Annotated in this window: 69 protein-coding genes and 1 pseudogene (1 of these 70 cut by a window edge); 3 read left to right on the forward strand and 67 right to left on the reverse strand. The window is 41.7% G+C overall.

Translation table 11 applies throughout. The features are described from left to right. The 66 genes and pseudogenes from ACIQCO_RS18900 to ACIQCO_RS19225 all read right to left on the reverse strand — a co-directional run. Positions 1–363 carry the 5' portion of a hypothetical protein gene (locus ACIQCO_RS18900; RefSeq protein ID WP_400430989.1) on the reverse strand. 105 nt of this gene lie to the left of the window's left edge, so the window shows 363 of its 468 coding nt (coding positions 1–363); its start codon is at positions 361–363; the stop codon falls past the left edge of the window. Positions 364–377: 14 nt separating this feature from the next. Then, entirely contained in the window at positions 378–791 is a 414-nt protein-coding gene (locus ACIQCO_RS18905; protein WP_400430992.1) for a hypothetical protein, read from the reverse strand. Beyond that, a complete protein-coding gene (locus ACIQCO_RS18910; protein WP_400430995.1) occupies positions 782–2,239 on the reverse strand; it encodes a distal tail protein Dit in 1,458 nt (485 codons plus the stop codon). Before ACIQCO_RS18910 ends, ACIQCO_RS18905 begins: the two co-directional genes overlap by 10 nt. A gap of 11 nt (positions 2,240–2,250) precedes the next feature. Beyond that, positions 2,251–5,670: a phage tail tape measure protein gene (locus ACIQCO_RS18915; protein WP_400430998.1), complete on the reverse strand. Its 3,420-nt coding sequence runs from the start codon at positions 5,668–5,670 to the stop codon at positions 2,251–2,253. Between the two features lie 20 nt (positions 5,671–5,690). Beyond that, on the reverse strand, positions 5,691–5,903 hold the full coding sequence (locus tag ACIQCO_RS18920; RefSeq protein ID WP_400431001.1) for a hypothetical protein: 213 nt from the start codon (positions 5,901–5,903) through the stop codon (positions 5,691–5,693). Between the two features lie 104 nt (positions 5,904–6,007). Further along, positions 6,008–6,373, reverse strand: coding sequence for a tail assembly chaperone (locus ACIQCO_RS18925; RefSeq protein ID WP_400431004.1), 366 nt, complete (start codon positions 6,371–6,373; stop codon positions 6,008–6,010). A gap of 68 nt (positions 6,374–6,441) precedes the next feature. After that, a complete protein-coding gene (locus ACIQCO_RS18930; RefSeq protein WP_400431007.1) occupies positions 6,442–6,885 on the reverse strand; it encodes a phage major tail protein, TP901-1 family in 444 nt (147 codons plus the stop codon). Next, the gene (locus tag ACIQCO_RS18935) at positions 6,886–7,320 is read right to left on the reverse strand and encodes a hypothetical protein (protein WP_400431010.1); all 435 of its coding nucleotides are present in this window, start codon (positions 7,318–7,320) and stop codon (positions 6,886–6,888) included. It lies immediately after the preceding gene. 2 nt (positions 7,321–7,322) lie between these two features. After that, positions 7,323–7,730 (reverse strand): hypothetical protein, encoded by a 408-nt coding sequence (locus ACIQCO_RS18940; protein WP_400431013.1) that lies wholly within the window; start codon positions 7,728–7,730, stop codon positions 7,323–7,325. Beyond that, positions 7,727–8,092 carry a hypothetical protein gene (locus tag ACIQCO_RS18945; protein ID WP_400431016.1) on the reverse strand — a complete coding sequence of 122 codons (366 nt, stop codon included), beginning with the start codon at positions 8,090–8,092 and terminating at the stop codon, positions 7,727–7,729. The genes ACIQCO_RS18940 and ACIQCO_RS18945 overlap by 4 nt, the downstream gene beginning before the upstream one ends. Positions 8,093–8,131: 39 nt before the next feature. After that, positions 8,132–8,941: a hypothetical protein gene (locus ACIQCO_RS18950; RefSeq protein ID WP_400431019.1), complete on the reverse strand. Its 810-nt coding sequence runs from the start codon at positions 8,939–8,941 to the stop codon at positions 8,132–8,134. Further along, a complete protein-coding gene (locus ACIQCO_RS18955) occupies positions 8,925–9,275 on the reverse strand; it encodes a hypothetical protein (RefSeq protein WP_400431022.1) in 351 nt (116 codons plus the stop codon). The genes ACIQCO_RS18950 and ACIQCO_RS18955 overlap by 17 nt, the downstream gene beginning before the upstream one ends. A 15-nt stretch (positions 9,276–9,290) precedes the next feature. Further along, the gene (locus tag ACIQCO_RS18960; protein WP_400431025.1) at positions 9,291–9,545 is read right to left on the reverse strand and encodes a hypothetical protein; all 255 of its coding nucleotides are present in this window, start codon (positions 9,543–9,545) and stop codon (positions 9,291–9,293) included. Between the two features lie 55 nt (positions 9,546–9,600). Then, entirely contained in the window at positions 9,601–10,728 is a 1,128-nt protein-coding gene (locus ACIQCO_RS18965; protein ID WP_400431028.1) for an SU10 major capsid protein, read from the reverse strand. Positions 10,729–10,749: 21 nt separating this feature from the next. Next, positions 10,750–11,517 (reverse strand): phage scaffolding protein, encoded by a 768-nt coding sequence (locus ACIQCO_RS18970; protein ID WP_400431030.1) that lies wholly within the window; start codon positions 11,515–11,517, stop codon positions 10,750–10,752. 127 nt (positions 11,518–11,644) lie between these two features. After that, positions 11,645–12,001, reverse strand: coding sequence for an Acb2/Tad1 domain-containing protein (locus tag ACIQCO_RS18975; protein WP_400431033.1), 357 nt, complete (start codon positions 11,999–12,001; stop codon positions 11,645–11,647). A 3-nt stretch (positions 12,002–12,004) separates the two neighbouring features. After that, a complete protein-coding gene (locus ACIQCO_RS18980) occupies positions 12,005–13,507 on the reverse strand; it encodes a phage portal protein (protein WP_400431036.1) in 1,503 nt (500 codons plus the stop codon). Between the two features lie 42 nt (positions 13,508–13,549). Continuing rightward, positions 13,550–15,256, reverse strand: a complete 1,707-nt coding sequence (gene terL / locus ACIQCO_RS18985; RefSeq protein WP_400431193.1) for a phage terminase large subunit — start codon at positions 15,254–15,256, stop codon at positions 13,550–13,552. 27 nt (positions 15,257–15,283) lie between these two features. Further along, a complete protein-coding gene (locus tag ACIQCO_RS18990; protein ID WP_400431038.1) occupies positions 15,284–15,721 on the reverse strand; it encodes a phBC6A51 family helix-turn-helix protein in 438 nt (145 codons plus the stop codon). Between the two features lie 17 nt (positions 15,722–15,738). Further along, positions 15,739–16,068, reverse strand: a complete 330-nt coding sequence (locus ACIQCO_RS18995) for a BC1881 family protein (RefSeq protein ID WP_400431041.1) — start codon at positions 16,066–16,068, stop codon at positions 15,739–15,741. A gap of 37 nt (positions 16,069–16,105) precedes the next feature. Further along, the gene (locus ACIQCO_RS19000; RefSeq protein ID WP_400431044.1) at positions 16,106–16,447 is read right to left on the reverse strand and encodes a hypothetical protein; all 342 of its coding nucleotides are present in this window, start codon (positions 16,445–16,447) and stop codon (positions 16,106–16,108) included. 674 nt (positions 16,448–17,121) lie between these two features. Next, positions 17,122–17,640 (reverse strand): hypothetical protein, encoded by a 519-nt coding sequence (locus tag ACIQCO_RS19005; protein WP_400431047.1) that lies wholly within the window; start codon positions 17,638–17,640, stop codon positions 17,122–17,124. Between the two features lie 430 nt (positions 17,641–18,070). After that, positions 18,071–18,496 (reverse strand): hypothetical protein, encoded by a 426-nt coding sequence (locus ACIQCO_RS19010; RefSeq protein WP_400431050.1) that lies wholly within the window; start codon positions 18,494–18,496, stop codon positions 18,071–18,073. Beyond that, entirely contained in the window at positions 18,493–18,681 is a 189-nt protein-coding gene (locus ACIQCO_RS19015) for a hypothetical protein (RefSeq protein WP_400431052.1), read from the reverse strand. The genes ACIQCO_RS19010 and ACIQCO_RS19015 overlap by 4 nt, the downstream gene beginning before the upstream one ends. Continuing rightward, entirely contained in the window at positions 18,678–18,887 is a 210-nt protein-coding gene (locus ACIQCO_RS19020; protein WP_400431055.1) for a hypothetical protein, read from the reverse strand. The genes ACIQCO_RS19015 and ACIQCO_RS19020 overlap by 4 nt, the downstream gene beginning before the upstream one ends. Then, complete coding sequence (locus ACIQCO_RS19025; RefSeq protein ID WP_400431058.1) at positions 18,887–19,066, reverse strand: hypothetical protein; 180 nt, start codon at positions 19,064–19,066, stop codon at positions 18,887–18,889. Before ACIQCO_RS19025 ends, ACIQCO_RS19020 begins: the two co-directional genes overlap by 1 nt. A 169-nt stretch (positions 19,067–19,235) precedes the next feature. Next, the gene (locus ACIQCO_RS19030) at positions 19,236–19,595 is read right to left on the reverse strand and encodes an NrdR family transcriptional regulator (protein WP_400431061.1); all 360 of its coding nucleotides are present in this window, start codon (positions 19,593–19,595) and stop codon (positions 19,236–19,238) included. 2 nt (positions 19,596–19,597) lie between these two features. Next, on the reverse strand, positions 19,598–20,326 hold the full coding sequence (locus ACIQCO_RS19035) for a hypothetical protein (protein WP_400431064.1): 729 nt from the start codon (positions 20,324–20,326) through the stop codon (positions 19,598–19,600). Between the two features lie 255 nt (positions 20,327–20,581). Then, positions 20,582–21,136 (reverse strand): hypothetical protein, encoded by a 555-nt coding sequence (locus tag ACIQCO_RS19040; RefSeq protein ID WP_400431067.1) that lies wholly within the window; start codon positions 21,134–21,136, stop codon positions 20,582–20,584. 140 nt (positions 21,137–21,276) lie between these two features. Next, positions 21,277–21,480 (reverse strand): hypothetical protein, encoded by a 204-nt coding sequence (locus ACIQCO_RS19045; protein WP_400431070.1) that lies wholly within the window; start codon positions 21,478–21,480, stop codon positions 21,277–21,279. A 24-nt stretch (positions 21,481–21,504) separates the two neighbouring features. Next, positions 21,505–21,633, reverse strand: coding sequence for a hypothetical protein (locus ACIQCO_RS19050; protein WP_400431073.1), 129 nt, complete (start codon positions 21,631–21,633; stop codon positions 21,505–21,507). A 60-nt stretch (positions 21,634–21,693) separates the two neighbouring features. Continuing rightward, on the reverse strand, positions 21,694–21,879 hold the full coding sequence (locus ACIQCO_RS19055; protein WP_400431075.1) for a hypothetical protein: 186 nt from the start codon (positions 21,877–21,879) through the stop codon (positions 21,694–21,696). A 16-nt stretch (positions 21,880–21,895) separates the two neighbouring features. Then, positions 21,896–22,273 carry a hypothetical protein gene (locus ACIQCO_RS19060; protein ID WP_400431078.1) on the reverse strand — a complete coding sequence of 126 codons (378 nt, stop codon included), beginning with the start codon at positions 22,271–22,273 and terminating at the stop codon, positions 21,896–21,898. A 29-nt stretch (positions 22,274–22,302) separates the two neighbouring features. After that, positions 22,303–22,842, reverse strand: a complete 540-nt coding sequence (locus ACIQCO_RS19065; protein WP_400431081.1) for a hypothetical protein — start codon at positions 22,840–22,842, stop codon at positions 22,303–22,305. A 10-nt stretch (positions 22,843–22,852) separates the two neighbouring features. Further along, positions 22,853–23,125 (reverse strand): hypothetical protein, encoded by a 273-nt coding sequence (locus tag ACIQCO_RS19070; RefSeq protein ID WP_400431084.1) that lies wholly within the window; start codon positions 23,123–23,125, stop codon positions 22,853–22,855. 12 nt (positions 23,126–23,137) lie between these two features. Continuing rightward, positions 23,138–23,425: a nucleoside triphosphate pyrophosphohydrolase family protein gene (locus ACIQCO_RS19075; RefSeq protein ID WP_400431087.1), complete on the reverse strand. Its 288-nt coding sequence runs from the start codon at positions 23,423–23,425 to the stop codon at positions 23,138–23,140. After that, a pseudogene (locus ACIQCO_RS19080) lies at positions 23,425–24,342 on the reverse strand (DNA polymerase); the annotation flags it as partial. The gene ACIQCO_RS19075 and the pseudogene ACIQCO_RS19080, both read right to left, overlap by 1 nt. A 69-nt stretch (positions 24,343–24,411) precedes the next feature. After that, positions 24,412–24,813 (reverse strand): HNH endonuclease signature motif containing protein, encoded by a 402-nt coding sequence (locus tag ACIQCO_RS19085; protein WP_400431093.1) that lies wholly within the window; start codon positions 24,811–24,813, stop codon positions 24,412–24,414. A gap of 175 nt (positions 24,814–24,988) precedes the next feature. Then, complete coding sequence (locus tag ACIQCO_RS19090; RefSeq protein WP_400431096.1) at positions 24,989–26,683, reverse strand: hypothetical protein; 1,695 nt, start codon at positions 26,681–26,683, stop codon at positions 24,989–24,991. 97 nt (positions 26,684–26,780) lie between these two features. After that, positions 26,781–27,563, reverse strand: a complete 783-nt coding sequence (locus ACIQCO_RS19095; RefSeq protein WP_400431099.1) for an HNH endonuclease signature motif containing protein — start codon at positions 27,561–27,563, stop codon at positions 26,781–26,783. Positions 27,564–27,565: 2 nt separating this feature from the next. Then, positions 27,566–27,802, reverse strand: a complete 237-nt coding sequence (locus tag ACIQCO_RS19100; protein ID WP_400431102.1) for a hypothetical protein — start codon at positions 27,800–27,802, stop codon at positions 27,566–27,568. Positions 27,803–27,991: 189 nt separating this feature from the next. Continuing rightward, complete coding sequence (locus ACIQCO_RS19105; protein ID WP_400431105.1) at positions 27,992–28,252, reverse strand: DNA-entry nuclease; 261 nt, start codon at positions 28,250–28,252, stop codon at positions 27,992–27,994. 208 nt (positions 28,253–28,460) lie between these two features. Then, a complete protein-coding gene (locus tag ACIQCO_RS19110) occupies positions 28,461–28,853 on the reverse strand; it encodes a beta-sandwich lipoprotein (protein WP_483874171.1) in 393 nt (130 codons plus the stop codon). A gap of 40 nt (positions 28,854–28,893) precedes the next feature. After that, complete coding sequence (locus tag ACIQCO_RS19115) at positions 28,894–31,983, reverse strand: DNA primase small subunit domain-containing protein (RefSeq protein ID WP_400431111.1); 3,090 nt, start codon at positions 31,981–31,983, stop codon at positions 28,894–28,896. A gap of 25 nt (positions 31,984–32,008) precedes the next feature. Continuing rightward, complete coding sequence (locus ACIQCO_RS19120) at positions 32,009–32,731, reverse strand: hypothetical protein (RefSeq protein ID WP_400431114.1); 723 nt, start codon at positions 32,729–32,731, stop codon at positions 32,009–32,011. A 128-nt stretch (positions 32,732–32,859) separates the two neighbouring features. Further along, positions 32,860–33,069: a DUF1653 domain-containing protein gene (locus ACIQCO_RS19125; protein WP_400431117.1), complete on the reverse strand. Its 210-nt coding sequence runs from the start codon at positions 33,067–33,069 to the stop codon at positions 32,860–32,862. 25 nt (positions 33,070–33,094) lie between these two features. Further along, the gene (locus tag ACIQCO_RS19130) at positions 33,095–34,006 is read right to left on the reverse strand and encodes an FAD-dependent thymidylate synthase (protein ID WP_400431120.1); all 912 of its coding nucleotides are present in this window, start codon (positions 34,004–34,006) and stop codon (positions 33,095–33,097) included. Between the two features lie 2 nt (positions 34,007–34,008). Continuing rightward, positions 34,009–34,209 (reverse strand): sporulation protein Cse60, encoded by a 201-nt coding sequence (locus tag ACIQCO_RS19135; protein ID WP_400431123.1) that lies wholly within the window; start codon positions 34,207–34,209, stop codon positions 34,009–34,011. A gap of 14 nt (positions 34,210–34,223) precedes the next feature. Then, complete coding sequence (locus ACIQCO_RS19140; protein WP_400431126.1) at positions 34,224–35,915, reverse strand: DEAD/DEAH box helicase; 1,692 nt, start codon at positions 35,913–35,915, stop codon at positions 34,224–34,226. Continuing rightward, positions 35,897–36,415: a hypothetical protein gene (locus ACIQCO_RS19145; protein ID WP_400431129.1), complete on the reverse strand. Its 519-nt coding sequence runs from the start codon at positions 36,413–36,415 to the stop codon at positions 35,897–35,899. The genes ACIQCO_RS19140 and ACIQCO_RS19145 overlap by 19 nt, the downstream gene beginning before the upstream one ends. Continuing rightward, positions 36,354–36,530 carry a hypothetical protein gene (locus tag ACIQCO_RS19150; RefSeq protein ID WP_400431132.1) on the reverse strand — a complete coding sequence of 59 codons (177 nt, stop codon included), beginning with the start codon at positions 36,528–36,530 and terminating at the stop codon, positions 36,354–36,356. Before ACIQCO_RS19150 ends, ACIQCO_RS19145 begins: the two co-directional genes overlap by 62 nt. A gap of 10 nt (positions 36,531–36,540) precedes the next feature. After that, complete coding sequence (locus ACIQCO_RS19155; RefSeq protein WP_400431135.1) at positions 36,541–37,101, reverse strand: hypothetical protein; 561 nt, start codon at positions 37,099–37,101, stop codon at positions 36,541–36,543. Then, positions 37,085–37,372 (reverse strand): hypothetical protein, encoded by a 288-nt coding sequence (locus ACIQCO_RS19160; protein WP_400431138.1) that lies wholly within the window; start codon positions 37,370–37,372, stop codon positions 37,085–37,087. Before ACIQCO_RS19160 ends, ACIQCO_RS19155 begins: the two co-directional genes overlap by 17 nt. A gap of 24 nt (positions 37,373–37,396) precedes the next feature. Further along, positions 37,397–37,852, reverse strand: a complete 456-nt coding sequence (locus ACIQCO_RS19165; protein WP_400431141.1) for a hypothetical protein — start codon at positions 37,850–37,852, stop codon at positions 37,397–37,399. Positions 37,853–37,863: 11 nt separating this feature from the next. Next, positions 37,864–38,490 carry a hypothetical protein gene (locus ACIQCO_RS19170; RefSeq protein ID WP_400431144.1) on the reverse strand — a complete coding sequence of 209 codons (627 nt, stop codon included), beginning with the start codon at positions 38,488–38,490 and terminating at the stop codon, positions 37,864–37,866. Continuing rightward, on the reverse strand, positions 38,491–38,685 hold the full coding sequence (locus tag ACIQCO_RS19175) for a hypothetical protein (RefSeq protein WP_400431147.1): 195 nt from the start codon (positions 38,683–38,685) through the stop codon (positions 38,491–38,493). A gap of 13 nt (positions 38,686–38,698) precedes the next feature. Beyond that, positions 38,699–39,679: a metallophosphoesterase family protein gene (locus tag ACIQCO_RS19180; RefSeq protein WP_400431150.1), complete on the reverse strand. Its 981-nt coding sequence runs from the start codon at positions 39,677–39,679 to the stop codon at positions 38,699–38,701. Between the two features lies 1 nt (position 39,680). After that, positions 39,681–40,073 (reverse strand): hypothetical protein, encoded by a 393-nt coding sequence (locus ACIQCO_RS19185; RefSeq protein WP_400431153.1) that lies wholly within the window; start codon positions 40,071–40,073, stop codon positions 39,681–39,683. A gap of 21 nt (positions 40,074–40,094) precedes the next feature. Then, positions 40,095–40,730, reverse strand: a complete 636-nt coding sequence (locus ACIQCO_RS19190; protein WP_400431156.1) for a chromosome partitioning protein ParA — start codon at positions 40,728–40,730, stop codon at positions 40,095–40,097. Then, positions 40,684–40,929, reverse strand: coding sequence for a hypothetical protein (locus ACIQCO_RS19195; RefSeq protein WP_400431159.1), 246 nt, complete (start codon positions 40,927–40,929; stop codon positions 40,684–40,686). Before ACIQCO_RS19195 ends, ACIQCO_RS19190 begins: the two co-directional genes overlap by 47 nt. A 4-nt stretch (positions 40,930–40,933) precedes the next feature. After that, positions 40,934–41,167: a hypothetical protein gene (locus ACIQCO_RS19200; RefSeq protein WP_400431162.1), complete on the reverse strand. Its 234-nt coding sequence runs from the start codon at positions 41,165–41,167 to the stop codon at positions 40,934–40,936. Further along, positions 41,167–41,706 (reverse strand): hypothetical protein, encoded by a 540-nt coding sequence (locus tag ACIQCO_RS19205; RefSeq protein WP_400431165.1) that lies wholly within the window; start codon positions 41,704–41,706, stop codon positions 41,167–41,169. The genes ACIQCO_RS19200 and ACIQCO_RS19205 overlap by 1 nt, the downstream gene beginning before the upstream one ends. Beyond that, positions 41,706–43,265 carry an AAA family ATPase gene (locus ACIQCO_RS19210; RefSeq protein ID WP_400431168.1) on the reverse strand — a complete coding sequence of 520 codons (1,560 nt, stop codon included), beginning with the start codon at positions 43,263–43,265 and terminating at the stop codon, positions 41,706–41,708. Before ACIQCO_RS19210 ends, ACIQCO_RS19205 begins: the two co-directional genes overlap by 1 nt. A gap of 187 nt (positions 43,266–43,452) precedes the next feature. Beyond that, complete coding sequence (locus tag ACIQCO_RS19215; protein WP_400431170.1) at positions 43,453–43,632, reverse strand: hypothetical protein; 180 nt, start codon at positions 43,630–43,632, stop codon at positions 43,453–43,455. A gap of 22 nt (positions 43,633–43,654) precedes the next feature. After that, a complete protein-coding gene (locus ACIQCO_RS19220; RefSeq protein ID WP_400431173.1) occupies positions 43,655–43,801 on the reverse strand; it encodes a hypothetical protein in 147 nt (48 codons plus the stop codon). 23 nt (positions 43,802–43,824) lie between these two features. Next, positions 43,825–44,061 carry a helix-turn-helix domain-containing protein gene (locus ACIQCO_RS19225; protein ID WP_400431176.1) on the reverse strand — a complete coding sequence of 79 codons (237 nt, stop codon included), beginning with the start codon at positions 44,059–44,061 and terminating at the stop codon, positions 43,825–43,827. A gap of 154 nt (positions 44,062–44,215) precedes the next feature. Here ACIQCO_RS19225 and lexA point away from each other — a divergent pair, with 154 nt between their 5' ends. Next, positions 44,216–45,181, forward strand: coding sequence for a transcriptional repressor LexA (gene lexA, locus ACIQCO_RS19230; protein ID WP_400431179.1), 966 nt, complete (start codon positions 44,216–44,218; stop codon positions 45,179–45,181). A gap of 6 nt (positions 45,182–45,187) precedes the next feature. Here lexA and ACIQCO_RS19235 read toward each other — a convergent pair whose 3' ends face one another. After that, positions 45,188–45,340, reverse strand: a complete 153-nt coding sequence (locus ACIQCO_RS19235) for a hypothetical protein (protein ID WP_400431182.1) — start codon at positions 45,338–45,340, stop codon at positions 45,188–45,190. Positions 45,341–45,389: 49 nt separating this feature from the next. Between ACIQCO_RS19235 and ACIQCO_RS19240 the strand changes: the two genes are divergently transcribed. Both ACIQCO_RS19240 and ACIQCO_RS19245 read left to right on the forward strand, forming a co-directional pair. Continuing rightward, entirely contained in the window at positions 45,390–45,623 is a 234-nt protein-coding gene (locus ACIQCO_RS19240) for a helix-turn-helix transcriptional regulator (protein WP_400431185.1), read from the forward strand. Between the two features lie 141 nt (positions 45,624–45,764). Continuing rightward, the gene (locus tag ACIQCO_RS19245; protein WP_400431188.1) at positions 45,765–47,210 is read left to right on the forward strand and encodes a recombinase family protein; all 1,446 of its coding nucleotides are present in this window, start codon (positions 45,765–45,767) and stop codon (positions 47,208–47,210) included. Positions 47,211–47,231 lie beyond the last annotated feature (21 nt).

Consider the following 47,231-nt stretch of genomic DNA (forward strand, 5'->3'; position numbering starts at 1 on the left):
CACAAGCCCACCGTTTATATAGCCAGTCGCACCAGTTCCTAAAATACTAGGCCCGTTTAAAAGGGCACTTCCATTTGCATCACAAGCCACTAATGTTACTGCAATTGTTGCATTAGCTTTCCACGCTAAGTGTATTGCTTTTGTTCCTAATCCTAGATTTACTACTATTGATGAAAATCCATTGGCAGCAATGGCTTGGTTTACGGCTACTCTCTGATATGCCGTTTTTCTCCCAATAAGCTGCACATTCATAGCCCCGCCTGAACCTTGTACCGCCTCATGATCATCTATTGTTGGGTTAAAATATTGATTAATTGGCTGGTAATTAACATCTGTCTTTTTAGGTTTTGTATTATAAGGCATGTCATCAACCCCCTTTAATTTGTTTCAATAATCCGCAATGTCTGTGATGACTTTGCAATGGCATAAAGCTTTTGAGTCGATTTAGAAGAAAAGAAAAATTCATCAGCTTGACCTGGAGCATATGGAAATCCAGTTAGAACGGTAACATCAGCAGCAAAACCAATATACACAGCATCAGATCCCGCAACTCGAAACTTTAACCTCCGGCGGCCAGTCAATCCAGCTGTGATTTCTACAACCGTCGTAGCCACCGTCAATGCCGCATGTTTACCGGTCTTCAAGCCTTCAATTTTCGTATGCAATGCACCGTCGGTACCTTCTGTTTCTTCATATTGCAGGGTTCCTTGTTTTTTGTGCTGCGGCAAGAAACCAGGGCTTTCTCCGATAGGTGGGTTTACTTCTCTTTCAAGCCGAAAATCTACAGCCATTTTTCTCTCCACCTCACTCCCGTTTTTTCGATAGCGTCTGCCGGTTCAACAGCTAAGACATTTCCGCCTGGCTGCAATGCGAAATAATCGCCAATAAAGACTTTTTCTTTATTAATAACTTCACCGTTTCTTAAAATTTTAGCTTTTACATGATCAAATTCTATTAGATCACCAGCCCGGGCTACATAAGGGATTTGATTATCTGCAGCGTTATTAATCTTGTAGACTTTAATATCATCGATGTTTTGATTTGTGGCAGGAGTGGTCCCGTATTGCCACAATTGGACCTGCACCTGAGCAATTGGTGCAGTAGCGATTCCTACGCTGTCTCTCCAAGTCGCACCTGCTCGCGTATGCTGTACCCCTTTGCTGTCGATTAGACATACATAGGCAGTCCATACATTGCCGATACGGCTTAGTCGCACCATGCCGTTAAAATTAGCCCACGTACTATCATAAGACCCACGGGTATTGATGATGTCATAGCCGCTTAATACAGTCCCTGCCCGTAACCTAGCCCAGTTTGCTACAGACCCAGCCGAGCGCTTTGTCATTAACATTTTACAGACGAATTTATTACTAGCATCCAGTAAAGCAATCTCTATACTGCCAACTTGACCCGTACTTCCTTGTTGGCGAATAAGTGCGTCCACCTGAAAGTCTTGGATAGTAGAGCCAATTGATGTTTTTTTAGCTGGACCATGCCAGCCAGGGTCAGAACCATAAGCGTCCGTGAAAAAGGAGCGGCCGCTTGTTTTCATTGTTCCGAGATTTTTCCCCTCTTCAACCGATGTGGTATCCGCCCATCCAACAAGCGTGCCCATCTCGTGCCAAAATTTCCGCTCTTCGCGTATAAAAGGCTGCTGGGTGACTTGGGCAGGATTCCCAATCATATTTATACTTTCACCATCACTGACTGCCAAAAATGTCGTATCTTTTGCGACTTCTACTTTTATATTCGGATATGTTTCTTCCGATCCTTCCACATCTAAGTTTGTGATGTCAGTAAACTCAATATATTTTTCAGCCCCGTATTTACAGGGATCAGGACAAACAAAAAATAACGTAGTTTGATAGATACAAGATTTCTCCAATCTATCTGACACGTTACCAAGTTTTCCGTAATAAGTTTTGTCTGTTTCATCAGCAAATACAATAGGGGCTACGTCTTTCTTTTTTAAAATAGCACTTAGCGCATCTACTTTTTTCCGTAAATCAGGGTATGAGTTCCCTTTTAAAGAGATATCTACTTCCAAAATCCGTTCTGGTATTGTTTCATCAGATAAATGACCACCAGGCATTCCTGGTGTTTTAATTAAATCGAGTTCTGAGGACATGATTCCACGCCCTCGAACGTCGTTGACAACAAAATAACTCTTACCATTTTCGTTAAAATATTCTGCCAAATCTACGCCGTTAAATATCATGTTTTCCACGCTAACAAACAACTAATCACCCCCTAACTATCGAAATACTGTGTTCTTTTAGTTTTAAAATCCTGCTGTCTTGTCACCGTTTTTTCTACCATTTTTCCAACGATGCGCGAATCCATTTCAACAATCATGTTTTTCTGTCTGCGAAGTTCCGCAACCACTTCTTTTAAAAGTTGGTTATTTTCACTTGAACTAATATCGACTGATCCATTAATTGCCGAATCAAGAGTGGCGTATGAACCACTTGGAGTTGAGTAAGCCATGGAAACGTTCGGGATATCAGGTGTCATCCATCCAGACATGCGATTCGCTGCAGCTACTACTTTATTCTGCATACCGTCGATGCCTTTAATAATTCCTCCTGGGATGTGCTTAGCAAGAGATATCATTAATCGAGACGGGGACTTAATACTAAAGAAATCAGTAAATCCATTTTTGATTTTCTTGCCAATACCAGTTACAGCATCTTTAACTGCTCCTACCATTGAGCTGATACCTTTGATTAAACCTTGGATGATGTTTTTACCAATTTCCATCAGGTCGATACTTTTCAGGAAATTAACAGCCGAATTCCATCCAGTTTCTATTACACCTTTAATAGAGTCTGTAACCGACTTGACGATAGATTTCATCGCATTAAATTGAGAAGTTATGATATTGACGATTCCAGAAAGCACGGATGAAAATAACGACTTGACAGCGTTCCACGCTGTTTGCGTAGAGCTTTTAATAAATGTCCAGGCTCCGCTAATAATCGTTTTTACGATATTAATAGCACCGACTACGATTGCTTTAATCGCATCCCATACACCGGATAAGATGCTCTTAATACCATTCCACACTGTGCTCCAGTCGCCTTTTATGATGCCTGTTACTACCTGGATGATCCCCATGACAATTTTCATCGCCGCATCGATAATTTGCACGATGACGGGGAAAACAGCCTGGACGATCGTCAAAATAAAACCAATGGCCGGCACCAATACATTTGTAATAATATCCGCAGCTATGTTGATAATCGCAATAACCACAGGTAATACAGCTTGGATAATGGCCAGAATAACTGGGAATACCGCTTGAATGATGGATAACAGCAACGGCAGCACAGTTTGTACAATTTGCAAGATTACTGGAATAATTGCCTGGATTAAACCGATAATAACAGGCATGACTGCTACGATAACAGAAACAATCATCTGGAATACGCTTGCGACTACTTTTAATAGAGTTGGTAGGACTGTAGTGATAATCATTACAATGATTGGTACAATCGTTTTGATTAAGTTGATAATAACCGGTACGACTGTCTTTATGATTGTGAAAATACCCTGAAATACTTGGACGGCGATGTTAAGCAATTGCGGTAAAAAGTCAATATACAAATTAAATACAGTTTTTCCTACCTCTAATAATGAAGGGATCAGTTCAAAAATCGCACCAAGAAGTCCGCCAAATGCTTGTCCTAATTGAGCAAATGTGGGACCTAGTGACGCCAGGCTATCACCGATTACTTTTCCTGTTTGAGCAAATTGAGGAGCTAAATCAACAAACGCTTGTGCAAAAGCATCAATAATTGGCTGGATTGCAGACATCACCGATTCAAATACAGTTTTTAAGCCATTCCAGACGGACGACAAAGCCGCTCGAACACTTTCATTGTCTTTCGACAATTTAAATAAAGTCGCACCGAGTGATACCACGAGTCCTATAATCCATCCAACAGGGCCTGATATCCCCAGAAATCCTAGTGCTAGTCGCGTAACTAATGGAGCCAAGGTTGCAATAACGTTTTCCACAGAAGAAAATGAATCTTTGATATAATCCACTAATTTTCCAACAAAGCCAAATTTCTCGCTCAGCCCGCTAAAGAATGACGATACTGCAGATACAGCTCCGTTAAAAGCATCGGAAAACCACCCGCCAATTGCTATAACCGCAGGTTTTATTTGACTAATCTTTTGTACTGTCCAATCAACAGCTGTACCAAAGGCGGATTTAATCCACTCACCTGTCGCTTTTGTAGCCTTAACGATCCACGCCCAAGAGGAGTCTACCGCGTTTCTAAACCACTCACATTTTTGATATGCAAGAATTAATGCCCCTATTACCAGCATGATAACTGTGACCCATCCACCAGTGACTAGTATTAAACGTAACAATGCACCCGATGTCATCCCAACCATCGTAGCGATTGCACCAAACCCGCTTATAATAGACGGGATAAAACCAATCATAATGAGCATTGGACCTACAACAAGCATAAATGCTGCAGCTAACGCAGAACCAATCGCAATAAAGTTTTTCGTTCTGTCACTTAAACTATTAAACCCATCTACTACTTTATTAATGAATTTAGTCATTGTCCTTAGCATGGGGATAAGCGCGTTACCGATAGAAATTGCCGCGCCTTCAATCGATGATTTAAGCAAGATAAGTTGACCGTTTAAATTGTCTAACATCGTTTTGGCCATCTTGGATGCCGCACCATCAGCATGATGCAAATCATCGGTCATGCTTCTAAGTTTTTCAGAACCAGTCCCCAATAAAATAGCCCAATGCTTATAAGCTTCTGCACCGAATAAAATAGACAATGTGGCCGACCTTTGCTGCATGGTCATTCCTTTTGTACCCTTCTCAATCTCTGCAACTAAATCAGGCATAGATTTCATATTTCCTTGGGCGTCAAAAAAAGCAATGCCTGTTTCTTTTATTACCTTTTGCATTTTTTTTGTTGGTTTCGCTAGACGGGCCATCGAGGACGCAAATGCTTGGCCGGCAATTGAACCTTTCAATCCACTATTAGCCATCGCCATAGACGCAGCAGCTGTTTCCTCCAACGTCCATCCGAGCGCATGAGCTACAGGGGCGCTGTACTTAAGTGCCTCGCCTAACTGCTCCACATTCGTATTCGCATTAGCCTGGGCATAAGCAAACACGTCCGCAGCGTGAGTGGCATCTTTAGCCGAAATCCCAAAGGCTTGCATGGTATCTGATGTGATATCTGCTGCACGTCCTAAATCTAATGATCCTGCCGACGCAAGGTCCAACATCCCTGGCATAGCAGCGATAATATCGTTTGTTTTCCACCCCGCAAGTGCCAAGTATTCCATACCTTCTCCGGCTTGTTTTGCCGTCCATGCCGTTGTCGCTCCAAGCTTTTTAGCTGTAGATGTCAGATTGTCAAAGTCTTTTCCTGTGGCCCCACTGATTGCTTTAACTTTTGACATTTGTTGCTCAAAATCAGCAGCTGTCTTAACGGCCAAACCTAAACCGCCAGCTGTTGCTACCCCAAATCCTGTGACCACTTTTCCGATAGTACCTAAGGCTTGAAATCCTTTTTCTTGTGCACGTGTAAAATTGCCTAATTGACTAGTCGCGTTTCGGAGTCCGCTTGTCAGGTTGGATATATCCGCACCGATACGGACTACTAAACCTGGTATCTCCATGATTTACCTCCTTTCCTCTTTTATTTGAATTCAAACTGTGATAGCCACTCAGCAGCATGTTCCGCTTGTTCAACTTTCTTTTGTAAGTTTGCTTCGGCAATTTCTTCAGCCGGGCGCTTAAATAAATCTGCAGCTTTTGGTCTTTTTGCTCGATGGGCCGATTCACGGATAATAGCAATTCGGGCTTCTTTTTCCATGTCGTCAAATCCACGTTCTCGTTGGGCTTTTAACATGATATTAAATTCGCGAGGTGTAAGAGATAATACTTCACTTGGCCGTAATCCCAAGTACCGCCAACCATCGAATTTAACTTGGTCAATATCAATTTTCTCTTCCTTTAATTCATTAGCATCTTGAACTGTTCCGCTGCTTTCGGATCGCTCTTTAGTAACTTGGCCGCTGTCGTTTTGTAGAAAAAACTCTCCACTACTACCTCATTCGACACTTTTAGCACATAGTCCATATCCAATTTTTCTTCAGCGAAGGCTTTTTCGATTTCCTTCTCTACTACGGCAAAAGAAAAGTTTTGACCAGCGTGGAAAAGCGCAGCATGTACAATTTTTATAAAAGTGTCTAAATCGCCCATCATCGCTCGCCCAATCAATTCCATTGACCCGCCGTCAAACTGCCCATTCAAATGCTTTACACTTTCAAAAGTTAGTTTTAGTTCATACTCTTTTCCATCAATTTCAAAACGTGCCATCTATAAAAACCCCTCTCGGTTTATGCTCAAAATTAAAAAAGCGAGCTAATTATTAGCTCGCCATCTGTTTATGACTGTGCGCCATCTGGAACCTTTGTTAAAGTTTCTTCAGTCGTAACACCATTCAAAGAGCCGCTCAGCGAATATGTTGCAAAATCACCATTTCCAAATGATTTCTCAAAAGAGGAAATCATGTACATGCCGCTTTCAGCTTTCTTAGTACGTGTATCAATTTCGTAAATTTTCACGAATTCTTTATTTCGGATTGCTTTTTTGATGTAGGGAATGAATGGGTCACCCGTTGAAATAACACCTTCAAGAGATACCTCTTGGGTCACCTTTCCGTAATCAGATCCCGTTTTATCCTTTGTATCCAAATCAATTGAATCTGCCGAAATACTAGTAGAACCGCCAGTTTGGTTAAACGGGCGAACGATTGTTGCCTCTCCAGTCGTTTCTGGGGGAATGGACACTGCGAACAATATTTCTTCTCCGCGATATTCAATGCTCATTTATAACCGCCTCCTATTAAATGTCACGTCTACTTCGATATCGAAATACACGCGATGATAACTTGTTTTGTCGCTAAGATCATCAGCCGGCATCGGTACTTCAGCTGATAAGTTTGTATTAAAAAAACCGAGCGATTGGCCCGGCGTATCTGCGTCTAATAATTCAATTTCATCAAATAAAAATATCTGTTTTATCTCTTCCTGCCTTCTCACTCGCTCATTTGCAGAGCTAGCATGCAAACCAACCTGAAAGCGGTAAGTTGTTTGTATAGATTCCCGCTGTTTCGAGATAATTTCATTGTTGTTTTGCATTTGTTCAACCGTGATAAAGGGCTTTACTATTGGAAGTTTAACCCCATCGTAAACCCAAATAGCTGGGATGCCTACTTTTGTCTGTAGATGAGATTTTAAAGAGCGCTGCAAATTTAATTGCATCCTTACCGCCGCCCCATCTGACCTAGACGTTCTCTGATTTTTTCTCGATACGCCTCTCGGTTATTCCAAACAGCTTTGCGGACAAATCCTTTTTTGCTTCGATGCTCGTATTCCTGCTTCAGCGCATAAGGTAGGTCGGAGCCAAAAGACCAAACGGCAGTCGTGGCTTTACCAAATAAAATCCATGATTTCGTTTTCGCCCCAAAGCCTCCCTCTTTCCTTACACTAGACGGAAAAGAGTTGGCTAGTTTTCCAGTTTTTCGCGGCGCTCCTATGGCTGATTCGTTTGCCATTTTTCTTGTATAAGCTTCCGTGATACGGTCGATGTCCGTTACAACTGGTCCAGGGTCCAGCGCTTGTAAAAGTTCATCGAGTCCGTCTACCTTAACGCTAAACGTTCGATTGCTCACGTAATCAACCTCCCAACAAACTCAGCACGATTTCTTTTACCTATGCCTTTTTTGTCTTTGGATTGCACTTCATATTTTTTACCATCATAAATTGCACCAGTAATGTTTTCGTAAATATCAGCTAGTTCCTCAATAGCCACACTAAACCAGATATCCCCTTTTTCGACCTCGATACCGTTTGATAAATAACGGTCAATTTTCGCTTGAGACGAAATTTCAGTGACTACGCCGGATGTTGGTTTTTCTTTTTCCCCTCCACCAATGACTTCATCAGTAATAGGATCCTTTACACCTTCGCCTTCGTAAACCAGCGTGATAGGAGACTCACGGTTCGAAACCATTTCCTTACGTGTTTCTTTCATAAAATCGATATCAGATTGCGTTAGCAGGGTAATCACCTCCTAGAGATATCTTTCGTCCAGTTCATATGTTAAAAAACCTGTGCAACTCACGTGCATATTATAAATTTCATGATCAGACGGTGGGTAAAGTCCTGCCCCCATACCGTACCTATCTAGTTGTTCTAACTGAGTACATCGGTGCTCTGGACGATTCGCCACGCCGCGATGGACCCGTAAGGCTGTTACCACATCACTTCGACTGGCATTCATAGCAGTAGCCGTGCGGTAGGCTGTATTGCCTTCCGTTACTACCAGTCTTTTAATCTTCCAGGTCTCGTTATCGTGGACACGACGTATATTCGCTATCATGGTACTGACAGATTCGCCTTTTAAGATATCGGTGCGCAATACTTTTGATAGATTGTCTCTCATATCGCCGCTAAGCCGCCAAACACGGTCAGATAAAACAAGACCGTCCTCACCAAACCGTTTCACGACGTACTCAAAAATATCACGGTTTAAGCGTTCCATTTGGGCAACAGCTTTCGCGCCAATAGCCGCTAACCCTGTATTAATGCCTGTCGTAGCACATGCCGCTGAATCTCTAATAATAGAGTCCATTGCTGTAGTGCCGTATTGACGGATTAGGTCCTCAACTTCGTCCAATTCACGAAGCAAACGGGACATGCGTTGTTTTTGAATCGTACCGTCTTTACCGGCGTAATCAGACAGCATATCTGCCAAATCGCCGCGCACTCTCGAAATTTCCTTAATTGCAAAGGCGATTTGTTCCTTGTTTAACTTTTTATAACCTACGGATAGCTTTTTAAAAATATCGTCAAGTTTCTGCTGATTATTCATGGTATTCATCTGCCCTGGCTACATGGGATTGACTAGCGCCGGATCTTCCACGGACCTGCTTCCGGTATTGTTTTCGAGCCTCTTTTGCGAGCTTCATATAATTCGAAAAGATATTCGATTTATCCACCGATTCCTCGCCGTCTGTGAATTTAAAATAATGAGCAGCACTACAAGCTATAGTTTCATAAGAGATGGCCAGCGCAAGGTAAAACACCGCATTTTCATTTTCTGCTTCAGTAATACCTGATTCGGCCTCTGCTTCTTTAACCCAGGTGCTAATGTCCGCAGCTATGACGCCAGGTACTCTACTTAAACGGTTTTCCAGTCGGTCGGATACCGCCATTAGGCGTCACCTCCGTTATTTTTCTGTTTCTTTATCCTTAGGATTTTCTTTTACTTTTGGTTTATCCTTAGGGATATCCTTTACTATTGCTTCGGGTTCTTCCTTGGATTCTTCAACCGGCTTATCTAATCTCTCGATAAAAGGGTGGCAGCCGTCCAAATAGGTGATTTCACCCTCATTGTCCGTTTCATAAGCACCTTCCAGGTTAAATTGTACGTGGATTTCTGGTCGGTGAAGTTCGTAGTTTGGTAGTGTTTTATATTTGGCCAAGTTTGCAGTCTCCTTTCATCAAAAGAAAAAGCGAGCACTAAGGCTCGCCCTGTCATTAGGAAATTGTTTTAGAAATTTTAGAAAGAACCGCGACACATTCCTTCGCATTTTTAACTTCGTACCCAAGTTCAGCACGAACCACCCGAGAGAAGTAATCTCCGCCGGCCAAAGTAGCATCTTGGTCGTATGCTTCAGTTAAATAACGTGCTTTAATTTTATCAACATCAAGTAAAAGCGCACGATCCTTAGGCATGTTCTGATCCACAACTACACTGGAAATAGCTCCACCTGGCATGTCAGAAACGAATGAAAGGATTTGGTGACCTGTTTGAGTCTCACCGCGACTTGTTTGAATAGTATTACCAGCTAACTTAGTAATCTGACGTGCTTGGTTTGGTGCGCATAGGATAGTGTTAACAGAACCGCCGCGAGTAAATACTGCTTCAACTGCATCATTTAAACCTTTAGCGCTGATTTCAGCATCCGCAAAATCTTTGTTGAATGAACCTTGCTCATTTGCGAACGCGAACAAACCACCAGTAGTACGAGGCTGTGAACCTGAACCAACATATTTGCGGCCATAAATCAGTGAGTTATTTTGCTCCCGAACCATTTCCTGTAATCGTAGGTTAACCTGGTAATCGAGCTCGTCCTCTACGCCGTATGTGTTAACTTGTTGCTGGGTACGAGACACTGCAGCGTAGCGAGAGAAAATCTGAGAGTAGTTAAATGACACTAGACGGTCATTGATCTCATTCTTTCGGAAAGTATCTTCCCCTTCTGGACGTGGCCGTGCAATAACCTTTAATTCAGCATCTGCAGCGATTGCCTCCGGAGTAGTTGTATCAAACCCACGGGTAACAGTAATCTTATCAGTCGCTTCATCAACGGCAGAAACACGTAATACCTCAAGGCCATTTTGAACCAAAGCGTTCACAGTAAACTTACGAGCCTCACCTGTTTTTAAAGTGATGCTGGTATCTGCAGCTAAAGCAGCCGTCTTAACTACTCCCATATCACTGTTAAGGTAATCATTCTGCCATTCGAATTTTGTTTGCATTAAAGCGTCTCCAGTACCGATTAAACCAAAAAGGACCGGTGCCTTTGCTAAAATCAAATCAACATTTGCCTGCATTTGACGAATTTGTTGTTGAAATTCATACGTTAATTGTACTTGTCCCATAGATAAACACTCCTAAAATTTTTATTTTTTCTTTCGTAATTCCAAAATCTCGTTAAATAGTTTGGTAACTTTTCCTGCCAATCTAGGATTCTTTAAAGCTTGTTCTTTCAGGTCCGCGAGCTCTTTTTCCTTCACAGTTAACTCATTCGGATTCGGATGCTTCGCAGGATTTCCCCCGCCACCTGCATCCGCACCAATTGCCGCTTTAAACATCCAAGGTTTCGTCTCCTTCAAGGCTTTTACGGCCTCTTCCACCCCTTTGACATCTCCCTCATCGTCAATTTCGATAGATGACTTATCAAGGAGTGCCAAGACATCGGTTGGATCATTAGCATTAAGCGCGCGGGCGATACTTTTAATCTCCGTATTTAAAATACGTTGATTAGCTGCTTCTTGGGCCTTTTTTACTTTTTCTTCCGCATCTAACGCTTTTTTATCAGCCTCTTCTTTTTCCAACTTAAGCCGCTCCGCTTCATCCATTTGTGACTTTTTACGGTCTGCTTCCGCCTTCTCAAGCTCTTCTAACTTTTTAGCCTTTTCGTCATAGTCTGCGAACTTCTTTTTTTCGCGGGCTAAACGATCAGCGACAATCTTGTCGAGCTCTTCCTGCGTAAATGTTTTTCCTGGTGGGTCTGCAGGCGGTGGATCAGCTGGTGGGTCGTTTGGATCTTCGGCAAAAAGCTGTAAATCCAAAGGCAACAGAAATGGTGACTTTTTCTTTTCTACAACCTCTTTTTCTTTGGAAAAGAGTAACCAAATACTCATAAAATACGATTTTATTAGCTTCATAACTTCCTCCCACGTTTTTAGTCCGAGTAGACTATTAGATTACTAAGCCGATAGTTTTTCGTCATATCGTAGGACATTATTCGGAACCATTAGAAAAGGCCCAACGACTGTCACGTTAGGCCCGGATTTATTTTATATGAGTACCTTCTACTCCCCGATTTTCTCTGCCCATTGTTCGTTTACGCAACCATAATAAAGCTTCTTCGATTTTAGTAATCGCTAGTGCATTTTCACGACAACGAAATTCACTATTCTGGAAACCTTCAAGTCGGGTTAATACCATAACGAGCAAATCCTCATTAGCGACTCCATTCACGCCGTTTTCTTTGATTGGGCCGCATTGGAAATCAATGTGGGAAAGAATATTCCCTTCATGATCTTGCACACTAAAATTATGAGGTGCGTTGAATAAAATTTTGTCCTGGTTCTCGTGAAAAACCTTAGTATATTTGTTAGTTAATAAATCGTGTTTAACTTCTGTCATTTCTTAACCGCCTCCAGTATTGTTATACGGATCCTGCGACTGCCGCATTAAATTTCGCTCCGCGATAATCTCCATGAGCTTGGCCTCGGCATTCTCTTTTCCAGAACGGGTAATCGCGCCCTTAATTGATTCAATTTGAGTAGCGATTTCCTCACCCAATTGCTCGACTAATGCTTTTTGGTCCTGTGGCAGCGGTAACCCAAAAATGATTTTGCTGTAATAATAATTGTCTACTTGAGCAAGCCACTCTTTGTCGTATTTAAAGCGTGGGTGCTCCTGGCGTGCTTTCATATAACGCAAAATATACTCGTTCAACGTCTGTAAACGAGATTGCCAGATAATCCAGGACCGCTGAGTTTTAGAGATAATAGTTGAGAATAATAGCTTCAATGCCATATCATTAATCCCACCAGTTTTCATATCACTGGTATTAACGACAGGTACTTCACTAATCTCATGCAGCGCCTCATACATACGGTCCAAATAAGCCTCAATGGTTTCCTTAAACTTAAAGCCACTTTCCAGCTTTTTAGCTTCTGGATTGTTGCCATCATCGCCGTCACCAAGGTTCCATTTAGCTGATGGGCTAATTCGTAAAGGGTTTTTCGGGTCCTCGTCTACATTCATTAAAAGCGTTATAGCAAACATCTCAAACCTTAAAGCATCCGAATAATCACTCATTTTCCGGTCAATCTCATCCGCTATATTGATCATTTTCTCCAACTCGGAAAAACCGTGTAAATCACCAGATAACTTTTCCGTAGGAATGGGAATCACAGGGATAAAATCAAGCCCCATCGATGAGCGTTCTACTATACTATCCACAACTTTTAACCCGGAGTCATAAACTGCTTCCTCGATTTCGCAATCATAAGCACCAGTTTCCTCATCGCCCTTCCAAACCAGGTAGTATGAGAGTTTCCACAACTTCGTTCCTTCTTCGTCTAACCAAGCAGAAAAATGGATAGCGTCCAGCTGATCCGTATCCCACTCATTGTAGATGGGAATGACCTCGTAGGAAGGGTGCCACAATATTTTTAATTCGCCGCGCCGCTTATCGTAATGTAAACGCGCATACACGCCAGTCCGAGAAATAGACCGGTCTTTTGCTGCGGCTAATAACTTTTCGTGCATCCGATTGTCATCCCATACCCATTGTATGAGGCGCTCCTTTGCTTTCGCCCGACTGTTTTCTGTTTGTTGTTTAGTGGAGGGCTCATACTCAGGTAACAACATGAGCGATGGGTCATCTAAAACGTCCGGAGCAACGGCGACTTTCGGCTCTTTTTCGAATTGCCATGCAGCTATCGTGTCAACTAATCTTCGTAAATAATTGATGTTTAATTGTGTCGGCTCATAGTCCAGGTCTTTCGGTTTTTCATAGCCTGTCCACACATTAAGTGAGCCTTCATAACGTTTATAAAGCTGTATTTCTTCAACAATTCGCTGGTATTCGTTATAACCAAACGCTATCTGCAAGGGTTGTTCAAAAACAAAGGGGTTCATTAAATTTCTGTCAGCTAAAACGATGGTAATCCCCTCCTTTCTCTAGTTTGCATATCTATAGGATCCGGCGTTACCGGCTTTTCGTTTCTTCCTTCCACCGGCAATAGAAAAAGCCATCTGCAAAGCATCTGGCCCGTCATCGTGATTATGGTTCGGATACAGCTCAAACATTTCGAGTAATAAAAGCTGACTTTTTTTAAATCGTATTTTCCCACTTTGAATATCAGGCAAAAGAGATTCAATCCGAAGCGCTTTTCGTGTTCGCTGCTTAATTTGTTTAAGTCTAGTTTTCGATGGGTAGCCTTCTTTCTGTAGCGCTTCCTCTAACTTTTCTGCCCACCACTCCTGAGCTTGCTGCGCTTCAACAGCCATACCCTCATATTGATATTTAAGAGTCAATTCCACTGATTTTTCTAGTAACCTATCAGGATGTACCCGCTCAATAAAGGCATCAACCACATAACAGATTTGCGTTTTTCGATTTCTGGCCAACGTGATAATCGCACCGTAGTCGCCTTTTTCTTTCCCCATCGCAAAGTCAATTCCGCAGAAATGGTCAAATTCTTTTCCCTCTAAATCTGAATCGACGTAATAAACTATTTGCTCCGGCTTAAATACCTGGGACTCCTCATCGATAGGGTTACCTTGATATTCCTGATTAAATGCCCGGGTACCCATATCCTCTCGTTTTTCCATAAAGTATTTATACGAGTAACGTTGCGGCCATAATACTTTCGTGTCTTTAAGCATCTCTTCTTCGTTTTCTGCATAAAAAGCATCAGCTCGTTCTCTCGAATCTTCACGATCTTCGTTGTACAGCTGTCGCCATTCTTCCCAAAGGTCTCCGCGTTCCGCCCAGGACAAAATAGCTGGAAACTTCCGCGACGTAAAATCTTTACGCTTGGTTAAAACGTGATTTAAAAGCGAATCGTAATGGACGATGGTACCCATATAAATGCACGTACCGCCAAAGCCTAAAGCTTCCAGCATTTCCGACCGAAACCAATGTAAATTCTTTTTTCGCATTTCCGGAGTGCCTGTATTTTCGCCAGATTCTAAATCATCGAGCAAAAACAGATCAGGTCTATAGGATAAATGCCGCAGGCCCCGCATCTGGGTGCCTGTTCCTTTGCCCTCTACTTTTGTGCCAGTTGATGTAATGAATTCGTATTTATTATCGACTTCATTCATCGCAGGCCGTGGATGCAATAATGGACCGAAATCATCTCGAAGTTTTTGATTAAACTTCAGCTGATTTACAGTCCATTTAATAAAGTCCCCCGCTACGTCGGTAGTCTCTGAAACCTCTACAATATATTTTTTATGTCTGAATACGACTTCCTTACACAAATAAGCATTAGAAAGATACGCTGTTTTCGCGTGATTCCGCCCCACTGACCAGCCTACGTTTGTATCAATCGTCCCTCTCGAAATTTCATCAAGGAGCCCGCAAAGTTCCTGATGAAACTCCGCAGCACCCTCTAATGTTTGCCCCGCAGGTATCAAGTTCGATTCATTCTCCGGGTTTCGGTCATCACTAAAATACTCATACGTCATATAAAGCGTATCAAACTCCGCTCGATGTACCCGTTTTAGCTTTTCCAGCAATTCCAAATTAAGTTCCAGCTGATCAAGGTCGAAATTTGTAGCATCTGGACCCGCTATTACTTTCTGAAGTAATTTATTCTCCTCTTCTAGATCATCGATGCGCTGTTGTCGCGCAGGTCGGTCGAGCCAGGTACCATCCACATACGCCAAAACAGCGCACCTCCTTTTTTAGACATCAGTGGCATCGCCATTAGACCCCAGACGCTCCAACAAAGCCGCTTTCCTATCTTCAAACGATACTTCTGAGCGCTTATCATTAATCGTAACCTCACTCTTGTCGTTCAATTCGCCCATACGCTTCAGGTATAATTCGATACCCTTCATCGAGCCGTTTCTGATGCCTTCTACCAATTTTGAGAAGACCAACGGCAGCTGGGAGTCAATAAAACCTGAGGCAAGATGGTTTTTATACGCGATAAAATTCTCGTCTTGCGTATCCCATCGATGGAGCTGCATACGAGTGACGCCTACTTCTTCAGCAATCTGATCTTTTGTTTTTTGCCGTTCTTTCCTCGGTGTAAACTCATATTCCACTAACAAAAGCGCCGCTTGCCGTTGCCCTGGCTTAAAATAACGTTCGTCAAATTTGAAACGTGGATTTACCATTATCCACCGCTCCTTTCTTAATCTGTGTTAACAATTATCTTTGCAGGTCCTTCTATCACAAAAGCGCCGCCTTCATAACTGTTGTCGATTCGAATTTCCGCAGTACCTCCGTGCGCATCGATAACATATCCTTTTACACCTGCACGTTTTGCCAACTCTTCATGCAATTCCGCAGTTGTAAAAAGGCTAATCAATCTGGTTTCTTGCAATGATCTTGTTAATGTATCTAGCCCTTTGATTACCCCATTTGTTTCACGCTTCAATGCTTTTAGCCCTTTTAAGGCATCCGATACATCAACGTCTACCTTTACACTTAAACCTTTGTTCGACTCGCGCTTATCTGCCATGTCACAACATCTCCCTTTCCCAAAATAAAAAGCACCCTTATTCGGATGCCACCAATGTTTTTAATCCGTCCATTCTTACCTTCAACTCGGACTTCATTTTTTCTAAAACCACGTACTGATCATCGATAGCTTTTTTGTACACTTCTTCCGACAAGCCAGTATAGCTTTTCTTTTTTATCTGCTCGTGGAATCGTTTGATTTCCTTCTGCATTTTCCGGGCTTGCTTATCTGTTACGAAAGAAATGTATTTGTGCCCGCAATTCGTGCAGCGAAAATACGTTTCGATGACGTAGCCTTTAAATCTATGGGCTGGATGCTCGAATTCTCGTAAATGGATCGTAAACTCTTTTTCGCATTCGTCACAGGTAACTCGTGTCACTATTTTCGCAGCTCCTTTCTAGTAAAACGCCCCCGAGGTTAAAAATTTTGGTAGAAATGTTCCGGTACCAGGAGAGTCAAAATATGTCGAAAACCGCCCCGGGGGTAATTGTCAGAATATTTTATGATTTAGAAACAATTAGGACGCATGTTTATTCATTGTTTTTGCATGGTATTTTTGCATAAAGATGTATATTGTATTCAACATAATTACGTAAAATAAATCTTTTCTGCAATTATGTCAATACACAAACGTTGATATGACAGCGTTTGTTCATTACGAAATATTATCTGTTATGCAACTTCTTATACACCGTTGATACGGCAGCGTTCCTTTACCCAGTTGCGGTGTTATTTCCCAGCTTTCTTGCATATGCTTCGATACACGAAACATCTATATCTTGCATAGAAAATGTATAGGCAACTCGTCCCACTGATCCAGACCCCCGAAATTTAGGACCTCTCTCCATGGTGAACGCAGAAGTTGATAGGATTGTAACGTTTAATTTTATAGTATGCCTAGTATCTACCTAATTATATAAGGGCTTTTTTACGTCGTTACAACACAAAAACCCCCTTCTATCTTTTGGTAGAAAGGGGGTTTTCATAGTATCTCACACTATCATTATAACTCTTTTATATAGACTTGTATCTGACATCTTTTTGACATGGAACCTAGTCGATAAAACGGATGCCATCCACCCCGAAAACCAATGACGTTAAGGCTTTGACAGCTTCCTTAATATCTCGGTGAACTGTGCGAGTTACGACGTTATGACATTTTGCTATATCTTCGACGGTCAGTTTGTCTTGGCCGATGTACAGTTGGTAGATGGTTTGACACTGCCTTATTTCCTCTTGGCGACCAGATTCTGCTGAAATAATCTCGTAAACTCTAAGCATTTTGTCAATGAATTTTACCATAGCCAGAGTTCGCCGCTTACTTCTTTTGATAGCTTCTACAGCCAGCTCATCTACGTCTAATTCAACAATTAACTCGTCATCACTTAATTCTAACTCGGCCTCTACATTCTTGCAGTGGGAAACGAAGGAACGATAATTCCGCAACAGTAGTTTAGTATTCCGGATACGACGATCGCGCCTTACTTTTTGCTCCTTTTTCTTTTCTTCTTCCAGGTAATCGAATGCTACTTTCACGGCTGTTTCGGCAGCCACTTTTGCAATGTTCTCCATTAGCTTAGGATTTCCTTTAGACATAAAAACTCCTTTCCCAGCCTTTTAGAAAAACTCCTTACATTAGTATTAATAAATACTATATATAACTATATAAATAATAATATTATATATAATATAAATAATATATAAGGTATATAAATCTTTCAGGGGGTATTGCTTTCTCTTTTCAGGCTGTAATCATTTTTTATCCTTAGTTACCCCTACCTTTAAAAAATGCCTTTATATATTTTTTCTCGCTTTACCACAAGCGGATAACCGCTGTAAACTTCCGTATTTCGTCATTTTCACTCGTTTTAGCTGATTTTCATTTCGTTAGTTCCCTAGTAAATTAAGAAAAACAAACTTCGATTTTCTCCCGTTTACTCTGTTTTTCTCCGTTTCTCATTTTCTACCGTACTTCGAATCTAGTTTTTCGCCTCCCATTTAATCATGTGTTACCTCCTACTAAGCGTCCCCCTACTGGCACGGTAACCGCGAGATCCACCGGCCAATGATACTGATACACTCTTCCCTGAACCGTTCCGCGCTTAATGCCGTTCCCTTCCGCGATGAGATAATCGTTTTCTGTAATCTTGGCTTTTCTTTCGTATTTACCTGGCAAGGCACTTGGAAATGCAACAGCCTCATCTGGACGCATCCCTTTTTTAATACGTCGGTAAAACGTAGCCATAGAAATCCCTGCTTTCTTGCACGGATCCTTATATTTCGAAAACAATTTTTTGTAAGACGTTACAGGCTTTGTAACAGCGTCCTCCACTTTCCAGCCGTTTGTGTAAAATCGTTGGTAGGCGAGTTTTCGGCTGATTCCATTGGATTCTGCTTTTCGGTAATCTTCTTCGGTCAAGTAGTTCATACGTCGACCCCTTTCTTCTTTAGAAAGTTTTTCGATACGTCGGTTAACTCGTAGGTGAAGGGTGTTTCGCCTTTCTTGATAAAACCCGCCTTTAACAACTGTGCCATCCATTCGTCTAGCTGGGTGCCGCTAATTGTACCACCAGCTGCGGCGATCGCTCTAAGAAGCGCTTCACTGCCTTTCATACGTCGTTTACAGTCTTTTTTACGTCGTTTTTTGTTGCCGACGTATTCAGGGCAAAGTCATATTTATAATGGCTTTTTCCGTGAAACGCCACACGCAGCAAGCCTTTCCCTTCCATTTCCGTTAATTTATTTATAAAGAACATGGAGGAGACTTTCCCGCCTTCTGCTTTGATGATTTGCGTAATGAGCGCTTCCGTTTTATTCATTACGCGCTGCCTTCCTTGCACTTAGTTACCGTGATAGGATCTATAACAGCCAGGCATTTATAACCACGTAGAGACAATTTCAGTTTTTTTAGTTGAGCCCTTTTTACGTTATCTGGAGTCACGACAATTTTCACCTCATCACCCGTTTTAGGGTGCCTGTACATATACCATTTTTCCATGAGATCACTTCCTTTTCTTAGGTCGGTATTGAATCGCTTTATATTTGGCGAGATAAGCTAGATACATGGCGTTAAACCCTTTTACCAGGTGGTAGTCTTTCGTAGTGCGGCTGCGCCAGTCCCAGAAGGAAGAGACAGCTTTAAAGTATGCTTTCTTGAGCTTGTCCACCTACAGCTTTCCCGCCTTTCGTAGCTTGATAATGCGCATTTCTATCCCTTTATAGGTGCGGTTTAGATTGGTAGCGATGACTTTGTAAGGGATATTTTCGTAGTACATTTTGATTAACAATTTGTCTTCTGTTTCTTGCCAGGCTCCTGCCCATCCTTGTTTCCCTGAACTGAACACGTGCTCCAGCTCTCGCACTCGCTGTAGGAGGGTTTCATAATATCCAGCAACCGGTTCTTCTACCTCGATAGTCGTGAAGCGGTGGCCGCAGGATACACACTCCCTGCGGCGCCTCTTGGTGTCTTTTACGTTTCGGCTGTTAACTGTTCTAAGATGCGATTCTTTACATTTAGGGCAGATCATGATTATTTACCGGCTATAAAATAGTTGCCAAAGGAGTCGCGGTCAGGGAATCCTGAATCAGCTGCCGGACGTTTCTTTAGCTCGGATTCACAGCTGTGACAAGCAATGATCTCTTCCTCAAAAGGCAGGTATCGTTTTCCTTTATTTCCGCAGTGAGGGCAATCGTAGCGGGTACGGTAACACTTAATTCCTTCTTTCAGCTTAATGCCTGTTTCCCAGAAACTCGTATCTTGCTCATCAGTCTTGATTTTGGCAGTTTCAGCAAGGCTAAACGTGTTACGGTCATTTCCTAACGGCAGCTGTCTAGGTCTGCGTTCTTCTTTTTTCTGCGCCTGTTCCAACCAAGAAGATTCAAGCACATTCACGACTGCTTCAGTTACCGGCTTAGTTTCCATAGCGACGACGATTCGGGAAGGATTCCGTAACTCGGTAATAAAACGTAAGTCGTTCACGGTAATGAAATCGAATAGCGCATGAGTGAGACGGTCAACGAGGTCCTCTTTGTTGTATTTGTCCATGCCGTATTCGTGTAAAATTCCATGAATCGATTCATGAAGCAGAACTTTGCTGGCGTATTCCTTTTTCATCTGATCAGAGAGCAGAATTTCCTGTTCCCAATAGCGTATTTCTCCTGTTACGTAATCACCGTTTGGTAGTTCTTTTACCATGCCTTCCATTACTTTAATTTCGTATGGAACTCCGCCGATAGTTAATGATTTTGGTAGATTCATTGTTTTACTTCCTCCCTTTTTTACGTCGATGAATTACATTATTACTTTTCTCCAACCACCTACGTTCGGTATTTTGCATTTATACCCAACGTTAATTCCATAATGTTGAATGTAATAAATACCGCATTTCTTACATTTCCATAGGTTTGATTGTGTAGTTTCATGCTCAGCAATACAGTTATAATCATGTTTACAAAAGCATTGTTTCAGCCCTAACATCATTTCACCTACTTCACCTTTTGTTCGAAGTATGAACTAACTCCACTGCTCAGCCATAGCTGCCGCAATACCTAGATAAGTTCGACTTCTTTCTTTCCACCTGTTTTCACCTGGTGGCATTTTATGAATACGATCTAAACGACCTTCAACAATATTTGTTGGATTTAACAAAGGCAAATTCTTAAGCCACAAACCTGTTTTTTTCGTTTCTCCATGTCCAAATTGCCAAGGCTGAATATATTGATCTGCTTTCCTAATCCGACTTGAAATAATCGAAACAGGGTTCTCTATAGCTATTTTTTCAATAGGTAAAGCCATAAGCCACCTAACAAAATCTAATGCTTCTTGTTGCTCTTTTTGTTTGTCTTTGAACCATCTAGCACCACTAATAGCTAAATGAGTACATGGAGGATGACAGACAGCCAAATCAAATTGACTCCAAAAACTTAAAGGTAGTTCTTTAACATCACCCTGGTAATGTGCTCCAGGTAATTCCGATTCAAGTAAATCAAAAGATACAGCTTCATGACCTAACCTGGTAAAAGCTTCACGAACAGTACCGCTAAATTCACAGATAACAGCAACCTTCATTTTCTTGTCTCCTTTACGCCTAAATTTCCGTCGATTGTGACTTACTTTTTCCGTCCCATTTCACTTAAAAAACCGAAGATGATTACTATCCAAATAGTTGTCCACCAAGGGTGTGCATAAATTACTTCCACTTTTTTCACCTACCCATTAAACTTAGATCCACGCTTGCCATTTTTATAATGAGGTTTCTGAGTCTTAGCAGCTTCATCTTTCAACTTTTTAACAAGTCTGCGGAGCTGTTTCACTTCTCTTTTCATGTTCAGATTTGCCCTTTTAAGTTGCTTATTTTGGAGAGTTATTGCCCCCAGCTTTTCTGTTAACGCTTGGTACGCTAAATCGTCCATGAGCCCAACCCCTTAGACTGTGCTTTATTTATTTGATACATCATCCTCATTAAGCTTTTCGTTTAGCGCCTTTTTCCAGCAATCTTCGCACAGGAAGTTTTGATAAGACGGGACATGACCGCCACATTCAACGCACTTTTTTGAACTATTCATCCAGAATCAACTCCTAGTATTTGATAGAAAATTTGAGTCATTCTAAGATGTTGGCATACATTACCGATTCAGCGGTCCCCTAACAAATTTGATATGGTACTCGCCTTCCGGTACCTCGGTCCACGTAATCCCATAAACGGTAAGCAGCGTTCGAAATTCCTCTGCGAATTCGTGCATGACCAAACAGCTCCCATAAAACATGAGTTCTTCATATCTCCTGCGCTGACGCCTCTCAACTTTTATCACATAACCGACCTCCGCTTTAGTGATTCCAAAAGGCTAAAAGTGACGAGAGTAATAAAACGACGCTAATCGAAAACCAAAAATAGATTCTTTGTTGTTTCTGCAAATACCGCATGTCCTTTATAAGGAAATTACGTTCCATCTTATAGGCTTCTTTCATCTGCTTTTCCGCCTCATACATATTCTTATAAACCTTCGCTTCCATATGAGCCTCTTGAACATCCTCTGTTAGGTTTTGCAGCTGTTGATCGTTTTGCTTCATTCCTTTTAGGCTTCCTTTCCGAACTTCCGGTGGTTGTTTCTTTTTGATTTTAGTAAGCTGGCGCTTGGTATTTTCTAGTTGCTTATCATTCTTACGTCGGTGGTACCCTCTGGCCCAGCTGTGTTCTTTTTTCATAACGCAGCCCTCCGATTTTAAATAAAATACTAAGCTAAAATTGCCTTTCTCCAGTCCTCAGCTGTTACTTTTCCACCCATAACCATTCGAATGATAAGTTTTAACAGCGCATCATTTTGGGAGATACGGCCCTTCATTTCTAGAAATTCAATCCATTCACCAATGTGAAGGCGTACAGCTTGGTTGGTAAAAAGCTCAATTCTTTGGTGTTTCCATTCATTTAAGGTAAATGGTTCGAACCCATAGTTAATAAAAGTGTTAACGAAAATGACGTATTGAACGGTATAGATAAACAGATCATCAACCGAATTACGAATCCCTTCGTCCTTTACTTGGAGCTCTCCACGCTTGATCCAGCTGCGGAGGCGGTCTAGCTTTTTATCCACTTCCCATGCCCAAAGCGTGCGAGCGTCAAGCTCCATCATTCCGCGCATAAAGCGGCTTTCGTAATCCGTATCTTTTTGGATGAACAGCGTAACAGCCTGATTAATGAACTGTGTCCAATTTTCCGCAACCTTTTCGCTTTTCTTCATCCGGTTAAATAGATTTTCATAATTATTTGTAGACATCACTAACCTCCTACCATTTTTTAAAACAGCTGTGAAATAAGCTAGCTTCATATTTTGGGAGACGCGTATTTTTAATCGTTTTCAGCTGGTCGACTACCTGGTTGTAATCTTTCCTAAACGGGCTTACAGTGAAATAAAGAATTAACGGGTTAAATGTTCCTGCCGGGTGATTCTCTGGCAGTCTTTCGATAACCCCGACGATACGACCAGGAGGCTTTTTAACATTACCTAAACGGTCATGCGCTTTATGAGTGGTGGTCAATTTTACGGCATTTTCTTTCATCACCAAAGCCTCCTATTTATAGCCTCGTACAGTTTCGGCCCATTTTGCGGCTACTGCAGATACTTGAATAAGTTCCATATACAAGTTGCTTGCATCGGTTGTCTTTTCCGCAGGGGTCCCTTTCTGCAGAGCCTGGCACACTTCCCCAACCTCTTCTACAAGAACGGCGAGCCAATCGGCATTTTCATTTTTCGATTGATGGCCGTACTTCGCAATTTGTCGCCATCGTTCCGCCGCTATGTCATCAATAACCTTTTGCATGGTACGGAATACTTGATCCGTACTTGGTGTCTTTGCCATTAGCTGTTCATCCTTTCATCTATCCATTTACCGAAATCGTTCTTATCACCCCAGCGGTAGCCTACTGAGGCATCCGCAATAATCGGCACAGGGAAATTCTTTAGAGGTTCTCTTTCCATACAGTCTTTCACCCAGTCACCGACTTTCTTTACCAGCTGTGGATTGTCATCGATTTCGAAAATGATTTCGTCATGGATTTGGGCGATCATGTCGACGTGGCCGTGTTGGAAAATCGATTCATTAACTATTTCACTAGCGGCAGCCTGTCCTAATTTCTGTACTTCTTTTTCCCACTCGCGGGCATTAAAAGTGTCTTCTCCAATTTTGTCGTATACATCGTTCTGAGCACGCTTCATGATATCTGCAGCGCTACCCTGAATTGGTGTGTTTGCTGCCTGCCTTTCCGAACCGCCACGTTCTTTACGGCCAGGGCTGTTAATTCCGGGGAGCATCCGAATGTAGCCGTATATCGTTTGAACGTAGCCTTTTTCCCTGGCATCCAGTACGATGTTCCGCTGGTATTCAGGAATTCGCTTATAGGCGTTCTTAACAGCGTTAACGATTTGTAAACAAGCATCTAAGCTTTTTCGAATTAAGTATTGGGTTTTAAATGTTGTTTGCAACGCGTGCTCCGTGCCGCCATATGAGATACCGAAGTTGCCCGCCTTGGCATCTGTTCGTTCTTTTTTCGTAATTTCACTTTCAGGTTTTCCTGTCATTACAGAGGCGGTACGTCGGTGCATGTCACCGCCTGTATTAAACAACTCTGTCATGACTTCGTCGCCTGATTTCCATGTCATTAATCGAAGTTCGAATCCTGAAAAGTCAATAAAGAAAAGGACTTTACCTGGTTTCGGTATAAAGAAGTTTCTAATTTTAAATTCATCGTTATCAGGTCGCGGAACATTCTGGCCATTCATTTGTTATGGTAGGGCTCTTTATCCCTACCTCTCCGGGTTTCCCAAACGGAGTATCAGACTATATCATCAACTTGTAAACTGCCCTTTTTCATTTCTTGGTCTTGAAGCATCGTGAATTTTCATATGTTCAGACCTATTAACTAGTTCAAGGTTATCGGGGTGGTTGTTCCATTTATCTCCATCAATGTGATGAACGATTTCATGAGGCCGTAATTTCCGACCTAATGTGTATTCCATAACTAATCGGTGTAACTCTATCCGTTCACCATACGAAGAAACCGCCAGGTACCCTTCTTTATGATCAATAACTCGTACTCCTCTGGCTGATCCTCTTCGTAAAATTACCAGCTTCGAAGCTTTGTGCCGAATAGCTGATTCTGTTTTTTCTAATGCCTCACTACAAAACTTGCATCCTTTTAATTCGTAATAATCTTGTAGAAACTTAATCTCCTGTTCTGTCCATTTCATGTTTCTATTCCCCCGAATAGTTATTTACAAGTGCCTGGCGCTCGTGTCGGTTTCTTCCGTTCTGGATTACTTCCGTTAGTCGTTGCACGTTCCCTACATCCCTGTAGGGCTTCGCTCATGATTAGCGTAGCTTCCGCCTTAGCCTTCCATGAATTCACCAGGTTTTCTTATGCAGTCACCCGCATAAGCCCCAATGTAGTTTAGGGTTAAAGCTGTTTGTTCTACTTGTTTCCGTAAACGTACTGTAGCCGGCATGAATACGTCCGCTACGATCATTAAAATACTTCTCTCGGCCTTTGATGTGGCTACTTAAAAGCGTCGAATATTTCTGGATTTTCTTCAGCTGCTCTAACAGCTGAAGTCCTGCGCCTTTATATGGATGTGGCTCCCGTTTGGCTATGCGGATTGACTGCCGTTCATCCTTACTTAAAGTAGGGTCCTGCTCTGGATCGATTTCCTCCCATCCTTTTGGTAGTTTCACACCTAGATATTTTTCTTCATCAATACTCATTAGATTGTTTTCGAGCATGAAGATCATATCGATGAGGCCTTCCTTATCTAGACTTGCGTCACCAGTCTTTTCGGACCATTTCGCGGCCGGAAGTTTCATCACATCAAAGATGACATGTTTTACTTCATTCGTTTTGCCTGCCGCGCCTGTGTTCACTTCTAAGCCGGTAGATTCTTTAATAATTTCTTTGATTTTGTCGGCCGCTTGTTGCTGCATGATTTCCGCTTCCTGCGCTTTTTGGGAGGCTAAATCTTTATCCCATGCCATGCCCCAGTATTCCATTAATCCGATGACCCGTTGGAACGGCATTTCGATTTTATGCAGCCATTTATCATACCGTGGGATCTGCTTTGCAATCTCGCGCCAGTAAAGATAATGCTGCAGACCGTAATCGCTGTCCTCTGCTGAATATAGAAGGCCATCTCCCTGACTTGCATCGATTTCATCGAAGAAATCAGCCTGATGTTTATATAAAAGAGCTGTAAAATCGTTCATGTTTACACCAAACGTGTTCTTTGTCGCCGGTTTTAACCCCCAACCTCTTGAAGGCTTTTTCGGGTCCTGTATTTTTTGCGGTGCTACCACCTGCAAGCAACGTACCCACATCATTAAGGGATCCGCTACAGGACCGACCACGTACCTCCCATAACGAGCCAGGTATTTACTTTCGAACGTGAAGTTAACGGCAATCTTGATAACTTCTTTATTCATCAAAATCATTCGTTCAAACGTATCCATGAAGACCTCACGGGCTTTATCACGGGTTAAGTGTGGCTCAAAGACTTGTCCCTTTTTATGGCTGATTGGAACGACTATTGCTTCATGTGGTTCAGCTGATATAGATGCTGTACAGATTTCGCCTTTCCATGGATCCAATGGAGTCCTAAGATACGCTTTCCGGATATCGTCAATTTCTCCATTTACCTCTTTAATCACAGCCTGCAGTTTTTTAATTTCCTTTGATATGGCATCCTTTTCCTTTTTAGTAGGCTGGGCATCTTCTTTTTTGAGAAGTTCATCCATTTCTGTTTCTAGGACCGCTGTTCGTGAAAGTAATGGTTCCACATCGATTAGATACTGTTTTCTCGTATCTTCATCAGCCGCTGTCTCCCAGTCAAAGCTGGCGAATCCTGTTTCCTGGCATTTCTTGAGATATTCCTCTAATTCATTTACGGAAAGGATAGGTCTGTAATCTTTCACCTGCTGCGGTTCAATTTTTGGCCAATTGATTTTAAATTCTCCTGGGCGCAGCTTGGTTTCCATTACCCCGCCTAGATTACTTTTAGGTGGGCTTTTTGGATTGCTTTTCGTTGTGCTCGCTAAGGTCTTCGGTGTTCCAAACAATGAACCTAATTTCATGAATTGCATCCTCCTTGTTCGATAACTTTTGTTATCACTTTAGGTAAAAAATTTTACCTACTTGGTTCTATTTTTACCTGCTTGTCCATAGAATCTATTAAGCTTTCTTTCTCCTAGCGCTAATTTTGCTGTATATATCAGCGATAACAATCCCAGTTTTGGTCAAATCCGCATCCTTGTGTATCAGGGCGCGCCTGTTTAGCACTGCCAGTTGTTTATTGGTTATGAGGATTAAATTATCTAACGCTAAGTTTTGTTTGTTCTGGTCCGCGAATAGTAAGACGTGTCCACGCGGGATTGGCCCATTAACTTCTTCCCACAGCACTTTGTGTTTATGTCTCCAGCGCTTGTGCCAAGGACCATCATCGGATACTTTGATTAAGAGGTATCCTTCCTGATCAATTCTTTCGCTACCAACAGGTTTATAATTGTTGGGGCGCTGTCCTTTTTTGAATGACGTTTCATTACCGCCGACATTGTACAGACCTTTTGTACCTTTGTTTGGAGGGGCTTTACCCTCGGTTCCTTTTAGCCCGCTTGAAAGTCTGTGTCTGTTCTTCCAAGCCTTGATCTGTTTCGTTGCGACTGATAGATTAAACGTTCTATTTACCAAGTCTGCTAATTCTTGATTAGATAGACCAATCACATTTTCCTGAATAAAAGCAACTTGCTCTTTTGAGAAAAGACGTTCAGGTTCCGTTCTTCTTTTTTTGGGGACGTTGCTTTGAATCTTATAATTAGCTTTAAAGCTTTTTATCTGCCCTTCTGTAACTTGTGCCCCAAACTTTTTATTAAACAATTCTGCGATTTCAGCATTGTATCTGCCTGGAGCAACCTCTCGAATAAAGTCCCGTTGTTCATTAGAGTACTTGTGAGGCATGGTTACCCCTCCAGCATTTTTGGTTTATCTTTTTCTACTACTGTACGCCCATCACCGTTATAAGCTACCTGAGCCTTTAAAACCAAATTGCCGTTTGCAATAACTTGAGAGGCAATTTTTGATACTGCTTCAGCTCTCTTGATTTCTTCAGTTAGCGCCTCACCTATAACGTCCTCGTCGCTTAGGCGCTCAAGCTGGGCGAACAGATGATTGTTCAAATCCCCCAGAGTGTTTTTCATTTATTTCATTCCTTTCTTTGACCGAGTGTTTTTCGTGACCCGTTAGCGGACGCTGCCATTTTATCCAAAATTGGTTTTCTACAAGAGGGGCACAAAACAGTGTATTTCCCCTTTTTTCGAGATAATTTCTTACACTTTTTGCAAGAAAAGAAATAACCCATTCTTGTCACTCCTTCAAAATATCAGTACCTACACATGGCCACGCTTCTTAAAATACTCAAACTGGCCTTTCCGTTTTAACTCATAAGCTTTACTTAAAACAGTTCCGTGTGTCCTACCAAGTGCCATGGCAATATCCGCTTTTTTCATTCCTTCCCAGCTGGAACACAAGAAAGCTAATTCTTTCACCGTAAAAGGCTTCCCGTGGTTCTCATGAAACTCTGGGTTGTACTTCATACGATGATTGGAAGCTGTATACTCGATTCCTTCACGAATATATATTTTCGGCAAACACGGTCACCTCCTCGTAGTTATTTTGCGATTGCCTGTATGGTACTGATCGTTTGTACCAATGATGCCATCGTACATAATCTCGCATTTCATAAAATTGATTGGCTTTATTGAGACAGAAATCTAGAAGATCATTTTTTAATATATACATTCTCCTACCATCCCTACAGTTCTTTTTAACAAAATAGTCGGACTACGTCACAACGCTTTATTTACTTGTTTGAATGTCAATGTCTGGAACAATCGACTCTGGACGGAATATAACTTTGTAGTGAAAAGCGTCCTCATATTTAGCGTCAGTTTGCTCCACGAAATAGCTCACGTTGTCACTCAATCCAAGGTAATGTTTTTTATATTGACCGTCTCCAACCTTACAAGTGACAGTTAGCTTCTTTGCACTATCAGTATTAAGTGAGCATAGTCCCTCAATCGTAAGCAGATATTTGTCGGTAATACCATTAAGGAAAACTATCTTTCTTTGTACTTGAAAATTGTCAGCTGACTTTGATAAGTTTTCTGAAACAGTGTCGGCTTCAGTACAACCGACAAGAGTAATAATTGACATAGCAATTACAAGAGTTATTACGAGTTTCTTTTTCATTTTCATCAACCTTTCGATTTTTATTAATTCGTAATTTCTGTCAATAGTAATCATCATTCATATGATCAAATAACCCCAGCTGCATAGCATAAGCGACAAACGCATTGAAGCGTGGCGTTTTCCGATACCCGCCGCTCGTCATGATGACCATCCGCATACGAACCAGTAAGTTTACGACTTTCTTCGCTTCATCTTTTTCGATAGAAAGCATGGCTTCTATATCTCCCAGTCTCAAATACTTCTGTTGAGCGAATAGTTTAATAAACTCAAAGTATTTATGGTCGCCTTTTAAAGTATCGATGCTACGTAGGTCCTTAGTTAATTTGTCATACCGTTCCTGCGTCATTTCCTCTTCTCGAAGGGCTAACTTCGCATAATAGTTTAGGCCGCACCCAGGGCTATTGTAGAGTGCCTTAAGGTATTCCTTAATAAACTCCACATGACCAGGCCATACTTGAATTCGTTCCCCTGACTCATCGACACTGTGAGTTAAAGCTGCAAGACCTACAACCAACCTGGCAATCTTATTACGCTGATCGGAAGGAGAAACTAAAGGTACGTCGGTCGCATTTCCGTACACCTTACTTAAGTACGTCGATACTTCTAATATTTTTTCGATGGTCCCATCCGTAAATAGAACTTCTTCTGGCGTTCTAGACCAAGCGAAAAGAATATTGTTTTTTAGTGATTGGCTGGTAATCATGTTCGGGTATGTCCCCAGCTGTTTATTATATAGATCAGGACTTACATCACTGGCTCTCATAAAAACAGCGAAATCGAATCGACGTATATCTTCGTTATTAAAGATATCCTTTAAGCTTTCTACACCTTGAGCGTAATCAGCTAACCGTTTTCCCTTAGGTACGTTCCCAGAAAGAATCGCTCGGACCCGGCAAGGTGTTTCTGCAGTAACCGCACGCTTAACTTCTAACTTCCCGTCTGATCTAGCTAAGGTCATTTCCCCGTATTCGTCTTTTGTAATGCCGGTAGCTTCATCGATCCAAATCATTTCTTTATCCGCTAATGGCCATGCTCCCCAAACGATATACCAAGCGCCGCCGCTTCCTGATTGCTCCATTTTGTAGGTTAGCCCGGTACGGCTGGTACTCTCTGCATTTACCCGAGCGCCAAGACCTGCGTATTTCATCATTTTTTCGATCAGAGCACTTTTCCCTGTTCCTGTATCCCCAACGACCTTAAGCTCTAGCCAGCCTCGGATTAAAGCATTATCCCACGGTACTTTAAAACGTAGTACGCTGTGCATCACCATAAGCACGCCTAGAAGGGTTTCATCCCTCTCGACAATATGAGTAACGTTATACGTCAAGTCAGTACAGATAGCACCAAGCTTTTCCTCTATGGCTGCCGCTGTATAATCCGCAGGCTGAAAAGATGCTAGGTCATTTCTAATTTCATCCGTCAATTCAAAGCTTTCCACGACATCCTGCAAGGGCTTCGCATCTTTAACCAGTATCGTGCTTTCCTGATTCTTTGGATGCGGGTACACATAACCGGTTAATTCGTAATATTTATTCTCCGATAAGGAGAGACCGCCAATCGAATAGACACGACGTAAAACATATTTCCCGTCCCCAACGTGTTCTTCTAAGCCCGACTTTTCCTCAGCCATTGGGATAACTAGAAGCTCGTCCACATTGGCATTATCCACGATTTCTGTATTGTATTTTGCGCAATTAGGAATCGTACTGATTTCTCGCAGGATCCCTTTTATGTTATCGTCGCCAATACCTGTCATCTGAATGAGCTCACGGTCCTGAACCCCAAGGTCTTTAAATAATGTATGGCTGGGAATGTCGTATAAAGGACAATGATACTTTTTGCATCCTTCACGCCCCCAGCAATGGTATTCGATTTTTTTCGGCACGATATACGGCGTATGTTTTTTACCGGCAATCATAACCCGTGTTTTGACAACCTTACCTGTTAGATCCGCATTACCTGTTTCCGCAAGGTGCATAAGGTCAGCCGCTTCTTCTGCCTCACTGTTTTTCTTGATGCAAGGACATAAATCACCAGCGCAGGCGACGCGCTCATATTCTTTACTACCTGGCTGCTTTTCGCCATGAAGGGAACGGATAAAGGCACACCCAAAACGGTATTCATTTTCGTCAGAAAAAACAGAGTCTACTACGCTTCGTGTGTTAGCGACACGTTGCTGCTTTTGGTACTCACTGTCTGCTGAAGTATGTTTAACAGCCCATTCTTCTAAAATCTTAAGCGCTTCATCACGCGAATGGCCGGCATCTTTGTAATAGCAAGCAAGCTGTACAGTAGCCTGGTTTCGGTCGCCGTCTTTCTTCCAGCCCCCCTCTAAAATGTCTTGCACACAGACTGGAGGTCTTCCTTTTTTAAAGTTATATTCTTCCTTTTCATAACGAGCGCTTTTAGTTGCTGCAGCTTGCGAGTGTTCATGTTTTTTGTCATTAAAAAAGAAAGATGCTTTTGGTCGTGCATCTAAACCATCACTTCGTTCTTGCCCGGTAAATGGGGCATCTTCTTTATGCCTTGGCCGGTTTGCTTTTTCTTTAATGGTTTCAAGTGGTAATGTTTTTAATTCATCGATACTCAGTTCAATCTTAAATAATTTTGTTTTTTGGTGAATTGAATTCGGTAATCTAAGCATTCGTGGCGCTGTATATACAACAAGATCTAAAGAAACAAGATTTAATCGATGTACTAGATAACCAGCTATGTGTTTAAAAATTTTATGCAGGTCGTTTCGCGGCGTGATCCCCATCGCCTGCGAATTGATTAAGATATGAAAGCCCTTTGACCCTGAAAAGTAGACCCAAATGTCACTTTCTTTTATGTCAAGTTCTTCTGTAAAAAACTCTAATAATTTTATAGCGTCGGCCTGGCTGATAGCGGGGTTTTCGGCATGATCTAAATCGAAGTACAGAGGGGAAATGAACGTTTCCCCTTTTGTCTTCTCCGACTTAGCAAATCGCTGTACGGTTGCGAAACAGTTATAGTTGTAAGCTTCTTCCTGCTGGAAACTTTTTACCTCACCTAACTCGATTCGCTTCCATGGAATACCTTTCCCGTTTTGGTCGCTATACCAGGCGTCGACGTATTTGTAGTCGCTCAGTTTTGGTTCTTTGTTTGCCATACGTAGACGCCCCCTAGGTCTTTACTTAAGCCTGTGCTGTGACAATTCCGTAGTCTTCTGGTTTAAATAATCCGACAGGCTTAAAGTTAAGACCAATCCAGCTTTGACTTGCGTTTGAACGGCTTTTCTTTTCTTCTGTTGTCAAGCGTACAACGATTTTATTAACTGCAGTACGAGATGGGATATTAAGAACTTTAAACTTCCCTTTGTATACGTCGAATGCGAACCTTCCCCAAACGATAGTGTCTGTAGGGCTGAAAGACATTAAGTAAATCTTAGGGAAATCATCCGGTGTCAAGCTGTCTACCGGCACAACATAAGCCATATAACGAAGGCTGATATCAGCAGCGCTATAACGGTCAGCGGCTTGAGGGTTTTCGTTTAACCAGCCGCTAAGTGCTTCTTCTGCCTCATCCTTTGTTTTATGAGCAACGATTAATTGACCGTCCTCCGGGCTTCCTTCTAACCCCCATAGAGACCAGCGCTGTTCACCAAATCCTACTACCACGTCGATTGTATCGCCGTACTGAACAGCCTCATCATCTTTCTCCTGGAAGTTACCTTTCTTGTTAACGGATAACCAGTCACCCATGCGGACGAAATCAAGATCAAGTCCTTGGTTGGCTTCGATAAACCCGTTTTTTGTTTCTTCTAAGATTTGAGTGATGTAATTGCTTCCTGCCTGCTGAACGACTGGAGTTTTTGCTTCCTCTTTTTCAGCGACTTGGTTCGTGTTTTGTTCAGTCATTAGTTATTCCTCTTTTCATTTTTTATATTTAATGAGTTAGATTAAACTATCGGACTTTTAAACAATTAGACTATTTTCTAAAAGAAGACAGCCACCTCCTTAACGGGGTAATTTATTTGAATTGTGTACTAACAATCTGGCAACAAAGAGTGCCATTGAAATTTTTCACAAAACAAATCGAATGGTCGTACCCAGATTTTATAGTTTGGATATAAAGCCATGTAAACAACCATCCATTCTTGCGTTTCGCTGTGAGTTGCAAAATTTACTATCCTATAAAGTTGTTTATTTTTCTTGTTTTTGTACGCGCCATTTATTTGCATATCTTCCCAAGTCATTGATTTCACTCCTTCGCAATATGAGTCAAGAATGACCGAGCACAGGTTTTATTTGTTGGTACTGTTCACTAGTAATAGTCCGAACCTTATTGACATGCTCCCAGTGGCCGCTATCCGTAAAAACCTTACGGAAATACGAACCAAATACCGGCACTAACAATTCAATCTGATCCGCTAGCTGCTCCATTCCCAGCTTCAGCTCCGGATTCGCTTTCGTCAGCTTCGACCGCATGCTGTACACGTACCGGAGGTTGAAGAAATCGATTTTCCATAGGGCATTCGAAGCAATACCTAGCGGCATCAATCCACGCTGCACGTCCTTTGCTAAACCGTTTTTCGCTGGCACCTGCGCGAATTTTTCTAAGACATAACCGAAAGGGGTAAGAATGAATTTTGTCTCGTTGTGGCCCATAAAAACTTCTGCAGGTAAATGATTTTCTAAGACTCCAAGTCTTTTCATAACCTCGTAGATTGGGATTACCTTATCCTGGTACCATTCAGAGAGTTTCACATTATCAATTTCCGCTAGTCTAGTAGAAAAACGAGTAATCCGATTATTGAAGGCAATAGCATGTGCATCCAGGTCATCCTGCGCGCCTCTATGCAATCCTTCTGTAAAGAAACTGATATCGATGTATTTCATTAAGGTATGATGCTTGTCTTCCATGGCTGCTTTAAAGGTTAATTGTAGAAGTCTCTCAAATTCAGCAACATCAGTTTCATAGTCACCCGTTAACTTACCAGGCGCACCGCCTAAGATTTCCATCTTCGCACTGTACTCTTCTTCGCTAGCAATGAAACCTTGCTGATCCGTTACGGCATACACTAGTCGCTGAATGTCTAAGGCGTTACCCCAGCTGTAATACTTCCCTTTTGACATCCTTAGACTCATTATTGCCTCTTCATAACCAGAGACTTTAAATAGTTTAAATTCCATGATTACCGTCCCCCTGAGACTTCTTCAGCTGTTTTATAGATAATCATGGCATTGTGCTCTGTTTTCGGAACCTTCAAGCCTGGAATCGAAACCGTGCTGTATTTAATGTCAATCAATTCCCCGCTTATTTCCTCAAAGAATCCATTCACCAGCTTTTCTAGTATTGCTGGGTGATTTGCGTTTACAACCGAAACTCGTGGCATGTTTTAACCTCCTCTTAAAGTGGTAAATCAAACATTGTACCTGAACCAAGGAAGTCTAAAATTTCATCTCTTTCAGTCCTTGGCTTTTTCGGTACCTTAATTCCTAAACGGGTATAAACTTTACGTCGGCTGTAGTACTGGTCTTTAAAAACTCCAACGTTGTAGTCAATGTAGTCATACCAGACAGCTTTTTTATTTTGGTTTTTTGGGTCAGGACGCATGATCCGTCCGATTTCCTGCTCTACTGCAGAACCGCTTGCATCCCCTTTTCGGTCCCCGCGTTTTGGCATCGCCATATGGCCCACTGTTAAATGCGGCATATCCAGTCCTTCGCGGGCTAACTGGGTAGCGAAAAGGATATCGATTTCTTTTCGGTCACATGCTGCTAAAATGTCTTTTCGTTGCTGACTAGATACTTGCCATCTCTTCATTTCTTCTTCGGTATACTGCTCTACCCTTACTTGCAGACGATTTAGGCGCTTATTCCAGCGGTAATTGTCATCGTTAACCGGAGCGAGATTGGTATTGTCTGTTACACGCCATGTATACCGGCTAATACCTCCATGAACTACAGCGGTTCTTAACGGCTTCGCGCCTGGGAACCGAGCTGCGAACATCCTTTTAACCAATTCTTCTAAAACGAAGCAATACCTAACCGATTCTGTGATGACAATCGCCGGTCCTAAAGGTGCTGCTTCTAAAATGTTTTCTGCGATTAACTTTGCCCGCTTTTCATCACCAATCAAATGCTTTATTAAATCAGAATAGTCGAGGTCATCTCCTCCGGCATCGACACTGTCGAGCGCATTTCGATTGGATGCCGTTTCATAATTAAATTCTGTATAAACGAATTTCAGTTCCGGTTTAATCAGTTCTCTATTGTCGTAAAGCGTATCCCGTTCTACACGGTGGAGCTGGGGGCCAATTCCTCGGTAGAGATAACACTGCAGCCCATCTTTTCGCTCAGGGGTCGCTGTCAGCCCAATCATCTTCGCCGCCCTAAACTTTCCAGCTGTTTCGACAAATTGCACGGCCGGAAAGTGATGCGCCTCATCGATGATAATGGCACCGATAAAGTCATTCATGGCATCTACGAGGTGTGGGTTAGCGTTTAATGTTTGAACGGTTGCAATTATCAGCTTACCGTCTCCCCAGTCGTGCTTACCGTCTCCAAAGAATCCAATTCTCCCTACTCCTTTTAGGGTTGCTTCTGCTTTTTTGGCTGTCTGATACATTAAATCTTTTGTATGCGTAAGCCACAGCGTCGGCCTGCCATAATCATGGATAAACTTCATTCCCATGATCGTTTTCCCACTACCTGCAGGAGCAATACCGACGCCGCTCTCGTTTAGAAGTGCCTTCACCATAGGCTGCTGGTAATCACGCATGATAAAGTCTTCGTTCCACGGTCCAAAGTCTACTTGGTGACCTTCTTGTTCTCTTGAAACGATAACTTTCGACGGCTCAATCCCAGCTTTTTTAAGTATGTCTTCAAGTTCTTTCCGAAAACCTCGGGGCGTAACGATATCCCCTTTGTCATAAACAAACAGTTCTAACTTCGATTCGATTCCCCAGGTACGTCGCCTTTTCCTTTTCGCTTCGACGTATGCGGGATTGTCATATGTTAAGGCCTTTGTAATGGTCGATCGTAACGGGGTCGATGCTCCGCGGATCCGGATGTTATTCGTTATAAATATTTGTAGCAAGTAGCCAACCCCCTTAAGTCGTATGTTTTATCTGAGTAAGATAAACGTGGCAGCTCAATCGCTAGTATCTTTTTAGCTTCTAATTCTTCTAGTGTGAGATATTGCCGGCTGTGTTTATGGAAGAACATTAGAGCATGGTGTAAACGGAAAGCGTAGGCTTTATCCAAGTGCTTTTTTGGATTATGAAAGCTTACTAGAACGAGTCCATAGTTCCGCTTAATCACCTGGTCAAAATCGATTAATCCCCTAATCTGATTCGGACGCAGGAAGCTTAAGTTAAACCGCTCCCCAGCTGTCCTTTTTAATTCAGATAGGATATTGACTTCCTCGCAAAGAACCAGGCGGTCAGCGGGTCTCGTACCCCCCCCGCCATCCTTTATGTGGATATGCCAGACGTTTGGAACATGTGGCCAGCTGTTTCGGATTTCTTCCTGGAAATCATCCCCGCGCTGTTGCCGCTCTCTTTGCTTGTTTCTTAATGTTTGTTGCTTTGGGTCCATTGGAACCTCCTTTTGCATGTAACAGATTATTAATGTATTTCTTTACTTCGTCCGCAGCTAATGAATTAACCATATGATCATCAATGATTCTGAAAATCTCACGTTTCCTTGACATGTTCTTTCACCTAACTTAAGAAATTAAGTAGGTTTCCTTGAACATGCGCTTTCGCTTTTACGAGATCAGCACCTTCTTTTGCCGTTTGGTACTTATCCTTTGCCTGCATAATCTTTACGTCGAGTTCAGCAAGTTGTGATTCGATTTGTGAAAGCTGGAGGCGTTCCTCTTTGGAATACGTTCGTGCATATGCCTTGCGTGTTTCTTCGTTCGAAAGAGCAACCTTTTCCCCGTCGATTATGACGTACTGGCTACGCGCCTCCCCACGGATCTGCATGAATGCTTCTGACTCTCTAAGCTGAACGGATGTCTCCAGCTGTGTTTTTTGTTTTAACAAACTACCACGTTCCCCGTAAGCCGCGTCTACTTCTTGGCCGGCCTTTACTACATCTGAAATAGCTGCGTCTACTGCTTGAATGGTGAAAGCAACTTTATCAGGCTGTGCTAGGCTGTCATAACCTGCAGGTAGTTTTTTGATGCTCGCGCTTAGTAATTGCTCAGCTGCGGCTACAACAGACTCCTTGCCGAAATGCCCTACTAAAATTGTTAGTTGATCAGTTAGATTGGTCATTTTTTGAAGCCTCCTTTTGGATTGTCAAAAATTCTATTGTTACTGATTTATGACTCCTGGTTACTTGGTCAATGGAGAATGTATCCGTTTCTATTGCACGGTCTTCTACATAAACAACATCTAACGAAAGTGGAGTAGAACCGGTAATAATAGCACTATACTTTTTTGCATATCTTCCATAATTGGTTCTTTCATCTGTAATAAAAACCGCTTTTCCCGGTGTTAACGAATCCGTATTAAACTGAGGTTTGTTTTGAGTAATTTCTGGCATTTTCCTAATCCTCCTTTTTGTTCCTTAGGCGTTATGGTTAATCTCAGCGATAGGCATACTGTTCAGCTCGCTATAAATTTTTGAAATGTCATAAAGATGAATCTTCCCATTAGCTGTATCGTCTGTGTAGTTGATGACTAACTCTTTGTCGTGAATCTCTTCTGGGTAAACACGGCAACCTTTAAGTTTAGAAAATGCCTTTAAATAAACCGTATAGTTAATGACAATATCTCCGATACGTACAGGAACAACCGCAGAAGAATACTTTTCTTTAGCTATCTCTAAGGCACCGAGCTTTTCACCAAGCTCATTCGGATAGGCGTTTTCTTTCCGTTTTTCTTCCTTGGCAGCCTTTTTCTCAGTTTCCTTCCAGAACTTTATTTGACTCTTAACGCTTTTAATTTCATCGGCTTTCCACTTAGCTATTTGCTTCATTTCCGCTTTTACTTTTTCGATACTTCCTTCAACGATTGCGAGCACTTACAGCCCTCCTAACTGTGTTTTCTGATTGGTAGAATCAAAACTAATAAGTTTTCATCCTCATTTGTTAATGTGAATGGCCTCATAGATCCGTAGAATCTTATCGTGATAGTTTCGCAGCCTGCAGCTTTTAATAGTTTTACAGCATCCGGTACATAGACCGCATTGGAGCAGATGGGCTCTTCAAAGCGTAACGGGTAAAATGAGTAGCTAATTTTCACCGCAAAATTGGTATAACCAATGGCGTCTTCTATAAAATCAAGGGCCGGAGGCTTGTACTCAGCTTTCGTACCCTCGACCATGCTTTTCTGTGCTATTCCACCGACGGCTGCAATCATATCCGCGGCACGAAAGAGCTCGTTCAACTCGATTTCAAGTGACTGCTTAGCGTACAAAGGATCCGGGATTAGCCTGGAAACATCAGGATAGTTTCCATCTACTATTTTTCCTCTTGGTGTGATCACGGCTCCATCATCCCGAGAGTGGAGTTCTTTTGCTACATAAAGTCTGTGACTATCCGTACAGATTAAATCACCGTTTTCTTTGTGCTTCACGCCGCTGAGCATTGGGCGTACACCAGCTGAAGGGCTTTTACAAACTTTTTCCGCGTGTTTCATAAATGTTTCATAAGTAAGCATCTACTTCACTCCTCGTTTTATATCCCAAGAAGGTTGATTCGCTTTTCCTCTACGCCCAGCTTCACTGGGGTCCACCTTAGGTGTGTTAATTGCCATTTCAACGTCCATACCCCTTCGGGTGCGATAATGTAGCATATTTAAGGTAACCCCATTCTCAGCTGCACGATCAATTTGCTCCGGTGTGAATTTACCCACTCGATTCACCTCTCTATAACCTTAAAGATTCTTTCGCTTGTGCGATTTTGTCTAAGGCTTTACGAACCACATCAGGTCGGTAATTTTCCTTATCGGCAATCGCTTCGATAATCGCGTTAATATCCACCAGGACCTTTTCGCCGTTCGTAGCCTTTATTAAGGTTGCGAATTCCTCCATAGCGTATTGCCGCTCGTTCTGTGCCTCGATAGCGCTGCGGTCTAGTATTTGCTCTCCAGGCTTTGCACTTTGCAGTGGGATAAGCTCCAGGTCGAAGTCCGTTTTACTCTTTACGTCGATAAGTAGGACTTCTACCTTTCTATTTATCTCCTGCTGGGAAGCGGACAGTCTACAAATCGCTCCGCAGTTAACAAATGTCTTACCATCTGAACGTTTATAGATTCCGTAACCGGTATGATCGTGACCAGTCAAAACTAAATCAGCTGCAGTATCCACGTCCCCGATGTACGTATAGCGGTCAAATGGCGGTGTGTGGTCCAATAGCATTCCATGAGCGACGTGAATTTTTAATCTGTCGTCATAGTTTCGTACATATTCGGGGCTGTAACCGTACCCATTCTTATCTATTTCTGCACTGTAAGGAGTAAAACTTAAAACTGCATTATCTCCGGAAATTACAGCCTTGCTAGGGTCATTAAATACGGTTAATTGTGGTACTAATTTTTCTAGTACTCTTAAGCTTGTCCTGTTGTATGTATCCAGGTTGTAACCGTATATATCGTGATTTCCAGCTGTAGTAAGAATTGGTACCGGTGATTTTTCTAGCAGTTCAGCGAATTCTAGCAGGACGCCTGTTGCGACCTCAGGAGTATGAAAGGTATCACCCGCTGTGACAATCGCATCAACCTGGCGATATTTTGCTAGGTTAAAAATTTCTAAGAGTTTTTCTTTAATAGCTTCTTTGTAATTGTCCGTACGGTTTCTTGGCGTAGTTCCTCTTAAGTGCCAATCACCGGTCCATAGCAATTTCGTCATATCAATGCACCTGACTGGCAGTATTCGCAGGAACGATTTGCCTTTTCACAATTTCCAGTGTTTCCGGATTAACATTATGGTCGTTCCATTTTTCTGTCTGCATTCCGTTTTGCCTGCATATTTCCTCGATAACAGTGTTTGTCAGTTTCGCCAAATCTCTATACTTTTTTTCGTACTTGCTGCTGACTGCCGCGGATACCAAATCTTTGCTTTTACCTAATTCGATTAAATGTTTCATTTCTACGTGAATTTGTTTCTCGAGCCGTTCCCTGGCCTCGACTAATTGCCTTACTTCATGAAGCTGATCAGGTGTCACTTTACCAACGACCGTATCAATGATCTCCATTCCTAAAGCTTCTGAGGTGATTCTTTGTACCACACACTTAATGCACATACTTTCTACTCTCCTTTCGCCTTATAAAGCTTCTACCTTGGATTTCCCGCCAATCTGCCGAACCTGTAGACTTACGTCGCCTATCTCAGCTAACACTGGGTTATGTGTGATTAAACAAATCTGACGATTAAACTTGCTGCTGAATTCCTTTAGGAAAAATGCTACATTCTGTGCGAATTCCTGGCTAACGTGTTTCCCAACCTCATCGAGGAATAACGGACCACGAATTCCACTTAATTCTCCAACAGCTAGTTTTAAAGCTAGGCTGACAACATCCGCCACACCACCGCCGCGGTCATAGTCAGGCGGCTTTAACTGTGTGGTTACTCCTTCTGACTCGAGGAAATATTCCGCTACTGGCTGATTAGCCTTTACCTCGATATTGACTATGAATCGGTAATCTTTTCCGAACACAACTGATAGAGCGCTGGTAACCACTTCTTCGATTTGTGTTTTAGCTTGCTGCCTTGCATATTCACTGGTTTGCTGGAGAAGAATCTGAACCAAATCGAAATCACGTAATTCGGATTCCGCCGCTTCCAGGCGGTTACGTGCTGCTTCTTTTTGTTGCCTTAACAAATCACGCTGTGCGATTTTAGAGATAACCTTCTCACTCGCCTGCCGAAGATCTGCTTTTACTTTCATTAGCTGGTACAAATTCTCTGCCTCCTTCTATCTCAGCCAATTGGTTAAATAGTTCTGGTAGAGATTCTTCTTCCCCGGTCTCCTTGCACACAAGATACAGACCGCCACCGCCTCCGTAAGAACCTTTCTTTTGCACCAATTCCACTTCGTTTCTTTCCAAAGTTTTGAATATAGTAACCGCTGTTTTTAAAATGTAAGGATTAACGGCCATCTTATTACACCTGAGGAATAAGCTTTTCGACTTTTTCTAAATCAGCACGAACCTGAGCTTCCAGAGTTTCGATTTCTTGCTTAATAGTTTCAGGAGTAACCCCGGCTTCCAGCATTTTTCCTTTGATTTCTTCCAGCCGTTGCTCAGCTGCAGTTTTTTGCGTTTCTGCCTGCACCTTTGCATTCTCCGCTTTACGAAGATTCATTTTTGCGATCTCAATACGATTTTTGATATCCATTATTTCTTAACCCCTTTCGGTTGATTACGTTTTAGATTAGGACTATTAGGCCCTTCATTTAGAAAAATAAGCGTTTCGTTTTCCGCTTCTTCTTTGGTCGTGAAGTATCCCAAGCTGTAGCGGTCACTTCCATGGTAAGGACGGCTTGTCCACTTCTGACTTCCTTTGTGGAAAGTGACTCCTTTAATTACTGGTTTGGGTACACTTTCTTCGACTGGCTCCTTTAGAAGAGTTACAGTGCCTTCCGTGTCTACCAACTGTATGTTTTCTTTTCGAAGATCTAAGGTGTTACCGTTTAGCCATTCCATACGGCTGCCTTTCGGTATGTCGAACAGGTGACGATGAAGGAGAACCTGGTCATTATTCTTATCGCTTCGAGCAAACTCCCGTCCTTTTGGGTCCTTATAAAGAACTAAACGCTGGATTTGTTCAGCTGCTGGCCAATCCTCTTTATCGATTAGAATCTGTTTTACGCCGACCTTACGGGTATGGATAAAGATGACTACTCCGTGATCGATATGTTCTGTTTGGTTAATCATCAGCAAGCGCCTCCAGCATGCGGCTGTTCGCATAGCGGGCAAATACCACCGGCACCTTCCCAGGCTTTGGTAAGATCTTCTTGATATGTTCTTACAGCAACGGCCGTACCGTTTAAATTAGCTTTTGTATTCTCTACAAGTAGCCACGAAATTCTATACTCATCGGCAAGTGTGTTTAGCTGTGTCAGCCTTTCATCCTTGAGCGATGCGCTGCTTAAACCAAATTCAGCATCTGTAAGACCTTCGAATCTTTCTAAAGCAGCCTGTGCTAATACTGAACGTCTAACAACGTCGTCTAATTCTTTACTAAGTGATTTAAGCCCTATCAGCCTTTCATTTCTAAGTGTCATTCCACTGAGAAGTGTTTCCGCCTCTGTTAGCCCAATAAATCTTTCTAAAGCATTACGGGCTAATTCTGAGCGTCTAGCAACGTCTTCATATTTCACATTTACTGTTTTTAAATCGTTAACAAAAGGATAGTTATGATTTTTGATTTGCCATAGACGGCTGCTAGCACTTTCCAAATCCTGTAGATGTAAAAGTATTTCGTTATTTTTATTTACGAGCTCGTCATATTTTTTGTATTCTTTGTATAAGCTAGTTAACAAAGACATCTTGTCCTGATTATCACTAATTACTTCCACGCTATCGGCTGCAACCGTTAAGCCAGAAAATACTGACATCTTAGACTGTAAAAGTGATATCATGGAATCAAGATGGTTATAGCGAGTTAAAAGGTCCAGTAGTGTTTCGAAGCGCCTCTGGGCTTTTTCTGTGCCGTTTAAAACAGCTGTTATTTCTGGAAGAACGGCTAGCTTGTCCAATTTTGCGGAAAAAATATCCTTTTGCCCTGTGTAGACGGCAAAGGATTGACGCAGCTCTTTTAAGTTTTCGCTTTTATTATGGTTTGACTCAATTTGTTGTAGTACCATTTCTGCAAGGTCAAGATGTTCTTTCGCCTCGTCGATGCCTGCGTACAGCAAGAGGTCACCGTTTATCCTCTCTACTTCCCTGTTAGCCTGGGATCTTTCATTCCGAAATGCGACTGTATCCTTATTTACTGCTTTTACAGCCATGTCTACAGCTTCAGTTCCCGCCAGCTTTCCTAGCACCTTTGCTCCGGCGCTTGCCGTTTCTGAAATGAGGAATGGCGGATCCAGCTGGAATGCGAAATTTAGCGCCGCTTCGAAATCTCCAAAAGTTTGTTTCGTTATTCCTAATACTGCTTTTACTTCCTCTGGTACTTCTGATTTTTCGAAAAGGCTACCATCATCGCCAGAATCTCGTTGGACAAGGTACGATGTTTTTCCTTTTCTTCTGCGTTTTGTAATGATTTGACCTGTGTCTAAAACAAGCCGCACTTCCGCTTCCCCTACGCTTTGATTCACGTAAGCCTCACCTGTAGGTTCATTTAACGAAACCCACCTTACTGCACGAATAATCGCTGTTTTACCAGCATCTGAAGGTCCTGTTATTACATTAAGACCTGGACAAAGATTAAACGTACTTTCTACGTGCGATTGGAAGCCCTTAATCACTACAGCTTCAATATTTGCCATAGGTTACTCCCCTCTTTCTGGTACTAAATCAAAAGCCCAAACAATTCCATGACCCAGCAACATTAATCCAGTGATTATAATCCCTGTCACTAACGCGCCCACCTATACATCACCCCCTTCAGATAGAACTATTTTCGTTTTGCAAATTTCGCAAAGATGTTAAAAAGAAGAGCCTGGTTAAGGCTTGTTAAGAATGCGTTAAATCTTGTTTCATATGGCTGACTAATTGCTCGTGCATCGCTTTTTTATATGCGAGCAACCTATATAAGCGTTTACTCCAGCGCTCATTTCTTTTTGTTGGGTGTACTGCGCCAAGCTGGACAATCTTCCTGGTGTAATACTGAATCCGAAGAACATGTTTGTTCATTTGCGAAACCTCCTTCTATTTATTAGGTTGGTTGGTTTTCAGCAGCCTTAGCCTTTCTTCTTTCAGCAATGATTCTCGGAATCGATGTTCTCATGAAAAACTTTGCCATTTCTTTCATTGTTTCCTCGCTGATCTGCGGCGGTTCGACTTCAAGTGTCCCCTTCTCCATGACTCCATCTCCCCATTAATTTTCTATTCGGCCCGATAACTTTTGCTATCACTTTCGATAAAAAAAATATCCTCGAATTGAGCACCAAGTTTTGTGTGAATATTTTTAGCAATTTTGGGACTTGGACATTTCTCATCATTGACGATTTGATTTAAATAGGGCGTTGTTATTTTTAATTCTTTTGCAAAATCCGCTTGAGAGTACCCGTTTATAATCAGCAATCTTCGAAGTTCATTTGGGTCCTTCACTTTTATTTTCACTGGCATCACCTCCTAGGTGGTTACAAAAGTTATCTGTAAATTCATATTAACTCATGTCGATAACTTTTGTAAACACTTTTTGAATAATTTTTTATAAAAAAGATAACAATTGTTAATATAATTTAGTTATAATTGAGTGCGGGAGGTGAAAATCATGTTAACGAACCCTAAAGAATTTGGATCGTATATTAAAGCCTTAAGAACAGAAAAAGGCTTATCAATCAGACAATTAAGAGATAAAACGGGGGTATCTAATGCTTATTTTTCTCACTTAGAAAACGGTAAACGCGGCATACCATCTCCGGAAATTCTGATGAAGATTCATGAGCCTCTTGGTGTTAGCTACGATGAATTGATGGAGAAAGCTGGGTATATCTCAGCGGAAACTAGGTTGGAATTGCTTCCAGAAACAATAAAAACGATGAAATCTTATAAGGATCTAATTGAGCTAGTAAATAACGCATCGGAAATGTTTATAGGTGCAATGTTCGATGATCCAAAAGAATTTAAACAGATACTGGTAAATGAGGTACAAGCAACGCATGCTGATATTAGCAGAGAAGAAATGGATGAAGTTATTAACAATCCTGAATCAATGTTCGAACATTTAACATTAGAAGAAAAAATAAGCTTTCTGAACGGGATAATTAAAGATTTTGTCCAACAGGGTATTGATCCCAGTGAAATTTTCAAAAGTAATTCAGAAAAAATTGATGACAACCGCCATCCCGTCTTGTTTGTCCCAGTGCTTGGGTACATAGCAGCTGGGCAACCCATCTTAGCGGAAGAACACATCGAGGAGTGGACAGAAATACCGAACATGTGGAACTTGAAAGAAAACGAGGCAATTGTTTTAAAGGTTAAAGGCGACTCGATGATAGGCAGCAGAATATTTGAAGGGGATAAGGTGGTAATAAAACTGCAACCTGAAGTAGAAAACGGGGAAATAGCAGTTGTAAATATTAACGGTGATGAAGCTACTTTAAAAAGAGTTAAAAAAACTGAAAATGGACAAGTCATACTTTACCCTGATAACCCGAACTACGAACCTATTTTCATCACAAATGAAAAAGCCCGAATTATCGGGAAGGTTGTTCAGGTTATGTTTGAACCAAAGTAAAGTAATTCAAGAAACGTTTTTGGCTGAATAAGTAAGAATTCTTTGTCTGCATTCGTCACAAGTTTGTTTAGCCTTTTTTTCATCCAAGATTCGCTTAAATGAGGTTTTGACAAGTAATGTTGCGATTGTTTTTTTGGTTTCTAATGTTAGTCTTTTCATTATGTGCAACCCCTAGAAATAATTTGTGAATAGAATAGGCGGTAAAAGAATGGCATACCGAATCGGGAAATGCCTTCTTTCTGAGAGACTGGACGAGCTGGAAATGACTCCAGCAGAATTAGCTAGACGACTAGATGTTCACCGGCAACAAGTGGATAAATGGATAAACGGAAAACAACGAATGTCTATGGAGTCTGCTAAAAACGTTGCATCCATTCTAGGTTTAGATCATGGAGATGAACTTTACGAATGGGTTTTAGTTAAAAACAGAAAGAAGGCATAGGAGGAAATGGTTTTATACCCTTTCCGCGATTCAGTTGTCAACCATTTAGCTTACAAATCAATCATACATCATTTAATTAGAGTTTTGTCGACAAACCTTTCGCTTTATTTCGACAAAACTTCCAAAAGGAGGAAATATATAATGGGTATTAATGTTGTTTCTGAACAGAGCTATACAATTGGAATATATATTCGGGTTTCGACTGAGGAGCAGGCAAAAGAAGGCTATTCTATCCCCGCTCAAAAAGAAAGATTAACTTCTTTTTGCGCATCCCAAGGCTGGAATAATTATAGGTTTTATATTGATGAAGGTGTGTCCGCCAAAGATATGAATCGTCCTAAGCTGCAGTTGTTATTGGACGATGTTAAGACTGGGAAAATTAATATCATACTGGTTTATCGTCTTGACCGTTTTACTCGTAAAGTTAAAGACCTACACAAAATGTTGGAGATGCTTGAAAGACACAGCTGTAGCTTTAAATCAGCAACAGAGCCCTACGATACAACAACAGCAATGGGGAAACTTTTTATAACTATTGTAGCTGCTCTTGCAGAGTGGGAAACAGATAACTTATCAGAGCGTATAAAGATGGCGTTAGAAGAAAAAGTTTCAAGTGGAGAACGTGTGGGCAATATCCCCTATCCTTTTGATTTAGATGAAAATGAAAAACTAATATCAAACAAAAAAAGAACAGCTGTTACTCTTGATATGGCTGATAAAATTGAAGCTGGAAAGTCCGCTAGTCAAGTAGCAAAATTTCTAACCAAAACGAATGATGATAAATTAGAGTGGCATCCTACTGCGGTTCTTAGAATTTTGAAGAACCCCGCGCTGTGTGGAGATACTCAGTGGCAAGGTAAAATTTTTGCCAATACTCATTTAGGGATTATAAGTAGGGAAAGATGGAATAAACTCCAACAAATTCTTGAAGATAATTCTTTACACAGAAACAGAGAAGTTGAGAGCATTTATCTATTCCAAGGAAAATTAATTTGCTCACAATGCGGAAGTATTCTTTCGGTTAACCGTTATGTAAGAAAAAGAAGTGATGGATCTGAATACCAGGGCGTTGTTTATAAATGTCAAGTTTGCTGGAAACAAGGACGGAAAATGTTAACTATTGGCGAGTATCGGTTTTTGGATGCACTATATGAGTACATGAGAAACGTGGAAATACATCATATTGAACTTCCTGAAGAAAAAGATGAAGTATCTGTTTTTAAAGAGCAATTACAACAGATCAGCAAAAGACGGGAAAAATATCAGCGAGCTTGGGCAGCTGATAAAATGACTGATAAAGAGTTCGATAAGTTGATGGATGAAACAAGAGAAATTATGGACGAATTAGAAAATAAGATTAATCAGATTCAAGTCCCAGTTCCAACCTTAGACATCGAAGAAATTAAACAGATTATATTTTATTTTAATGAAAATTTCCATAAGCTCACCGATGAGGAACGAAGAGAATTTATTTCGAGATTTATCCGAAAAATTAAATTTAAACTCATTGCACAGCCTCCTACAAGGCCGGATAAATACAAGAAGGGCAAGGATTTGGTTGTGATTACAGAAGTTTTGTTTTATTAGTCTTTATGAATCGCTACCAAC

This window comes from Neobacillus sp. NPDC093127, from assembly GCF_044754175.1.
Classification (GTDB): domain Bacteria; phylum Bacillota; class Bacilli; order Bacillales; family Cytobacillaceae; genus Neobacillus.

What these genes read in the sequence shown, in the direction of transcription:
- ACIQCO_RS18945 (WP_400431016.1), bottom strand. Translation starts at nt 8,092, where the DNA reads ATGAAAGAAACACGTAAGGAAATGGTTTCGAACCGTGAGTCTCCTATC.
- ACIQCO_RS19220 (WP_400431173.1), bottom strand. Translation starts at nt 43,801, where the DNA reads ATGGAGAAGGGGACACTTGAAGTCGAACCGCCGCAGATCAGCGAGGAA.
- ACIQCO_RS18950 (WP_400431019.1), bottom strand. Translation starts at nt 8,941, where the DNA reads ATGAATACCATGAATAATCAGCAGAAACTTGACGATATTTTTAAAAAG.
- ACIQCO_RS19195 (WP_400431159.1), bottom strand. Translation starts at nt 40,929, where the DNA reads ATGGCCGTTAATCCTTACATTTTAAAAACAGCGGTTACTATATTCAAA.
- ACIQCO_RS18915 (WP_400430998.1), bottom strand. Translation starts at nt 5,670, where the DNA reads ATGGAGATACCAGGTTTAGTAGTCCGTATCGGTGCGGATATATCCAAC.
- ACIQCO_RS18925 (WP_400431004.1), bottom strand. Translation starts at nt 6,373, where the DNA reads ATGGCACGTTTTGAAATTGATGGAAAAGAGTATGAACTAAAACTAACT.
- ACIQCO_RS18995 (WP_400431041.1), bottom strand. Translation starts at nt 16,068, where the DNA reads ATGGCAGATAAGCGCGAGTCGAACAAAGGTTTAAGTGTAAAGGTAGAC.
- ACIQCO_RS19085 (WP_400431093.1), bottom strand. Translation starts at nt 24,813, where the DNA reads ATGAAATGGACAGAACAGGAGATTAAGTTTCTACAAGATTATTACGAA.
- ACIQCO_RS18965 (WP_400431028.1), bottom strand. Translation starts at nt 10,728, where the DNA reads ATGGGACAAGTACAATTAACGTATGAATTTCAACAACAAATTCGTCAA.
- ACIQCO_RS19150 (WP_400431132.1), bottom strand. Translation starts at nt 36,530, where the DNA reads ATGTCAAGGAAACGTGAGATTTTCAGAATCATTGATGATCATATGGTT.
- ACIQCO_RS18990 (WP_400431038.1), bottom strand. Translation starts at nt 15,721, where the DNA reads ATGGTAAATCCACGTTTCAAATTTGACGAACGTTATTTTAAGCCAGGG.
- ACIQCO_RS19160 (WP_400431138.1), bottom strand. Translation starts at nt 37,372, where the DNA reads ATGCCAGAAATTACTCAAAACAAACCTCAGTTTAATACGGATTCGTTA.
- ACIQCO_RS19115 (WP_400431111.1), bottom strand. Translation starts at nt 31,983, where the DNA reads ATGGCAAACAAAGAACCAAAACTGAGCGACTACAAATACGTCGACGCC.
- ACIQCO_RS18920 (WP_400431001.1), bottom strand. Translation starts at nt 5,903, where the DNA reads ATGTTAAAAGCCCAACGAGAACGTGGATTTGACGACATGGAAAAAGAA.
- ACIQCO_RS19155 (WP_400431135.1), bottom strand. Translation starts at nt 37,101, where the DNA reads ATGACCAATCTAACTGATCAACTAACAATTTTAGTAGGGCATTTCGGC.
- ACIQCO_RS19065 (WP_400431081.1), bottom strand. Translation starts at nt 22,842, where the DNA reads ATGTCTACAAATAATTATGAAAATCTATTTAACCGGATGAAGAAAAGC.
- ACIQCO_RS19130 (WP_400431120.1), bottom strand. Translation starts at nt 34,006, where the DNA reads ATGGAATTTAAACTATTTAAAGTCTCTGGTTATGAAGAGGCAATAATG.
- ACIQCO_RS19210 (WP_400431168.1), bottom strand. Translation starts at nt 43,265, where the DNA reads ATGGCAAATATTGAAGCTGTAGTGATTAAGGGCTTCCAATCGCACGTA.
- ACIQCO_RS19185 (WP_400431153.1), bottom strand. Translation starts at nt 40,073, where the DNA reads ATGTGCATTAAGTGTGTGGTACAAAGAATCACCTCAGAAGCTTTAGGA.
- ACIQCO_RS19005 (WP_400431047.1), bottom strand. Translation starts at nt 17,640, where the DNA reads ATGGAGAACATTGCAAAAGTGGCTGCCGAAACAGCCGTGAAAGTAGCA.
- ACIQCO_RS19205 (WP_400431165.1), bottom strand. Translation starts at nt 41,706, where the DNA reads ATGATTAACCAAACAGAACATATCGATCACGGAGTAGTCATCTTTATC.
- ACIQCO_RS19060 (WP_400431078.1), bottom strand. Translation starts at nt 22,273, where the DNA reads ATGAAAAAAGAACACAGCTGGGCCAGAGGGTACCACCGACGTAAGAAT.
- ACIQCO_RS19075 (WP_400431087.1), bottom strand. Translation starts at nt 23,425, where the DNA reads ATGGCAAAGACACCAAGTACGGATCAAGTATTCCGTACCATGCAAAAG.
- ACIQCO_RS19030 (WP_400431061.1), bottom strand. Translation starts at nt 19,595, where the DNA reads ATGATCTGCCCTAAATGTAAAGAATCGCATCTTAGAACAGTTAACAGC.
- ACIQCO_RS19235 (WP_400431182.1), bottom strand. Translation starts at nt 45,340, where the DNA reads ATGAAAAGACTAACATTAGAAACCAAAAAAACAATCGCAACATTACTT.
- ACIQCO_RS19135 (WP_400431123.1), bottom strand. Translation starts at nt 34,209, where the DNA reads ATGCCACGAGTTTCGGTTGTAAACGCAAATCACCCAGCAATACTAGAA.
- ACIQCO_RS19035 (WP_400431064.1), bottom strand. Translation starts at nt 20,326, where the DNA reads ATGAATCTACCAAAATCATTAACTATCGGCGGAGTTCCATACGAAATT.
- ACIQCO_RS19040 (WP_400431067.1), bottom strand. Translation starts at nt 21,136, where the DNA reads ATGAAGGTTGCTGTTATCTGTGAATTTAGCGGTACTGTTCGTGAAGCT.
- ACIQCO_RS19050 (WP_400431073.1), bottom strand. Translation starts at nt 21,633, where the DNA reads ATGAATAGTTCAAAAAAGTGCGTTGAATGTGGCGGTCATGTCCCGTCT.
- ACIQCO_RS19120 (WP_400431114.1), bottom strand. Translation starts at nt 32,731, where the DNA reads ATGACTGAACAAAACACGAACCAAGTCGCTGAAAAAGAGGAAGCAAAA.
- ACIQCO_RS18905 (WP_400430992.1), bottom strand. Translation starts at nt 791, where the DNA reads ATGGCTGTAGATTTTCGGCTTGAAAGAGAAGTAAACCCACCTATCGGA.
- ACIQCO_RS18980 (WP_400431036.1), bottom strand. Translation starts at nt 13,507, where the DNA reads ATGAACCCCTTTGTTTTTGAACAACCCTTGCAGATAGCGTTTGGTTAT.
- ACIQCO_RS19180 (WP_400431150.1), bottom strand. Translation starts at nt 39,679, where the DNA reads ATGACGAAATTGCTATGGACCGGTGATTGGCACTTAAGAGGAACTACG.
- ACIQCO_RS19145 (WP_400431129.1), bottom strand. Translation starts at nt 36,415, where the DNA reads ATGGACCCAAAGCAACAAACATTAAGAAACAAGCAAAGAGAGCGGCAA.
- ACIQCO_RS19245 (WP_400431188.1), top strand. Translation starts at nt 45,765, where the DNA reads ATGGGTATTAATGTTGTTTCTGAACAGAGCTATACAATTGGAATATAT.
- ACIQCO_RS18975 (WP_400431033.1), bottom strand. Translation starts at nt 12,001, where the DNA reads ATGACAGAAGTTAAACACGATTTATTAACTAACAAATATACTAAGGTT.
- ACIQCO_RS19125 (WP_400431117.1), bottom strand. Translation starts at nt 33,069, where the DNA reads ATGACTTGGGAAGATATGCAAATAAATGGCGCGTACAAAAACAAGAAA.
- ACIQCO_RS19095 (WP_400431099.1), bottom strand. Translation starts at nt 27,563, where the DNA reads ATGCCTCACAAGTACTCTAATGAACAACGGGACTTTATTCGAGAGGTT.
- ACIQCO_RS19070 (WP_400431084.1), bottom strand. Translation starts at nt 23,125, where the DNA reads ATGAAAGAAAATGCCGTAAAATTGACCACCACTCATAAAGCGCATGAC.
- ACIQCO_RS19240 (WP_400431185.1), top strand. Translation starts at nt 45,390, where the DNA reads ATGGCATACCGAATCGGGAAATGCCTTCTTTCTGAGAGACTGGACGAG.
- ACIQCO_RS19015 (WP_400431052.1), bottom strand. Translation starts at nt 18,681, where the DNA reads ATGAAAGGCAGTGAAGCGCTTCTTAGAGCGATCGCCGCAGCTGGTGGT.
- ACIQCO_RS19170 (WP_400431144.1), bottom strand. Translation starts at nt 38,490, where the DNA reads ATGCTTACTTATGAAACATTTATGAAACACGCGGAAAAAGTTTGTAAA.
- ACIQCO_RS19020 (WP_400431055.1), bottom strand. Translation starts at nt 18,887, where the DNA reads ATGAATAAAACGGAAGCGCTCATTACGCAAATCATCAAAGCAGAAGGC.
- ACIQCO_RS18955 (WP_400431022.1), bottom strand. Translation starts at nt 9,275, where the DNA reads ATGGCGGTATCCGACCGACTGGAAAACCGTTTAAGTAGAGTACCTGGC.
- ACIQCO_RS18970 (WP_400431030.1), bottom strand. Translation starts at nt 11,517, where the DNA reads ATGAAGCTAATAAAATCGTATTTTATGAGTATTTGGTTACTCTTTTCC.
- ACIQCO_RS18935 (WP_400431010.1), bottom strand. Translation starts at nt 7,320, where the DNA reads ATGCAATTAAATTTGCAGCGCTCTTTAAAATCTCATCTACAGACAAAA.
- ACIQCO_RS19010 (WP_400431050.1), bottom strand. Translation starts at nt 18,496, where the DNA reads ATGAACTACTTGACCGAAGAAGATTACCGAAAAGCAGAATCCAATGGA.
- ACIQCO_RS19110 (WP_483874171.1), bottom strand. Translation starts at nt 28,853, where the DNA reads ATGAAAAAGAAACTCGTAATAACTCTTGTAATTGCTATGTCAATTATT.
- ACIQCO_RS19025 (WP_400431058.1), bottom strand. Translation starts at nt 19,066, where the DNA reads ATGGAAAAATGGTATATGTACAGGCACCCTAAAACGGGTGATGAGGTG.
- ACIQCO_RS19200 (WP_400431162.1), bottom strand. Translation starts at nt 41,167, where the DNA reads ATGGATATCAAAAATCGTATTGAGATCGCAAAAATGAATCTTCGTAAA.
- ACIQCO_RS18930 (WP_400431007.1), bottom strand. Translation starts at nt 6,885, where the DNA reads ATGAGCATTGAATATCGCGGAGAAGAAATATTGTTCGCAGTGTCCATT.
- lexA (WP_400431179.1), top strand. Translation starts at nt 44,216, where the DNA reads ATGTTAACGAACCCTAAAGAATTTGGATCGTATATTAAAGCCTTAAGA.
- ACIQCO_RS19090 (WP_400431096.1), bottom strand. Translation starts at nt 26,683, where the DNA reads ATGAAATTAGGTTCATTGTTTGGAACACCGAAGACCTTAGCGAGCACA.
- ACIQCO_RS19215 (WP_400431170.1), bottom strand. Translation starts at nt 43,632, where the DNA reads ATGAACAAACATGTTCTTCGGATTCAGTATTACACCAGGAAGATTGTC.
- ACIQCO_RS19045 (WP_400431070.1), bottom strand. Translation starts at nt 21,480, where the DNA reads ATGGACGATTTAGCGTACCAAGCGTTAACAGAAAAGCTGGGGGCAATA.
- ACIQCO_RS19100 (WP_400431102.1), bottom strand. Translation starts at nt 27,802, where the DNA reads ATGAAAAACACTCTGGGGGATTTGAACAATCATCTGTTCGCCCAGCTT.